Source organism: Spirosoma pulveris (assembly GCF_054781875.1).
Genome location: NZ_BAAGTO010000004.1, coordinates 1 through 57,671, shown reverse-complemented (window position 1 = coordinate 57,671; position 57,671 = coordinate 1). Strand labels below are relative to the sequence as shown.

At 48.0% G+C, this 57,671-nt stretch carries 48 protein-coding genes (1 of these 48 running past the window's edge); 43 read left to right on the top strand and 5 right to left on the bottom strand.

Translation table 11 applies throughout. The features are described 5' to 3' along the window. The 6 genes from ACYVJM_RS16160 to ACYVJM_RS16135 all read left to right on the top strand — a co-directional run. On the top strand, nt 1-697 hold the final stretch of the coding sequence (locus tag ACYVJM_RS16160; protein WP_461149270.1) for a GH3 auxin-responsive promoter family protein. The gene continues 806 nt to the left of window position 1, outside the view; the window shows 697 of its 1,503 coding nt (coding positions 807-1,503); its start codon lies beyond the left edge, outside the window; its stop codon occupies nt 695-697. A gap of 110 nt (nt 698-807) precedes the next feature. Next, a complete protein-coding gene (locus ACYVJM_RS16155; protein ID WP_461149269.1) occupies nt 808-1,980 on the top strand; it encodes a 1-deoxy-D-xylulose-5-phosphate reductoisomerase in 1,173 nt (390 codons plus the stop codon). A 186-nt stretch (nt 1,981-2,166) separates the two neighbouring features. Beyond that, nucleotides 2,167-3,483 (top strand): RIP metalloprotease RseP, encoded by a 1,317-nt coding sequence (gene rseP / locus ACYVJM_RS16150; RefSeq protein ID WP_461149268.1) that lies wholly within the window; start codon nt 2,167-2,169, stop codon nt 3,481-3,483. A 19-nt stretch (nt 3,484-3,502) separates the two neighbouring features. Continuing rightward, nucleotides 3,503-4,084 (top strand): DUF6702 family protein, encoded by a 582-nt coding sequence (locus ACYVJM_RS16145; protein WP_461149267.1) that lies wholly within the window; start codon nt 3,503-3,505, stop codon nt 4,082-4,084. Nucleotides 4,085-4,255: 171 nt separating this feature from the next. Continuing rightward, nucleotides 4,256-6,745 carry an endopeptidase La gene (lon, locus tag ACYVJM_RS16140; protein WP_461149266.1) on the top strand — a complete coding sequence of 830 codons (2,490 nt, stop codon included), beginning with the start codon at nt 4,256-4,258 and terminating at the stop codon, nt 6,743-6,745. Between the two features lie 94 nt (nt 6,746-6,839). Beyond that, a complete protein-coding gene (locus ACYVJM_RS16135) occupies nt 6,840-8,081 on the top strand; it encodes an AGE family epimerase/isomerase (RefSeq protein WP_461149265.1) in 1,242 nt (413 codons plus the stop codon). Nucleotides 8,082-8,229: 148 nt separating this feature from the next. Here ACYVJM_RS16135 and murQ read toward each other — a convergent pair whose 3' ends face one another. Continuing rightward, nucleotides 8,230-9,036: an N-acetylmuramic acid 6-phosphate etherase gene (murQ, locus tag ACYVJM_RS16130; RefSeq protein WP_461149264.1), complete on the bottom strand. Its 807-nt coding sequence runs from the start codon at nt 9,034-9,036 to the stop codon at nt 8,230-8,232. Between the two features lie 125 nt (nt 9,037-9,161). On the opposite strand from murQ, the gene ilvD reads away from it, so the two are divergent. The 30 genes from ilvD (at nt 9,162) to ACYVJM_RS15980 (ending at nt 44,272) form a co-directional block, all read left to right on the top strand. Continuing rightward, nucleotides 9,162-10,862 carry a dihydroxy-acid dehydratase gene (ilvD, locus tag ACYVJM_RS16125; protein WP_461149263.1) on the top strand — a complete coding sequence of 567 codons (1,701 nt, stop codon included), beginning with the start codon at nt 9,162-9,164 and terminating at the stop codon, nt 10,860-10,862. Between the two features lie 59 nt (nt 10,863-10,921). After that, nucleotides 10,922-12,688, top strand: coding sequence for a biosynthetic-type acetolactate synthase large subunit (ilvB, locus tag ACYVJM_RS16120; RefSeq protein WP_461149262.1), 1,767 nt, complete (start codon nt 10,922-10,924; stop codon nt 12,686-12,688). A 1-nt stretch (nt 12,689) separates the two neighbouring features. Further along, the gene (gene ilvN / locus ACYVJM_RS16115) at nt 12,690-13,223 is read left to right on the top strand and encodes an acetolactate synthase small subunit (protein WP_461127477.1); all 534 of its coding nucleotides are present in this window, start codon (nt 12,690-12,692) and stop codon (nt 13,221-13,223) included. A 41-nt stretch (nt 13,224-13,264) separates the two neighbouring features. Beyond that, a complete protein-coding gene (gene ilvC / locus ACYVJM_RS16110) occupies nt 13,265-14,308 on the top strand; it encodes a ketol-acid reductoisomerase (RefSeq protein WP_461149261.1) in 1,044 nt (347 codons plus the stop codon). Between the two features lie 126 nt (nt 14,309-14,434). After that, nucleotides 14,435-15,709 carry a threonine ammonia-lyase gene (gene ilvA, locus ACYVJM_RS16105; protein WP_461149260.1) on the top strand — a complete coding sequence of 425 codons (1,275 nt, stop codon included), beginning with the start codon at nt 14,435-14,437 and terminating at the stop codon, nt 15,707-15,709. A gap of 50 nt (nt 15,710-15,759) precedes the next feature. Further along, nucleotides 15,760-16,620: a helix-turn-helix transcriptional regulator gene (locus ACYVJM_RS16100; protein ID WP_461149259.1), complete on the top strand. Its 861-nt coding sequence runs from the start codon at nt 15,760-15,762 to the stop codon at nt 16,618-16,620. 299 nt (nt 16,621-16,919) lie between these two features. Continuing rightward, nucleotides 16,920-17,141: a hypothetical protein gene (locus ACYVJM_RS16095; RefSeq protein ID WP_461149258.1), complete on the top strand. Its 222-nt coding sequence runs from the start codon at nt 16,920-16,922 to the stop codon at nt 17,139-17,141. Nucleotides 17,142-17,482: 341 nt separating this feature from the next. After that, nucleotides 17,483-19,732, top strand: a complete 2,250-nt coding sequence (gene katG / locus ACYVJM_RS16090) for a catalase/peroxidase HPI (RefSeq protein WP_461149257.1) — start codon at nt 17,483-17,485, stop codon at nt 19,730-19,732. A gap of 227 nt (nt 19,733-19,959) precedes the next feature. Further along, entirely contained in the window at nt 19,960-20,412 is a 453-nt protein-coding gene (locus tag ACYVJM_RS16085) for a response regulator (protein ID WP_461149256.1), read from the top strand. Nucleotides 20,413-20,983: 571 nt separating this feature from the next. Then, complete coding sequence (locus ACYVJM_RS16080) at nt 20,984-21,817, top strand: MotA/TolQ/ExbB proton channel family protein (protein WP_405516135.1); 834 nt, start codon at nt 20,984-20,986, stop codon at nt 21,815-21,817. Nucleotides 21,818-21,831: 14 nt separating this feature from the next. Continuing rightward, nucleotides 21,832-22,458, top strand: a complete 627-nt coding sequence (locus ACYVJM_RS16075) for an ExbD/TolR family protein (protein ID WP_461130111.1) — start codon at nt 21,832-21,834, stop codon at nt 22,456-22,458. A 56-nt stretch (nt 22,459-22,514) separates the two neighbouring features. Further along, nucleotides 22,515-23,051, top strand: coding sequence for an ExbD/TolR family protein (locus ACYVJM_RS16070; protein ID WP_461149255.1), 537 nt, complete (start codon nt 22,515-22,517; stop codon nt 23,049-23,051). A gap of 4 nt (nt 23,052-23,055) precedes the next feature. After that, nucleotides 23,056-23,880, top strand: coding sequence for an energy transducer TonB (locus ACYVJM_RS16065; RefSeq protein ID WP_297371705.1), 825 nt, complete (start codon nt 23,056-23,058; stop codon nt 23,878-23,880). A 219-nt stretch (nt 23,881-24,099) separates the two neighbouring features. Next, on the top strand, nt 24,100-25,041 hold the full coding sequence (locus ACYVJM_RS16060; RefSeq protein ID WP_461149581.1) for a PstS family phosphate ABC transporter substrate-binding protein: 942 nt from the start codon (nt 24,100-24,102) through the stop codon (nt 25,039-25,041). Between the two features lie 89 nt (nt 25,042-25,130). Next, entirely contained in the window at nt 25,131-26,900 is a 1,770-nt protein-coding gene (locus ACYVJM_RS16055) for a tetratricopeptide repeat protein (RefSeq protein ID WP_461149254.1), read from the top strand. Nucleotides 26,901-27,074: 174 nt separating this feature from the next. Then, entirely contained in the window at nt 27,075-27,656 is a 582-nt protein-coding gene (locus ACYVJM_RS16050) for an adenylate kinase (protein ID WP_461149253.1), read from the top strand. A 9-nt stretch (nt 27,657-27,665) separates the two neighbouring features. Then, nucleotides 27,666-28,670: a GTPase ObgE gene (obgE, locus tag ACYVJM_RS16045; RefSeq protein WP_461149252.1), complete on the top strand. Its 1,005-nt coding sequence runs from the start codon at nt 27,666-27,668 to the stop codon at nt 28,668-28,670. A 60-nt stretch (nt 28,671-28,730) separates the two neighbouring features. Next, on the top strand, nt 28,731-31,700 hold the full coding sequence (locus ACYVJM_RS16040) for a T9SS type A sorting domain-containing protein (protein ID WP_461149251.1): 2,970 nt from the start codon (nt 28,731-28,733) through the stop codon (nt 31,698-31,700). Between the two features lie 180 nt (nt 31,701-31,880). After that, nucleotides 31,881-34,064 carry a T9SS type A sorting domain-containing protein gene (locus tag ACYVJM_RS16035; protein ID WP_461149250.1) on the top strand — a complete coding sequence of 728 codons (2,184 nt, stop codon included), beginning with the start codon at nt 31,881-31,883 and terminating at the stop codon, nt 34,062-34,064. Nucleotides 34,065-34,268: 204 nt separating this feature from the next. Beyond that, on the top strand, nt 34,269-34,640 hold the full coding sequence (locus tag ACYVJM_RS16030; protein ID WP_012929574.1) for an NADH-quinone oxidoreductase subunit A: 372 nt from the start codon (nt 34,269-34,271) through the stop codon (nt 34,638-34,640). A 78-nt stretch (nt 34,641-34,718) separates the two neighbouring features. Next, nucleotides 34,719-35,264: an NADH-quinone oxidoreductase subunit B gene (locus ACYVJM_RS16025; RefSeq protein ID WP_461149249.1), complete on the top strand. Its 546-nt coding sequence runs from the start codon at nt 34,719-34,721 to the stop codon at nt 35,262-35,264. 84 nt (nt 35,265-35,348) lie between these two features. Further along, nucleotides 35,349-35,849, top strand: a complete 501-nt coding sequence (locus ACYVJM_RS16020; protein ID WP_461149248.1) for an NADH-quinone oxidoreductase subunit C — start codon at nt 35,349-35,351, stop codon at nt 35,847-35,849. An 87-nt stretch (nt 35,850-35,936) separates the two neighbouring features. Continuing rightward, a complete protein-coding gene (locus tag ACYVJM_RS16015; RefSeq protein ID WP_461149247.1) occupies nt 35,937-37,169 on the top strand; it encodes an NADH-quinone oxidoreductase subunit D in 1,233 nt (410 codons plus the stop codon). Between the two features lie 14 nt (nt 37,170-37,183). Further along, nucleotides 37,184-37,684, top strand: a complete 501-nt coding sequence (locus ACYVJM_RS16010; RefSeq protein ID WP_461149246.1) for an NADH-quinone oxidoreductase subunit NuoE family protein — start codon at nt 37,184-37,186, stop codon at nt 37,682-37,684. Between the two features lie 8 nt (nt 37,685-37,692). Next, a complete protein-coding gene (nuoF, locus tag ACYVJM_RS16005; protein ID WP_461149245.1) occupies nt 37,693-39,033 on the top strand; it encodes an NADH-quinone oxidoreductase subunit NuoF in 1,341 nt (446 codons plus the stop codon). 125 nt (nt 39,034-39,158) lie between these two features. After that, the gene (locus ACYVJM_RS16000; protein ID WP_461149244.1) at nt 39,159-40,682 is read left to right on the top strand and encodes a hypothetical protein; all 1,524 of its coding nucleotides are present in this window, start codon (nt 39,159-39,161) and stop codon (nt 40,680-40,682) included. Between the two features lie 42 nt (nt 40,683-40,724). Beyond that, complete coding sequence (locus tag ACYVJM_RS15995; protein WP_461149243.1) at nt 40,725-41,816, top strand: NADH-quinone oxidoreductase subunit G; 1,092 nt, start codon at nt 40,725-40,727, stop codon at nt 41,814-41,816. 49 nt (nt 41,817-41,865) lie between these two features. After that, on the top strand, nt 41,866-43,020 hold the full coding sequence (gene nuoH / locus ACYVJM_RS15990; RefSeq protein ID WP_461149242.1) for an NADH-quinone oxidoreductase subunit NuoH: 1,155 nt from the start codon (nt 41,866-41,868) through the stop codon (nt 43,018-43,020). An 89-nt stretch (nt 43,021-43,109) separates the two neighbouring features. Next, entirely contained in the window at nt 43,110-43,676 is a 567-nt protein-coding gene (locus tag ACYVJM_RS15985; protein ID WP_461149241.1) for a NuoI/complex I 23 kDa subunit family protein, read from the top strand. Nucleotides 43,677-43,717: 41 nt separating this feature from the next. Beyond that, nucleotides 43,718-44,272, top strand: coding sequence for an NADH-quinone oxidoreductase subunit J family protein (locus ACYVJM_RS15980; protein WP_461149240.1), 555 nt, complete (start codon nt 43,718-43,720; stop codon nt 44,270-44,272). A gap of 66 nt (nt 44,273-44,338) precedes the next feature. On the opposite strand, the gene ACYVJM_RS15975 is transcribed toward ACYVJM_RS15980, so the two are convergent. Continuing rightward, nucleotides 44,339-45,502: a YncE family protein gene (locus ACYVJM_RS15975; protein ID WP_461149239.1), complete on the bottom strand. Its 1,164-nt coding sequence runs from the start codon at nt 45,500-45,502 to the stop codon at nt 44,339-44,341. A 254-nt stretch (nt 45,503-45,756) separates the two neighbouring features. Here ACYVJM_RS15975 and ACYVJM_RS15970 point away from each other — a divergent pair, with 254 nt between their 5' ends. After that, nucleotides 45,757-46,935 (top strand): acetyl-CoA C-acyltransferase, encoded by a 1,179-nt coding sequence (locus tag ACYVJM_RS15970; protein ID WP_461149238.1) that lies wholly within the window; start codon nt 45,757-45,759, stop codon nt 46,933-46,935. A gap of 245 nt (nt 46,936-47,180) precedes the next feature. Beyond that, a complete protein-coding gene (locus ACYVJM_RS15965; RefSeq protein ID WP_461149237.1) occupies nt 47,181-48,125 on the top strand; it encodes a DUF6089 family protein in 945 nt (314 codons plus the stop codon). Nucleotides 48,126-48,131: 6 nt separating this feature from the next. Here ACYVJM_RS15965 and ACYVJM_RS15960 read toward each other — a convergent pair whose 3' ends face one another. Further along, nucleotides 48,132-49,427: an allantoate amidohydrolase gene (locus tag ACYVJM_RS15960; protein ID WP_461149236.1), complete on the bottom strand. Its 1,296-nt coding sequence runs from the start codon at nt 49,425-49,427 to the stop codon at nt 48,132-48,134. Between the two features lie 265 nt (nt 49,428-49,692). Between ACYVJM_RS15960 and ACYVJM_RS15955 the strand changes: the two genes are divergently transcribed. The 3 genes from ACYVJM_RS15955 (at nt 49,693) to ACYVJM_RS15945 (ending at nt 53,770) form a co-directional block, all read left to right on the top strand. Next, complete coding sequence (locus ACYVJM_RS15955; RefSeq protein ID WP_461149235.1) at nt 49,693-51,492, top strand: acyl-CoA dehydrogenase family protein; 1,800 nt, start codon at nt 49,693-49,695, stop codon at nt 51,490-51,492. 175 nt (nt 51,493-51,667) lie between these two features. Next, nucleotides 51,668-52,432 carry an OBAP family protein gene (locus ACYVJM_RS15950; protein ID WP_461149234.1) on the top strand — a complete coding sequence of 255 codons (765 nt, stop codon included), beginning with the start codon at nt 51,668-51,670 and terminating at the stop codon, nt 52,430-52,432. Nucleotides 52,433-52,591: 159 nt separating this feature from the next. Continuing rightward, the gene (locus ACYVJM_RS15945) at nt 52,592-53,770 is read left to right on the top strand and encodes a Gfo/Idh/MocA family protein (RefSeq protein WP_461149233.1); all 1,179 of its coding nucleotides are present in this window, start codon (nt 52,592-52,594) and stop codon (nt 53,768-53,770) included. 232 nt (nt 53,771-54,002) lie between these two features. Here the strand turns inward: ACYVJM_RS15945 and ACYVJM_RS15940 are convergent, their stop codons facing one another. Further along, nucleotides 54,003-54,383, bottom strand: a complete 381-nt coding sequence (locus tag ACYVJM_RS15940; RefSeq protein WP_461149232.1) for a hypothetical protein — start codon at nt 54,381-54,383, stop codon at nt 54,003-54,005. Between the two features lie 667 nt (nt 54,384-55,050). Further along, entirely contained in the window at nt 55,051-55,647 is a 597-nt protein-coding gene (locus ACYVJM_RS15935; protein ID WP_461149231.1) for a hypothetical protein, read from the bottom strand. Between the two features lie 769 nt (nt 55,648-56,416). Here ACYVJM_RS15935 and ACYVJM_RS15930 point away from each other — a divergent pair. Next, complete coding sequence (locus ACYVJM_RS15930) at nt 56,417-57,046, top strand: hypothetical protein (protein WP_461149230.1); 630 nt, start codon at nt 56,417-56,419, stop codon at nt 57,044-57,046. A gap of 11 nt (nt 57,047-57,057) precedes the next feature. Continuing rightward, nucleotides 57,058-57,567: a hypothetical protein gene (locus ACYVJM_RS15925; protein WP_461149229.1), complete on the top strand. Its 510-nt coding sequence runs from the start codon at nt 57,058-57,060 to the stop codon at nt 57,565-57,567. Nucleotides 57,568-57,671 lie beyond the last annotated feature (104 nt).

Here is a 57,671-nt window from a genome sequence, read left to right as displayed (position 1 = left end):
GACTTATCCGGCTTCCGAAGGGTTCATCGCTTTTCAGGATAGCCAGACAGAAGAAGGCCTGTTGCTGCTAGCCGACAGCGGCATCTTTTTCGAGTTTATTGCGACCGACGAATACTTCACGGAAAACCCGCGCCGGTTAACCATCGAGGAAGTCGAGTTAGGAAAAAATTATGCCGTGATCATCAATAACAACGCGGGACTGTGGGGCTACTCCCTCGGCGATACAGTCAAATTTGTGTCGCGGGAGCCATATCGACTGTTGGTAACGGGGCGGATCAAACACTTCATATCGGCTTTTGGCGAGCACGTTATTGGCGAGGAAGTCGAAAAGGCATTACAATTTGCCATGCAGAAGCACCCCGAAACCGAAGTGGTGGAGTTCACCGTCGCCCCAATGGTTAGCCCGAACGAGGGTTTGCCTTATCATGAGTGGCTTGTCGAGTTCGCCACCCCGCCCCACGACCCGACCGCCTTCGCCCGCGATGTAGACAACCGCCTGACCGAATTGAACGTATATTACGACGACCTCATTACGGGTTCTATCCTGCAACCGCTCAAACTGACCAGCCTCCCACGCGGGGCGTTTCAGCAGTATATGAAATCGCAGGGTAAGCTGGGTGGTCAAAACAAAGTGCCGCGTCTGGCTAATGACCGGAAACTCGCTGAGGGATTAGTAGTTATCGGACAAACGGTGTAAAGATGTATTAATAAACGTTAGTGAATAAGGTAAGCTACGAAAGTGGCACCGTTTGTAAAGCGATAATCTCTTTCAAATACCGGCCTATTCAGTAGCTGCCCAATAACTAAATGACTGAAATCAAGAAACGACACATCGCCATCCTCGGCTCAACGGGTTCTATTGGAACGCAGGCCGTCGACGTGATAAAATCCCACTCCGACCGGTTTCAGGTTGAGGTGTTGACAACCAACAACAATGCCGAACTGCTCATTCAGCAGGCGGTTGAGCTGAAGCCTAATGTGGTGGTCATCTGCAACGAGGACCGCTACGAGCAGGTGTTCGCGGCACTCGATCCGCTGGGCATTAAAGTCTACGCGGGAGCCAAAGCCATCGCGTCTGTCGTACAAATGGATACCATCGACATGGTACTGACGGCGATGGTCGGTTATGCGGGTCTACTGCCGACCATCAAAGCCATCGAAGCGGGTAAGTCCATTGCGCTGGCCAATAAAGAAACGCTGGTTGTGGCGGGCGAACTCATTACCCAGTTGGCCGCCCAAAAGGGAGTCAATATCTACCCCGTAGATTCGGAACACTCGGCTATCTTCCAGTGCCTGGTGGGAGAGTTTCATAACCCCATAGAGAAAATTATTCTGACGGCTTCGGGCGGGCCTTTCCGGGGAAAATCGTCGGAGTTTCTGGCGACAGTTACCAAAGCCCAGGCGCTGAAACACCCAAACTGGACGATGGGCGCCAAAATAACCATCGACTCGGCCACGTTGATGAACAAAGGGCTGGAGGTTATCGAAGCCAAATGGTTATTCGGGCTGACCGCCGACCAGATCGACGTGATCGTTCACCCGCAAAGCATCATCCATTCGATGGTGCAGTTTGCGGACGGCAGCATTAAGGCGCAGATGGGCCTGCCCGACATGCGCTTACCCATTCAGTTCGCGCTGGGGTATCCGGACCGGCTCAAGTCCGACTTTCCGCGATTCAACTTCATGGACTACCCATCCCTGACCTTTGAGCAGCCCGATCTGAAAACATTCCGAAATCTGCAACTCGCTTTCGATGCACTTAAACTGGGCGGCAATGCACCCTGCATTATCAATGCAGCCAACGAAATAGCCGTCGACGCGTTCCTGCACGACCACATCAGTTTTCTGGAGATTTCGGAAATCATCGAGTCGTGTCTGAACAAAACCACTTTCGTCAAAAGCCCTACTTACGACGACTACGTTCAAACCGATGAAGAAACCCGTCGACTGGCGCTGGAGAGAATTAAAAGTTTAGTTTAACTGTTTGTATAGTATCTGTCAACCTCAACGTTTTCGATTCACGTGACGTACTGGATTTGGTTTATTTTAGGTATCGTACTCGGTATTATCTTATTTCGTGCCTTTAAAGGGCGGTCGAAGTAAACGCAGTAGCATACACCCACAATTGATTTTAACATAACGGGCCGACGGAGCGGTTCTGAATACATGGAAATTTTAGTAATGGCAGGTCAGCTCATTCTGGGCTTATCTATTTTAGTTGGTTTACACGAGTTAGGTCACCTGCTGGCGGCAAAAGCATTTGGTATGCGGGTGGAGCAGTACTTTATTGGATTTCCTCCCAAAGTCTGGAGTATTAAACGTGGCGAGACCGAATACGGCGTCGGAGCCATTCCGTTGGGTGGATTTGTAAAAATTACGGGTATGATCGATGAGTCGCTGGATACGGCTCACTTAAATGCCGAACCTGCACCCTACGAATTCCGGGCGAAACCAGCCTGGCAGCGCCTGATCGTTATGCTTGGCGGGATTATCGTCAACGTCATTGTGGGTATCCTGATTTTTGTGATTCTGTCCTATAAGAATGGCAATACCTATCTGGCCGCGAAAGACGCCAAGTATGGTATCGTTGCCTATGATCTGGCGAAGAGCATCGGGCTGCAAACCGGCGATAAAATCATCAAAGTGAATGGAAAGCCAATTACGGATTTCAGCGAAATTCGTAGTTCCGACGTATTTCTGGGCGACAACAGTTCGTATACCATTGACCGGAACGGTAAAATAGAGGACATTTTCATTCCCAATGATTTTGTCGACAAACTGGCCGATAAGAAAGCGGCCGGTCAGTTCATTGACCCGATTGAGCCGTTTAAAGTTGGCGAGTTGGTACCGGGTCAACCGGCTGGTAAAGCGGGGCTGAAGGCTGGCGATGTCATTACAAGCATCAACGGCAAGCCGATTCAGTTTTACCATGAGTTCACAGAAGCGGTAAAGCCCCTCAAAAATAAGCCGCTTACACTGGGAATCAACCGTAATGGACAAGCAACAACCCTCACAATGACTACCACGCCAGAAGGCACCATTGGTTTTTATCCTGAATTTCTGCTCCCGCTTACCAAACAGGATTACACCTTTGGCGAAGCGCTGAGTGTAGGTACAGCAAAAGCGTTTCAGGTCGTTTACGATAACATTAAAGGGTTTGGCAAGATTTTCCGGGGCGAAGTATCGGCCTCAAAAGCCCTGAGCGGCCCAATCGGCATTGCACAGAATCTTTTTGGCGGCATTTGGGTTTGGGATCGTTTCTGGACAGTTACCGGATTACTCTCCATGGCGCTTGCCTTCTTCAACATACTGCCAATTCCGGCTCTCGATGGCGGCCACGCTACTATTCTCGGTTATGAGATTATTTCGGGCCGTAAACCTTCTGATCGTTTTCTGGAAGGAGCCCAGAAGGTTGGTATGGTCATCTTACTTGGACTAATGGCGTTTGCTATTTTCAACGACGTTTTGAAAGCCGTTTTTTAAGCTTTTACCAACTACTTTGTTGGAAGAGGATTCGCAGCGGAAACGAGGATACTCTTCCAGCTTTGCGAATCCTTTTTCTTGCTCTGCTTCTATGATTAATTTTTTGATTCGATCGGGCTTTTTACTTGTGCTTACCAGTCTGCTATCCGGCAGCACGACTGTGCATGAGTTTCATGCCAGCGTGACGCAAATGCAGTATAACCCCAAAGAGCGTGTTTTTGAAATCAGCGTTCGACTGTTTACGGATGATTTTGAGAAAGCATTGGCAGAAGCAACCAAGACAAAAGTCAATTTGAGTAGTAACACAAAACAGGATCTAATTATTGAAAAATATATTGAATCACACTTTGTGTATACAAGCCCGCAGAAACAAGTAAAGCCAATCAAATACGTAGGCTACGAAGTTGAAGCAGATGCCCACTGGATTTATCTGGAAATGCCTTATAGCGATCCTTTCCGGGGTGGTGTATTAAAACAGAATGCATTGATGGAACTGTTTGACGACCAAGTTAATATGGTAAATGTTCAGTACCAGAGCCAGAAAAAAACATTTGTCTTTCGAAAAAATCAGGCCACTCAAGACATTTCGTTCGATAGATAAATTTTTCAGTTACAAAGCATGCTATTTAGTTAATTTTGTAGTTGTTACAATTAGTCCGCCACTTCGTCATACATTAGTAGTTGGCACGGGCCTTGCAACTACTTCATTTTTTTGCCTTTCCTATAGTATCAGGCACCATATATTCATTGCTGCCAGGCTGGCAGTATACTTATGCATTTAGACCAAGATTTAGCTACCCGTTTGTTAATGACCGATTTCGATTCGGACAATTTAGAAATTGTGCCGCTTGGGTCGCCAGAGGGGTTAGATGATGATTACGAACTACCGGCAAACCTCCCTATTTTGCCGGTTCGCAATACCGTTTTGTTCCCAGGGATGGTTATTCCCGTCACCGTTGGACGGTCCAAGTCAATTCGATTAGTAAAGAAAGCGTATAAGGGAAACCGAATCATCGGTGTCGTTGCCCAGCTAAATCAGCAAAAAGACGAACCTACAGTTGATGATCTTTATCGGTTTGGAACCGTTGCGTATATCATTAAGATGATTACGCTGCCCGACGGCAACATAACCATAATCATACAGGGTAAAAAGCGCTTTGAGATTCAGCAAATCACACAGGAAGAACCCTTCATGACGGCCCAGGTACGCCAGATTGACGACTCATTCCCCAACGTAACCAAGAAGGAAGGTAAAGCCCTGTTACAATCCCTGAAAGACGCAGCCTATAAGATGCTGCGACTTAATCCGGAAATTCCACAGGAAGCCCGCATCGCCCTCGATAACATCGAAAGTCCAAACTTTTTGCTTCACTTTCTGTCTTCGAACGTCAATGCCGATGTAGCCGATAAGCAGCGACTTCTGGAAACTCTGGAAGGCAATCTGCAAGCTAATCTGCTGCTCGAATTTATGCTTCGGGAAGTCCAGTTGCTTGAACTCAAGCGCGAAATTCAGTCGAAGGCCTCCTCTGATCTCGACCAGCAGCAACGCGATTATTACCTTCGCCAGCAGATGAAGGTCCTGCAGGACGAACTGGGTATGGAAAACCCGGATCGTGACATCGACGAACTGCGTATCCGGGCCGACCGGAAGAAATGGTCGAGCGAGGTACGAGCGCATTTCGATAAGGAACTAACCAAACTGCAGCGTATAAATCCTATGGCACCGGAATACCCGGTAACCATGAATTACGTTGAACTGATGGTCGACCTGCCCTGGAATGAATACACCAAGGATAATTTCGACCTGAAACGGGCGCAAAAGATTCTGGATACGGACCATTTCGGACTGGAAAAAGTAAAAGAGCGGATCATCGAATACCTCGCCGTTCTGAAGCTTAAAAACGACATGAAAGCCCCAATCCTTTGCTTATACGGTCCCCCGGGTGTGGGTAAAACCTCGCTGGGTAAATCGGTGGCGAAGGCTTTGGGCCGCAAATACAGTCGGATGGCCCTGGGTGGCGTGCACGACGAAGCCGAGATTCGTGGTCACCGTAAAACGTACATCGGTGCCATGCCGGGCAAGGTCATTCAGAACATCCGCAAATGCGGTACGGCCAATCCCGTATTTATTCTGGACGAAATCGACAAAGTAAGTTCCGATTTCCGGGGTGACCCATCGTCCGCTTTGCTTGAAGTACTGGACCCTGAGCAAAACTCGACGTTCATGGATAACTACCTCGAAACGGAGTTTGACCTCTCGCGGGTATTGTTCATCGCTACAGCCAACTCGCTCGACACCATCCACCCCGCCCTGCGCGACCGGATGGAGATCATCGACATTGCGGGGTACACCGTTGAGGAGAAAGTACAGATCGCCAAGAAATACTTGATTCCAAAACAGCGTAGAGATCATGGTCTGAAGCCTAAAGATCTGGCATTTGAGGACAAAGCCGTTCTACGTATTATTGAAGGCTACACCCGCGAATCGGGCGTTCGGAATCTGGAACAGAAAATTGGTGCGCTGATCCGGAAAGTGGCCAAGTCGATTGCCATGGAGGAGGAATACAACCACACTATTAAGGTGGCCGATATTCCCAAAATGCTCGGCGCCGAGATTTTTGATAAAGAACTTTATGCCGACGATGATATCGCTGGTGTGGTAACAGGCTTGGCCTGGACACAGGTTGGTGGCGAAATTCTCCTGATCGAGTCGAGCCTGAGCCGGGGTAAGGGAGTGCTTACACTCTCAGGGCAACTTGGCGATGTGATGAAGGAATCGGCTGTTACGGCGCTCTCCTACCTGAAAGCCCATGCGGATGATCTGGGGATCGATTACCGTATTTTCAGTCATTACGACCTGCACATTCACATTCCTGCCGGCGCCGTTCCTAAAGACGGACCATCGGCCGGTATTACGATGCTCACGTCTATGACCTCTATTTATACCCAGCGTAAAGTGAAACCGTACCTGGCCATGACCGGCGAGGTGACCTTACGCGGTAAAGTACTGCCTGTAGGTGGCATCAAAGAGAAGATTCTGGCAGCTAACCGGGCGGGTATAAAAGAGTTAATTCTCTGCTCGAAAAACCGAAAAGACATCGAAGAAATCAACCAGTCTTATATTAAAGACCTGGTATTTCACTACGCGGATACGGTTGATCAGGTGCTCGACATTGCCCTGCTTCCCGGTAAGGTTGGTAAACCTATGAAGTTCATCCTTCCTGAAGAAAAAGAACCGCGCGAAGTAGAGAAAGTGTACTAATATGGTGTAGGAGGTATGGTATATGATGTATCTGGTTAGGCAGCAGGCTATATCATACATCCTATATCATACATCTTATATCATACATCTTCTTGTGCTCGATTTTCAGAAATTTTCCGCTACCTATCAGCAGGCCTTGTTAAGGCAGGTTGTTCCCTTCTGGCTCAAAAATGGCCGGGATGAACTATGTGGCGGCTATTTCGATCTGTTATCAGGATCGGGAGAGGTTATCGAAGGAGATAAATTTGTTACGTTGCAGGCCCAGCAGGTGTGGGCTTTTTCCTGGTTGTATAATAACCTCGACGGGCAATCTGCCTGGCTCGAACATGCCCGACATGGTGCCTCCTTCCTGAGCCAGTTTGCGCACCAGGATAGTCTGGACTGCTACGCCCAACTTGACCGGCGAGGTCGACCGGTTAGTCAATCAGCCGATTTACTTCCGGATTGTTTTACAACGATGGCCTATGCGCAACTCCATCGTGCTACCAGAGAGGATGAGTGGGCGATGCTGGCCAAGCAGACATTTACTAACCTGATCGAACGCCGGGCTGATCGTAAGGCTGAGCAGGCGCAAAACGTTGGCGGCTTTCAGCATGTACAGCAGTTAAGCGAAGCCGCTTCCCTGCTCAGGCTGGCGCTGGACATGCAACCGCTGCTAAGTGAAGAAACTGGCAAAGAAGCAACCGACCGTATTGTACATGAGATACAGCACGAGTTTTTAGATCGACGTTCCGAAACACTCCTCAACAATGTCTTGGCCGAGGGGGCGTTTGTCAATACCCCCGAAGGTCGACGATCAAACGTAGGGCTGACGTTCCAAACAGCCAGTTATCTTCTTGACTTTTATGCAGCGAGTGCATCGTCTAAAAACACGCCGGGTATCAACAGCAATCGCAAGCTGGCGATGCAGGTCGCTGGCTGGTGTCTGCGCCTGTGCGATCAGGCCTGGGATGAAACCAATGCTGGCTTGAATCAGTACGTCGATTTTAAACAGCAAGCCTCCATTTTCCCGGATTGGCAGCAGAAATGGGCCTGGGTACAGGTTGAAGCGTTAACGGCCTTGTTAAAAAGTTACGTACACACCCGTCAGCCCGACTGCCTGAAATGGTTCAAGCGCATCCATGATTATACCTTTCAGCATTTTCCAGATAGCAAACAGACGGGCTGGCATCTGGTTCTTGACGCTTATGCCCACCCCCTGCTCGCAGCCAAAGCTATTCCATCAGTGGGTTGTTTCTCACTTATCCGCTGCCTGACCGAAGCAGGAACGCTTCTCACCAAACTAGACCAGATGAAAGAGCGGCCTAGCCGAGCCGGTATTTCGCTTAATACTTAACTAAAAGCCGGCGCGAGTATTTACCGCACCCGCGGCCCTGTCGTGCCTTTCATTTTCACGCCGGTCCGGTACCCTGGTTCGGTTGCGTCAGCGAATACTGACTTTATAAAAAGGCACGAGTTAATGCTCGCGCCAGCGTCAGCCAGCGTCATTTGGCTTGAGCAAACCCTTCAATAGCGCCCCGAACATTGCCAAATTGAGCTAATAGTGCTTCTGCCTGCGCCCGGTCGACACCAATTTCGCTCATGACCATCTTGGCGGCCCGATCCTGTAGCTTAATATTAGTCAGTTGCATATCAACCATCTTGTTTCCTTTTACGCGCCCCAACTGAATCATAACGGCAGTCGAAATCATATTAAGAACCAGTTTTTGCGCGGTGCCGGCTTTCATGCGGGTGCTTCCGGTTACAAACTCCGGCCCGGTAACCACTTCTACGGGAAACTCAGCCGCCTGCGCCACTGCCGATCCGGCATTACAGACAATGCAACCCGTTAGAAGACCCGCTTTCCGGGCTTCGTTTAGTCCGCCAATAACATAAGGTGTTCGGCCCGATGCCGCAATGCCAATGACGGTATCAAGTTCGTCGGGTTGATAGGGTGCAATATCTTTCCAGGCCTGTTCGGCATCATCTTCCGCAAATTCGACCGCTTTCCGGATCGCACCATCGCCACCCGCCATCAGCCCAATAACCAGATCGTGCGGAACGCCATAGGTTGGCGGGCATTCTGATGCATCAACGACACCCAGTCGACCGCTCGTACCGGCACCAATATAAATCAGCCGCCCACCCTGCTTCATGCGGGCAACAATCTGTGTAACCAGCGCTTCTATTTGAGGAATAGCTCGCTCAACAGCCAGCGGCACAGTTTTGTCTTCTTTATTGATATTCGTGAGCAGATCGTGGACCGGCATTTGCTCCAAATGATCGTAATGGGAAGTAGTTTCGGTTGTCATGGTTCAAAATTAATACAGGCGAATTTTAAGGAACAAATAATCTGTTTTTTCTTGCCTTTCCCAAAAACATCGGCTTAATTTACGGCGTTATTACACTATCAGCGAAATTTCGCTAAATGTTAAATATGATTACTGAGCCACATACTACCGAATTGAATCGTTTCAGTCGAACACTCACCCAGGAAATCAGTAATCCCGCTGCAAAAGCCATGCTTTACGGGGTTGGCCTGAGTGAAGAAGACATGCAGAAGCCCCAGATTGGTATTGCCAGTACGGGTTATGAGGGGAACACATGCAACATGCATTTGAACGGACTATCTGTCTACGTCAAGCAGGGTATTCAGGCAAACGGTTTAGTAGGATTGATCTTTAACACAATCGGTGTATCAGATGGTATGACCAACGGAAATGACGGCATGCGCTACTCACTTCCCAGCCGGGATCTGATTGCCGATTCAATAGAATCCGTAGTGGCAGCTCAGTGGTATGATGCAGTTGTGACCGTGGTTGGTTGTGACAAAAACATGCCGGGTGCCGTCATGGCCATGGCTCGTCTCGATCGGCCCGGCATTATGGTCTATGGCGGCACTATCCGGTCAGGTCATTATAAAGGACAGAAATTAGACATCGTTTCAGCATTTGAAGCGCTGGGCAAAAAATACGCGGGCAATATTTCCGATGAAGATTACGAAGGTGTAATCAAGAATTCGATTCCGGGTGCCGGTGCTTGTGGCGGTATGTATACAGCCAATACCATGGCCAGCAGCATTGAAGCGATGGGCCTGAGCCTGCCCTTCAGCAGCAGCTACCCCGCTACGCACGAGGGCAAACAGGAAGAATGCAAGAAAATTGGCGCAGCCATGCGCATCCTGCTCGAACGCAACATCACCCCGGCTGATATAATCACCCGTAAATCGCTCGAAAACGCGCTAACGATTGTGATGGCGCTGGGTGGTTCTACGAATGCCGTACTGCATTACCTGGCCATTGCCCGGGCCGCCGGTATCGAATTAACCCTCGACGAAATTCAGGCTATCAGCGATCGGGTGCCGTTCCTGGCCGATCTGAAGCCAAGCGGCAAATATTACATGGAAGATATGCTCGCAATCGGGGGCGTACCAGCCGTGATGAAATACCTGTATCAGAACGGTATGCTGCACGGCGACTGCCTGACGGTAACGGGTAAAACAGTAGCCGAGAATCTGGCCGATGCACCTGATCTGAATTTTGAAACGCAGCAGATTGTTCGTCCATTGAGCAATCCGATTAAAGCAACCGGGCATATTCAGATCATGCGCGGCAACCTTTCGCCAACGGGCTCGGTCGCCAAGATCACGGGTAAAGAAGGGCTCCGTTTCGACGGTACAGCGAAAGTATGTGAACACGAAGGTGAGGTGATCGACGCGCTCCAGAAAGGCGAGATCTTACCCGGTCAGGTGATCGTTATCCGTAACGCCGGTCCCAAAGGCGGGCCGGGCATGAGTGAGATGCTGAAACCAACTTCGGCTATTATGGGCGCGGGCCTTGGCGACAAAGTTGCCTTGATTACCGACGGTCGTTTTTCAGGTGGTACCCATGGCTTTGTCGTAGGTCACGTAACGCCGGAAGCTTTCGACGGTGGTCCTATTGCGCTCGTACACGACGGCGACCGCATCACCATCGACGCCACCACCCGCGAATTGATCCTGCATATTTCGGACGAAGAGATGGCGCAGCGTAAAAGTGAGTGGAAACAATCGGCGCCCCGCTTCACCAAGGGCGTGTTGGGTAAGTACATCCGCAACGTGAAATCGGCGAGTGAAGGCTGTGTAACGGATGAAGCATAATAGGTATAAGCAACAGTAAATCAACAAACTGAAAACGACCTTTAAATTAACCATACATCATGGAAGCAATCGCCAGTATTAAACCGGAAACCGCTCATGCAGTAGATACAGCCCCAGCGGCTGCTCCGGATGCTACATACATCAACGGCTCGCACGCCCTGATGAAATGCCTGTTAGCTGAAGGTGTAGAAACTATTTTTGGTTACCCAGGTGGCGCCATCATGCCCGTGTATGATGCCCTCTACGATTACCAGGATCAAATAAACCACATTCTCGTCCGCCATGAACAAGGCGCCGGACATGCCGCACAGGGCTACGCCCGCGTAGCTGGCCGTGCAGGGGTTTGCCTTGTTACATCGGGACCGGGTGCAACGAATCTGGTAACGGCCATTGCCGATGCCCTGATTGATTCTACTCCCCTGGTTTGCATTGTTGGTCAGGTTGGTAAAAAACTACTGGGCACCGATGCGTTTCAGGAAGCCGATGTCATGGGCGTCACTATGCCCATTACGAAATGGAATTACCAGATTACGGATGCTAACGAAGTACCTGAAATTCTGTCGAAAGCTTTTTATATCGCGCAGTCGGGCCGGCCGGGCCCTGTCCTGATCGACATGACCAAAAGCTCGCAGCTGGAGTTAATGACGAAGCCCTTCGTCTACGAACGCTGCCAGAGCCTGGTGAGTTATCGGCCACGGCGAATTCCGAAACAAGAGCAGGTCGAAACCGCAGCTAACCTGATCAATTCGGCCAAGCGCCCCTATATATTCGCTGGCCACGGTATTCAGATTGCCAAAGCCGAAGCTGAACTGATCGAGTTTGCCGAAAAAACGGGCATTCCGGTTGCCACAACGCTGCTTGGCCAATCAACTATTTCGACTAATCACCCCTTGTACGTGGGCTGGCTGGGTATGCACGGCAACTACGGCCCGAACGTGATGACCGATCAGGCCGATGTGATCATTGCCATTGGCATGCGCTTCGACGACCGGGTTACCGGCGATGCCAGCAAGTTCATTAAACAGGCAAAAGTTGTTCACATTGAGATCGACCCCTCGGAGATTGACAAAATTATCCGGGCCGACGCTCCTGTAGTTGGCGATGCCAAAGAAGTACTGAAAGCCTTGTTACCCCTCGTAAAGCCAAACGATCACACGGTATGGCGTAACGAGTTTCGGAAGTTCGACGTGATCGAAAACGAGACCATCACGGTTCCGGAACTGACCAGCTTGGACGGTAAGATCAGAATGGCCGAAGTGATCGACATGCTGTCGACGAAGACAAAAGGAGAAGCCGTGCTGGTAACCGACGTCGGTCAGCACCAAATGATGGCCTCCCGCTACTATCAGTTCCGTCGGCCGAACAGCCTGGTTACGTCGGGGGGTATGGGTACCATGGGCTTTGCCTTACCAGCCGCTTTCGGCGCACAGGTGGGCGCTCCCGACCGGCAGGTGGTAGCCATCATTGGCGACGGTTGTTTTCAGATGACCTTACAGGAGCTGGGTACTATCGTGCAGAATAAACAACCGGTTAAAGCCATTATCCTGAATAACAATTTCCTGGGTATGGTACGGCAATGGCAGCAGTTATTCCACGAACGGCGCTATTCGTTCGTAGAACTGCAAAACCCGGACTTCATTACCATTGCCAAAGGCTTTGGTATGGCTGGCCAAACCTGCGACCAACGGGATAATCTTTCTGATGCACTCGATACGCTGCTGGCGCACGAAGGGCCCTTCCTGCTCGAAGTGATCGTTGAAAAAGAAGAAAACGTATTTCCGATGGTTCCCGCCGGAGCCAGCGTTTCGCAGATTAGACTTAAATAAGATGACTACCTACACGATCTGCATATTCACCGAAAATACCATCGGGCTGCTGAACCGCATCACGATCATTTTCACCCGCCGACGCATTAACATTGAGAGTCTGACTGTTTCGGAAACGGAGCGTAAAGGCGTATCCCGCTTCACGATTGTGATCAAACACGAATCGCGGGAAGAGGTAGAAAAACTTGTTCGTCAGATTCGCAAGATTGTGGAAGTGATGGCCGTTTTTGGTTATCTCAATGACGAGATTGTCTACAACGAAATTGCGCTCTTCAAGATTTCGACCCAGTTGGGCAGTAAATCCCTGGATGTCGAGACGATTAATAAAGAGTATAAAGCCTGGGTCGTTTACTGGGGCCTGGATTACGTCGTGATCGAGAAAACGGGTAACGACACTGAGATATTTGATTTTTTCGGATACCTCAAGCAGTACGAAATTCTTGAGTTTGTTCGCTCAGGTCGCGTAGCGGTCGGCAAGACCGAAAAAGGCCTGGTCGAATACCTGCCCGAAGCCGAGTGGGCTTATTATTTATAACCAATCACAATCCTACAATACGCGTACAAAACCAATTAAACATGGCAACGATTAACTTCGGAGGAGTAGAGGAACAAGTAGTCACACGGGAAGAATTTCCGTTAGAAAAAGCCCGTGAGGTGCTGGCCAATGAAACCATTGCGGTTATTGGCTATGGCGTACAGGGCCCCGGCCAATCGCTGAACATGCGCGACAATGGCTTCAACGTTATCGTTGGACAACGTAAAGGCAAAACGTATGACAAAGCGATTGCTGATGGCTGGGTGCCCGGCGAAACGCTGTTCGAAATCGAAGAAGCGTTGGAAAAAGGTACCATCATTTGCTTCCTGCTCTCCGATGCTGCTCAAATTGAACTGTGGCCAACGGTGAAAGCTGCGCTTAAACCCGGCAAATCGCTGTATTTCTCGCACGGCTTTGGTGTAACATATAAAGAAAAAACGGGTATCGTTCCCCCTGCCGATGTTGATGTGTTCCTCGTAGCTCCAAAAGGTTCGGGTACCTCGCTTCGTCGCCTGTTTGTAGAAGGCAAAGGACTGAACTCCAGCTTCGCTATCTACCAGGATGCTTCGGGTAACGCACGCACCAAGGCTATTGCCATGGGTATTGGCGTAGGTTCGGGCTACCTGTTCGAAACCGATTTCTATAAAGAAGTAACCTCCGACCTGACCGGTGAGCGTGGTACACTGATGGGTGCTATTCAGGGTATTTTCGCAGCTCAATACGAAGTACTGCGCGCCAACGGCCACAGCCCTTCCGAAGCTTTCAACGAAACCGTTGAAGAGTTGACCCAGTCGCTGATGCCCCTCGTAGCCGAAAACGGTATGGACTGGATGTACGCCAACTGTTCGACAACGGCCCAGCGCGGTGCGCTCGATTGGTGGAAGCCTTTCCGCGATGCGACCAAGCCCGTATTTGAGCAACTGTACAACTCGGTAAAAACGCAGGAGCAGGCCGAAATCAGTATCACCCGCAACTCGCAGCCCGACTACCGCGAGAAACTCGAAGTCGAGCTGGCCGAACTGCGCGAATCCGAAATGTGGCAGGCTGGTAAAGCGGTTCGGTCACTACGTCCGGAGCGGAGCTAATTTTTCCGGTTATTAGTTATTGGGTTATTAGATATTGGGTTGTTAACCGTCGGTTGATAAATCAATAACTAATAACCCAATCACGTTTATACGCACCTCTATGCGTTGTTTAGTTAACTTTACGTTATGAGCACTGTAGCAAAAGGAGAAACGAAATTCATATTCCCTGACCTCGACAACATCTATCTGGCCGCCGAACGGCTTCGGGGCGTGGCCGCGCATACCCCTCTTCAGGAGAATATCAATCTGTCAGACCGTTACGGAGCCAAGATTTTTCTAAAACGCGAAGACCTACAGGTCGTCCGCTCTTACAAAATTCGCGGAGCTTATAATAAAATGGCGAGTCTATCGCCGGATATGCTCGCTAAAGGGGTCGTTTGCGCCAGTGCGGGTAACCACGCCCAGGGACTGGCCTATGCCTGCCGGAAAATGGCCGTTCATGGCACTATCTTCATGCCAACGACCACGCCCAACCAAAAGGTGAAACAGGTAAAACTTTTCGGCAAAGAGTTCGTGGAGGTCGTTCTTGTAGGCGATACGTATGATGATGCTTACCATGCTGCCAGGGAATTTGTCGATACCCACGAAAGCATATTTGTTCACCCCTTCGATGATGTGCAGGTGATGGAAGGGCAGGGCACAGTTGGGCTGGAAATCTTCAAAGATTCTAACTTTAAGATCGACTACCTGCTGATGGCCATTGGCGGAGGTGGCTTAGCCTCGGGCGTTTCGACCGTTTTCAGGCAACTGAGCCCTAAAACAAAACTTATTGGCGTTGAACCCCTCGGCTCGCCAAGTATGAAGGTAGCCCTAGAAGAGGGCCATGTCGTTACGCTCGACAAGATCGATAAGTTCGTAGATGGAGCCGCCGTAAAGCGAGTGGGTGAGACAACCTTCGAAATATGCCGTCAAAATCTGGATCGGGTAGTTCTCATTCCGGAAGGCAAAGTGTGTACGACCATCCTTCAGCTTTACAATGAAGAAGCCATTGTAGCCGAGCCCGCCGGTGCGCTCACGATTGCCGCACTCGACTTTTTGAAAGACGAGATCAAAGGCAAAAACGTCGTGTGTCTGGTGGGTGGCGGTAACAACGACATTACCCGCACGGAAGAGATAAAAGAACGGTCGCTTCTGTACGAGGGGCTGAAACATTATTTCATTATCCGGTTTCCGCAGCGTGCTGGTGCCTTTCGCGACTTTCTGAACGTGCTGGGGCCTAATGATGACATTAGCCGCTTCGAATACGCTAAGAAAACAAACCGGGAAACGGGCCCGGCGGTTGTTGGTATTGAGCTGAAGAGCCGGGAGGATTTTGAGCCGCTCATTCGGCGAATGCACGACCAGAACATCGTGTTCGAGTACCTGAACGACCAACCCGACTTGTTTCAGTTTTTAGTGTAGCTGCGTAAATCGCTACAAATGCCAGCAGTTTATGTAGAATTGTCAGTGCCATGCTTCGTGTCCCCTCCTCCATCCAGGCCAACCAGTTTCAATCCCTGAACATCCAGCGGCCCGACGGTTCGGAGATGACGTTTGTAGCCTACCGCAGCGACGTGTATCCCGAACGGAACGAGGTTTTTTTTGAAGAACATGCCGTTATTGTTGTGCTGGAAGGCGAGAAAAAATTTACCTCACCCACGCAGGAATTGCACGTACACAAAGGGCAGATTCTGTTCTTTCAGCGAGGCTGCTATTCGATGAACGAATCCATTGATACAAACTACAAAAGCCTGGTATTTTTCGTCAACGAGAAATCACTGAAAGAGTTTGTCAGTCAACACGTTAGCTTGTTCGAAGGATTGCAAACACCCCTCCCCGACGATCCGATTCTGTCCTTTACGTCATCGACTACATTCGCCACATTCATTAACTCATTGCTGCCTTATTTTGGTGCCAGAACGCCTTTTCTGAATGAGCTACTACGGCTCAAGTCGCAGGAATTGCTCCTCCACCTGCTCGAACTCGACACTACCGAACACCTTCGGGCCATCCTCTGGCACATTTACCAGGGCCAGAAAACCGACCTCGACTACCTGATGAGCACGTACTTCCTCAAACCACTATCCATGAATGAATTGTCGAGACTATCAGGCCGGAGCCTGTCGGCGTTCAAACGTGATTTCGAGGAGCATTTCCATACTTCACCCGGCCACTGGATACGCCGGAAACGGCTCGAACACGCCCACTTCCTGCTTCGTAACACCGACAAGAACGTGTCTGAAGTAAGCATGGAGATTGGCTACGAGAGTGTCTCGCATTTTATCAAGGCCTACAAAAGCCAATATGGCGCAACCCCAAAGCGAGCGGCTTAGAACTCCGTCAACTACACATTACTTCTTCATTTTACTAGCTAATTGTGGTTGATTTACAGTGTGCTCACTCACTCGTATCCGCTCGTTTAACCGTGACTTTATACCCTTGGTCTGGTTAGCTGTCTCTGCAAAAAGAAGTAGGTTTTGTAGTTGAATTGCCGATAACAAGGCTACGCTGATTACAAGCAATGGCGTTTGCCGGTACGATGGAAAAGCGTTTATAAACTTTCCACTTGAGACAGCTAAAATCGGAGACATTTTTACGCTCACTCAGCTCGTAAAAAAAGCTTCCCCAAAAATTGCTGAAAGCATCACGCTGGACCAAATCGGGAACATGTGGTTTGGTAGCTGGGGAGCGCCGGGTCATGCAGGGGCTTATCGGTATGATGGCAGAACGCTCACAAATTTTCCCTGAAACACCTATTCAAGGTATCGCGGAAGACAGAGAAGGCGGCCTTTGGCTGAACAGCAAACGATATGATCGCAAATCCTTCCCCGATTTATCGGACTGGCTGAAGTAAGCAAGACATAAATGTTAGTGTCCCTAGTAAATAACTGTCCTAACGGTAAACTAAATGGGCCGATCATCTATCGGCCCATAATCGCCTTTTAATGGGCTAGTCAGGCTCGTCTGTTAGTTTTCAAACGCCTTACCATATAGTAAATCAAATACAGAATTGCCTGAAGACGGTAAACGAGTTTGATTGATGAGAAATGGCTGGTTCTAATCAAGGTTATTACTAATCATACAATCCACTAATTTAGCTTTATAGATTTTAGCTATATAGATATAAAAACAATTAATAAAAACTATCAATCAATTCGTGTAAATTTGACTCCACAAAACCTAAATATATTAAAAATGTCGGATCATATATACGCGAGCACACCCTCAGACTCCATTAGTTACAACACGAATGGTGAAAGTAAATGTCCCTTTACGGGTGCATCGGCGAAGCAAAGCGCTGGTGCCGGCACGAGAAATCGGGATTGGTGGCCAAACCAACTTAAGCTCAATATTCTCCGTCAGCATTCCTCTCTGTCCAATCCAATGGATAAGGGATTCAACTACGCTGAAGCGTTCAAATCGCTTGATCTGAATGCCGTAAAGAAAGATATCTTCGACGTAATGACGACGTCTCAGGACTGGTGGCCAGCCGATTACGGTCATTACGGACCGCTCTTTATCCGGATGGCCTGGCACAGTGCCGGTACGTACCGTATTGCCGATGGTCGTGGTGGTGCGGGTGCCGGAACGCTACGTTTTGCACCCCTTAACAGCTGGCCTGACAATGCAAACCTCGACAAAGCACGGCTGCTGCTGTGGCCGGTCAAGAAAAAATACGGCCGAAAAATCTCATGGGCCGATCTAATGGTTCTTACGGGTAACTGCGCCCTTGAATCAATGGGCTTTAAAACTTTTGGTTTCGCTGGTGGGCGTGAAGATGTTTGGGAGCCGGAGGAAGACATCTATTGGGGTGCTGAAACCGAGTGGTTAGGCGATAAGCGCTACTCTGGCGATCGAGAGCTTGAAAATCCATTAGCTGCGGTTCAGATGGGGCTGATCTATGTAAATCCGGAAGGGCCAAACAGCCGACCTGATCCCCTTGCTTCTGCCCGCGACATTCGGGAAACCTTTGCTCGTATGGCCATGAATGACGAAGAAACGGTTGCACTTATTGCCGGTGGTCATACATTTGGTAAAACCCATGGTGCTGCCGATCCCGGTCAATATGTAGGAGCAGAGCCTGCCGGTGCGAGCCTGGAAGAACAAAGCCTCGGCTGGAGAAACACTTTCGGTACCGGAAGGGGCAGTGACACGATCACGAGCGGTCTGGAAGGAGCCTGGACAACAACGCCAACGCAGTGGGACAACAACTACTTCGACAACCTGTTCGGATTCGAATGGGAGCTGACGAAAAGTCCGGCCGGCGCACATCAGTGGAGACCGAAGGATGGCGCAGGCGTTGGTACCGTGCCCGATGCGCACGACCCGGCCAAGCGTCACGCGCCCATGATGTTTACGACCGATATCGCGTTGCGAATGGACCCTGTTTACGAACCCATTTCAAGACGTTTCCACGAGAATCCGGATCAATTTGCAGACGCATTTGCCCGTGCCTGGTTCAAGCTGACCCATCGCGACATGGGTCCAGTTGCCCGGTACCTCGGCCCGGAGGTGCCTATCGAAGAGTTGATCTGGCAAGACCCAATTCCGGCCGTAACCCACAAGCTGATTGATGAACAGGATACTGCCGCACTGAAAAAAATGATACTGGCTTCGGGCCTGTCTATTTCTCAACTGGTATCAACCGCATGGGCATCGGCATCGACATTCCGTGGATCCGATAAACGCGGTGGGGCAAACGGCGGGCGTCTTCGCCTGGCACCGCAAAAAGACTGGGACGTTAACCATCCGGGTCTGCTGGCAACTGTACTGGAGAAATTTGAGCGTATCCAGAACGACTTCAATAGCATGCAGCAGGATGGCAAGCAGGTTTCCATAGCCGACCTGATCGTGCTGGGTGGCAGTGTAGGCATTGAGCAAGCAGCTAAGAAAGCGGGGCATGAGGTAGTCGTACCTTTCACACCCGGCCGCACCGATGCCTCGCAGGAGCAGACAGATGTTGAGTCATTCGCCGTTTTAGAGCCGGAAGCCGATGGTTTCCGCAACTACTCGAAAACAAAGTATACTGTATCGTCGGAAGAAATGTTAATTGACAAAGCACAACTGCTGACGCTGACCGCACCTGAAATGACGGTTCTAGTAGGTGGAATGCGTGTTCTGAATACAAACTATGGTTTCTCGAAGCACGGGGTATTCACTAAGCGTACCGAAGCCCTTACCAACGACTTCTTCGTTAACCTACTCGATTTAGGTACAACCTGGAAAGCAGCTTCGCATCACCAGGATGTGTTTGAAGGGCGTGATCGCCTAACCGGCGAGCTGAAATGGACCGGCACACGTGTCGATCTTATTTTCGGTTCCAATTCGGAACTGCGGGCACTTGCCGAAGTCTATGCATGCGAAGACGCACAGGAACAGTTCGTGCATGATTTTGTAGCAACCTGGACCAAAGTGATGAACCTCGACCGTTTTGACCTGGCCTAAATTGCCTTATTGATAGAGGGTCATAATAAAAGGTAGTTTGGAAACAGACTACCTTTTATTATGACCCTCTATATCTTTTCAGGAATCTATAGTTTAGTCAGGTCAATTCATAAACTCTATTTGTTCCATTGAATGCAACGACCAGAGCAAACCTTTGTCTAAAGAATTTGTTAATTTAGTACGTTAAAACCGTTACTCAGTCTATTTATTAACCACGTTGCTCACTTGTGACTACCTCATCTCCATTTTCGATCCTATTGGTTGATGATGATCCGTTTGTTGCTGAAGTACTTACGCGTTCGGCTCGGCAAAACTTCCCGGAAGCTTCCTTTCAGGTTAGTACCAGTTACGCAGAAGCCCAGAACTATGTCGAAAGTCTCGAGGGAAAGGGACCAAAACTCATCTTGCTGGACATTGATTTGCAAACAGGGCCGGATGGCTTTGACTTCCTGTATTATCTCCGCAACCATCCACAAGGAAGACTTTTGCCTGTGGTCATGCTTTCGTACTATGACGGAACAGATAATGTAGAAAAGGCTTTTTCGATGGGAGCCTCATTGTTTACCCGAAAGCCGTCTGTATATTCAGCCTGGCAGGATTATGTACTGCAATTACGGCGTTACTGGTTTGAGACCATTACGGTGCCTACAGTGTGGTTTGGTAAAGGTTTCACCAACTAAACCTAGTGCATACTGAGTTCGTTAGCATACAGTTTTGGTCAATGACGCGCTATTCTTTCCGCCGGGCTCGCTATTAACGCCGGGCTTTCTCCTTTGCACAGGAAGACCCTGTTCAACAATTTTTCAAAATTTTTTCGCGGAGTTTATGGAATTGAGGCTTTGCCGGCATCTCTCTTAAAAACAATTTAGGCTAGTCTTTGAAAGCCATATTAATAATCTTAACAATTATTTTATGAACTACACTCCGCCCTAGACTTAACCTGCTACTCCCCGAAAGCGAAGGAGATTTTGTATGTGAGAGTTGAATGACAAGGTTTTATGTCTATCCTGACCCAGGATAAAAAAAAGCCGGTAAGTGGTTTTTATCCAAGTAATTGCTGCTGGATTGCAATAAAGATGATAGATTAGACTTATTGAATTGTGCGGTTATTGCTGGAAAACTCATATTTTTGTGGAGGTTTGAAGGCATTTCCTTTAAAAATTTAGATGCACAAACCGAAAGAGTCTAAATTTTTCACTTTTTTTACCGGGTAAACCAACTTTTAATTTTTAACCCTACAGTCCAGTTCCAATGAAAACACAAACTCCTTCTCCAGCACCCGCCAAAGCACCGGCACCAAAAAAGAAGTCAGGTGGTCTAAACCCCGCATTCGTAATTCCGGTACTGTTGCTGATCGGTATCCTGACGTACATGTTCGTCTTCGGTGATGGTAGCCACTTCCAGGAAGGCGACAATACGAAAGAACCACTTCCAGGCGACTACTTCGGTACTGTCTACAAGGGAGGCTTCATCGTACCAATTCTGTTCACCTGTTTTCTAACGGTACTGGTATTCTCAATTGAGCGTTTCATCACGATCGGCCGTGCCAACGGTTCAGGTTCTATTGATGATTTCGTACGGAAAATCAAAGGCCAGCTTGACCGCAATGAAGTTGCTGCTGCTATCCAGGAGTGCGACCGTCAGAAAGGCTCAATTGGCAACGTTGTGAAAACAGCCCTGTTGAAGTACCAGCAGTTAGCTACCGACACTCAATTAGACAAAGAGCAGAAACTGGTAGCCCTGCAGAAAGAAGTGGAAGAAGCTACGACGCTTGAACTGCCAATGCTGGAAAAAAACCTGACCATCATTGCTACCCTGGCTTCGGTTTCGACACTGATCGCCCTGCTCGGTACGGTACTTGGTATGATTCGCGCTTTCGCAGCCATGGGTGCTACGGGCCAGCCTGATACAGGTGCTCTTTCGACGGGTATCTCTGAGGCCCTTGTAAACACGGCTCTTGGTATCGGTACGGCCGCTATTGCTACGATCATGTACAGCTACTTCACGAGCCGTATTGACGTATTGACTTACAACATTGACGAAATCGGCCTGAGCATTCAGCAGAACTTCGCAGCCCATTATTAATAGTTTAATTACTTATGCCAGCAGTTAAAATAAAACGCGCCAGTTCCACAGTGGACATGACCGCGATGTGCGACGTGGCGTTCCTCTTGTTGACGTTCTTTATCCTGACGGCCCAGTTCCGGTCGCAGGATGCTGCCGCCATCGAAACGCCTTCGTCCATTTCCGGAATTAAAGTCCCTGACAGCGATATCATGACCATTGGTCTTGGTAGAGACGGCAAAGTCTATTTCGGTATCGACAATGCGCAGAACCGCATTGCCATGCTGGATAACATTGCTGCTGCTAAAGGTCTTTCCTTCTCGAACAACGAAAAGAAGGAGTTTTCTCTGATGTCGAACTTTGGTCTGCCCATCAACCAACTGAAGGCCTACCTGAATCTTCCTAAAGAGCAGCAGGCTAAGGTGAAGCAGGCCGGGATTCCAACGGATTCGACCGGAGCAGGTCCAACCAATGAGTTGAAGGAATGGGTTTACAATGCCCGGAAGGCCAATAACAACCTTCGAATTGCGTTGAAAGGCGACAACCTCGCTAAATTTCCGGAATTCAAGAATGTACTGGCTACGTTACAAGCGCAAAACATCAACAAATTCAACCTGATTACGGGAACGGAAGCTCCCCCAGCCGGTTGGAAAGCTGATTAAGCGCGTAGCGATTGCATCAATAGTTGATTTTCACCACGCGAATCTGTTAAGAAAACATGGCAGAAATTAATACCGGCGGTGGTGGTGGTAAACATGATGGTGGTAAGGTACGGTCAAAGAAAGCGTCGACCCGGGTGGATATGACCCCCATGGTAGACCTCGGATTTCTCCTGATTACCTTCTTCATTTTGGCCACCACACTGAGCAAACCATCTTCGATGACGCTCAACGTGCCGGATAAAACAAAAACAGAAGAAACGGAGCCTATTAAGGCCTCCAACGTAATGACCGTCTTTCTGGGTAAAGACAACAAAGCCTACTACATTTTCGGTAAGGCTGCGGGCGAAGACCCAGAATTAAAGACCGTCGGTTACGGCTACGAATTTCGTCAGGCCCTCCAGGAGAACGTGAAGAAAGTAGGTGGCGAAAAGTTTGTTGTGGTTATCAAACCAACAAAACTATCGACCTACAAAAACATGGTTGACGTACTGGATGAAATGGCGATTACGAAACTGAAGCGGTATGCCCTTGTGGACGCACTGACTCCGGATGAAGTAAAGCTCCTTAAAGACAAAGCAAAATTAGACGTATAACACCATGGCAGAAGTAAACCCCCAGGCAACACTCGATGATATCGTGTTTGCCAACCGGAACCAAGCGTATGGTGCCTATGACCTGCGGAAGTCATACCCTAAAACTGTAACCAGAGCCCTCATTATTGGTGCTGTCCTGTTTACATTGGGTGTACTGACGCCAACGATCATAACTGCGTTGACGCCGGAAGCCAAAGAAGTGTCTATGACGGAGGTGGACTTGATGAAACTCCCACCACCACCCATCGACCCGAATGAACCGCCACCACCGCCACCACCACCGGTCGAATTGCCGAAGGTGAACACGGTGAAATTCCTTCCACCGGAAGTAAAGCCGGATGAGGAAGTACCGGAAGAAACGCCACCACCAGCCGTGGAGGAACTGAAAGAAGCCGTTGCTGCTGAAAAAACGCAGGAAGGTGATCCGAACGCTGAAGAAGTAATTGCTGCTCCTGAAGCATCAGCTGCCCCAACGAAAGTGGAAGTTGCCGTTGAAGCTGCCCCAAAAGAAGAAGAAATCTTTACGGTGGTAGAACAACAGCCAGAGTTTAGTGGTGGTATGGCCGCTCTTGGTCAATACCTAAGCAAAAATCTGCGCTACCCAGCCGCAGCTCAACGCGCAAACGTTTCAGGACGTGTATTCGTAAGCTTCGTCGTTAACACCGATGGAAGTATTCAGGACGTTCAGGTGCTAAAGGGTCTGGGCTTCGGAACAGACGAAGAAGCACAACGCGTAGTGAAAGGTATGCCGAAGTGGCGCCCTGGTAAGCAATCAGGTCGGCCGGTTCGGGTTAAATACAACCTACCGATCAACTTCACGCTGGAGTAATACCTATGCGCGGACAGAATCGAGGTCCAGCCAGGCTAACACTGTACATATCAGTACTAGCTTCGCTGGCATACTTGGGAGGAGGCATCGGACTGATAGCCTCCTCTCAGTCTTTTGGGATGCTTCCTGAGCCCGGATTACTACGCTATTCGATGGGAGCATTGTTGATAGTATATGGAGCGTTTCGAGCGTATAGGGCCTACCAGCGTTTTCAGCAAGATGAGTAAGCAATTCTTAGTTCTTATAGCAGCCGCCGGAATACTGGCCGGACTCCTGGGTTGTGACAACGGGAAACCACCGTTGGATAATCCATCACGCGGGGATATTGTTATTGCTGCCGATGAATCCTTTCAGCCGTTGGTCACACAATTGACCTCTGCTTACTCCGGCATCTACCCAGACGCTCACTTTAAGGTTGTCTTCACGCCAGAGCAGGAAGCAATAAACATGATGCTTCAGGATAGTGCACGACTAGTCTTCACAACCCGTGTACTAACTCCTAACGAACGGGCTATACTCAATCAACGAAAAATAAAAGGGGCTACAGAAAAGATTGCAACGGATGGCGTAGCGCTAATTGTCAATAAAGCGAACACAGATAGCCTGATCACAATGGCTGAATTACAACGTATTTTCAGTGGGCAGGTAAATCAGTGGGGACAACTTAAAGGAGGTAATCAGAGTAGCCCGATCACCCTTGTTTTTGATAATAACAATTCAAGCAATCTAGCGTTTGTATTAAAAACTTTTAATGTTAAAGACGTAAAAGGATTGCGAATATTCACAACACGCTCGAATCGGGAAGTTATTGATTTCGTCCGGAAGAACCCATCGGCCCTTGGCTTCATTGGTGTCAACTGGATCAGTGATAGTGATGAGCCTTTATCTGTTGAGTTAGCCAAGGATTTGCGCGTCATGGGTGTTTCAAATAAAACAAACCCCGTTAACCGCGATGACTATTTTCAACCGTTTCAGGAAGACTTGGGCATGCAGCGTTACCCTTTACGGAGACCAGTTTATATTTTAAGCCGCGAAACGCATCCGGGTTTAGGTGGCGGTTTGATTAATTATATAGCTAGAGATGCTGGTTCGCTAATCATTCGTAAATTGGGACTTTGGCCCAGAATTCCATATGATCGAATCATAAATCTGACCAAATAAGTAAGTTTTTTGGTTCGACCGCAATTTTTTAGTTTTGTCAATTGTTTTATAAGCATTAACCAATTTCCCTAATTTCCAACTTGAATTACATGATGAACAACCAGAAGCAATCGCTGATGACCATCCTGTTTGTGGGGGCTACACTATCGACTCCTTTGTTTGCACAGGACGTCCAATCGGCCCTGAAGGATATAGAAGCTGAGCGATACAATAAGGCGGGCCAAACGCTAACGCAGTTGGCCACCAGCTCGCCGACGGCTGATAATCAGTTTTATCTGGGCTACTATTATCTACGAAGCGGGCAGTTGGATAAAGCCAAAGCAACGTTTGAAAAAGGTGCCGCTGCCGATGCTAAAAACCAATTAAACAACATTGGTCTGGCAGGAGTAGCCTTGGCAAAAAGTGATGGAGCTACAGCTAAAGGCTTGATTGACAATGCCGTTGCGCAAACAAAAAGCAAGAACCAGGACGTTCTGATTCGTGGTGCAGAAATGTACACTCTGTTCGATCAGCCAAAGCAAAATGATCCAGCCGCTGCGCTAAGCCTGCTTACGGTTGCTGACGAGAAAGACAAGAAGAACGAAAACGCCGAGATCGAAATGCTGATGGGCGATGCGTACTTCCTGAAAAATGATGGCGGTAATGCTATCACGAAGTACGAAAACGCACTGGCAATCAATCCTAACCTGGCCGAAGCCAACTATAAGATTGGCCGTTTGTATCTGCGGGGTAAAAACTATCAGAAAGCGCAGGACTTCTTTAAACTAGCTATTCAGGGCGATGCTGAGTTCGCTCCTACGTATCGTGCTTATGCCGATGCCCTGGCTAACTCGCGTGCTTATAAAGCAGCCGCTTCGAACTACGAACTGTATGTACAGAAAAGTGGTACTACAGATCCGGAGATGTTACTTGACGTAGCCCGTTATAAGTTCCTGGCTCAGGATTATCAGGGTGCTATCGCTTATCTTGATCAGCTGAAAGGCAAAATAAATAACCCAATTATTGACCGAATGTACGGTTGGGCTTATTCTGCTTTAGGTAAGAATAATGAGTCTGTTGAATCGCTTAATCGCTTCATTTCAACAGCCCCTCAGAAAGTAATGGCTGACGATTACAAATACCTGGGTCGTGCTTATGCACAGATAGGTACGCCGGAAAGCGATTCGTTGAGCATTGTTAACCTGGAGAAAGCGGCACCAATGGATACGACAGAGAACCTGTATCGTGAGATTGGTGAGCGTTACTACAAGACAAAGCGCTACGATAAAGCAGCTTCGTACTACAGAAAGACAATTTCGACCGATAAAAAGCCCCAGAACAATGACTTCTTGTGGTTAGGTCTTTCCAACTATCAGTTTGCACCACGTGTAGGCCGGGATAGCTCCGCAGCACCGATGGATACAGCGCAGATTCGTCAGGTAAAACAACAGTATTATCTGGCAGCAGATTCGGCCTTCGCGCAGATGGCATCTCGTATTGAAGCCGATGGTAAAAAGTACCCACTGGCTTATTACTATCGTGCAGGTGCTAATTACTACGCTTATCCAAAAGAACAGGAGAAAGCGGCCGATCTAGCTGGCCCCCTTTATGAGAAGTTCATCGAGCAAGCTACCACTCCGGATGAAACGGATAAGACCGATTATAAGCGCTATTTGATAACGGCTTATAAAGCACTGGCGGGTTTTGCTCTTCTGAAAAAAGACGATGCCAAAGCCAAGGAATACTTTGATAAGGTACTGGCGCTTGACCCGAATGACGAGAGCGTGAAGAAAGCGCTTGAAGGTCCGAAGGCCGCTCCGGCACCTGCCAAAGGAGCACCAAAGGCTGCCCCGGCAAAAAAGAAAGTAGCCGATAAGTAATAGAATTTCTTGACTGTTATTTGAAAAAGCGTAGGTTCGAACCTACGCTTTTTTTATTTTATCAATAATAAAGCTTGTGAGCAGTATTATTAAAGCTAATATTCTGAATGGGAAGTGTAACTTTGCGGGCGCAAATTTTTGACTGATCTATACTGACACTACTTTAAACGCCGTATGCTTAACCTTGTACTGTTTGGCCCGCCGGGTGCCGGAAAAGGCACCCAAAGCGAATACTTGATTAACAAGTATAATCTGGTTCACTTATCCACGGGTGATTTGCTTCGGTCGCAGATTGCTGCTGGTACTGAACTGGGGCTACGAGCAAAGCAACTTATGGATCAGGGCTTACTGGTGCCGGATGAGGTTGTAATTGGTATGATTGAAAGTAAACTTGAAGAAAATCAATCCGTTGCTGGCTTTATTTTTGACGGTTTCCCTCGAACTGTACCACAGGCTGTTGCTTTGGACCAACTTTTGAGTCAACACAATACGAAAATAACAACCATGATTGCTCTGGTTGTTGATAGTGAAGAGTTAACACGACGGCTGTTGTTGCGTGGACAAACTTCCGGACGCCCCGATGACCAAAACGAAGAACTGATTCGGCGACGGGTAAAAGAATATAATGACAAGACAACTCCTGTTGCTGACTATTATAGTCAACAGGGGAAATTCGCTGCGATTGACGGCATTGGTGAGATAGACACAATCTTCAAAGAGATCTGTCATCAAATTGATGAAGCAGTCAAGCGGTAACTATTTGCTATGGCTTCATCAAACTTTATTGATTACGTAAAAATAAATTGCCGTTCGGGAGCGGGCGGTGCAGGCTCCGTTCACTTTCGCCGGGAAAAGCACACGCCCAAAGGTGGCCCGGATGGGGGCGATGGAGGGCGCGGTGGACATATTATTCTCCGTGGTAACTCACAGTTGTGGACCCTTTTGCATTTAAAATATCGAAAGCACGTTAAAGCGGGCAATGGTGTCGCTGGAGAAGGTGGTCGGCGGAGCGGTGCTCAGGGCGAAGATGTTATACTGGATGTACCACTGGGAACAATTGCACGAGACCCTGAGACGAGTCAGCAACTAGCCGAAATTACTGAAGACGGACAGGAGATTATTCTTTTTGCTGGCGGACGTGGTGGAATGGGCAACGACCATTTCAAGTCTGCCACCCAGCAAGCGCCCGAGTATGCTCAGCCTGGCGAACCAGGCCGGGAGGAATGGGTGGTACTGGAGTTGAAATTACTGGCTGACGTTGGACTCGTTGGCTTTCCCAATGCGGGCAAATCGACATTGTTATCCGTTTTGTCGGCAGCCCGCCCTGAAATTGCGGATTATCCCTTTACAACCCTTGTCCCTAATTTGGGGGTCGTAGCCTACAGAGATTACAAATCGTTTGTCATGGCCGATATTCCTGGAATTATTGAAGGAGCTTCGCAGGGCAAAGGACTTGGACTTCGTTTTTTACGCCATATTGAACGTAACTCCATCTTACTCTTTCTAATTCCGGCCACCAGCGAGAGCATTCGTCAGGAGTACAATACTCTGCTAAACGAGCTACGCGAATTTAATCCGGAATTGATGGATAAGACCCGAATGCTGGCAATCACCAAAATGGATCTGGCCGATGACGAGACCCGGCGAAAATTGCAGGATGACCTACCCAAAAAGATACCGGTAGCCTATATTTCGGCAGTTAGTCAGCAGGGTTTGGATGAGCTAAAAGATATGATCTGGCAAAACCTGACGAATAGCGAGCCAGTCTGATTAGTGCTTACATAACTTTATCTGCAAGTGACCTGCCAGGGTTGTTGCGCTTTTTGATGTATGAGATACTTTTCCGTAGCCATTGGTGCGGCATTTATTTTATTGCTACCCGTTCTTGCCTTAGCTCAGGTACAGGTGTCTTTTCCAACAACCCGGGCGGTTCTGCAACGAAACAACTCTAATCAGGCAACTATTCGCGTTACAGGGTATTATACATCGCAGATTGAGCGTATAGAGGCCCGCTTGCAGGCACGGGATGGCATAGGTTCATCAACGGATTGGACTACGCTCCAGAATAACTTGTCGGGAGGTGTGTTTGCCGGCGACATAACGAGTTCCGGAGGGTGGTATAACCTCGAAGTGCGGGGAATGAACGGTGATCAGCAGGTAGGTAATTCGACCGTGGTGGAGCGCGTTGGCATTGGCGAAGTATTTGTTATTACCGGGCAATCCAATGCGCAGGGCGTCCATCAGGATGCACCTAACCCACTTAACGACCTGGTCAACTGTGTTAATTACCGGTATCCTGACCAGGGCTTTCCAAATGAACCGCCTGTACCCGAATTTACACAACTTGATAATTCATCCGGCTTTACAATCGCTCCCAGAGGTGTAGGTAGCTGGTCTTGGGGACAGTTGGGCGATCTTCTTGTAAAAAGGTTACGTGTCCCGGTTATGTTTTTTAACGCTGCCTTTACCGGAACACTGGTACGTAACTGGCGAGAAAGCGTACCTGAAGGTGGCATTGCGTATGGGATAGGAGGTGCGTATCCTGCCCGCCAGCCATACATTAATTTAAAACTTGCCTTGCAGTTCTATGCCAATTCGCTGGGTTTACGTGCCATACTCTGGCAACAGGGAGAATCCGACAACCAGTTTAAGACATCGAAAGATCAATACGTTAACGATCTTCAGTTCGTCATTAATCAATCTCGGCAGGCCTATAATAACAACATATCGTGGGTTGTAGCCCGCGTAAGTTACAGCGATTTGGATGGTGGCGTCAATCCAGTCATTATTGATGCCCAAAACCAGGTGATTAATTCAACTGCTAACGTATTTGCGGGTCCCAATACAGATTTAATCCAGATACCCCGCCGACGGCCACCACGTAATGATGCGGAAGGCGTTCACTTCGATTATAATGGCATTGTCGATTTAGCGAACGCATGGAGCGCAAGCCTGAACGATTCCTTTTTCCAACGTTCTACCCCTATATCTCCTGTTGGCTCCCCTACAATTTCTGTCGCCTGTGCCACCAACAATACCCTTTTGCTTACCGTCAATGGTAATTTCTCCAGCATCCAATGGGAGTCGGGAGAGTCAGGTAACAGCATCACAAAGGGAGCAGGTATATACCGGGCAAAGGTTAAAGATTCTCGTGGGAACACGTTATTTACGAATCAGGTGCGGGTGTCAGACGCCCCGGTAGCGGCAACAAGCGATAACAGGCCCCCTTCTGTTTGCATTGGCAGTAGTCTGGCACTGACAACGAACTACGATAATGTGACATGGCTGGACCAGCAGACTAATTCAACGGTTGCCACGTCACGTAACTTCTCCACTGTTTCGGCAGGTGCCTACTTTGTGCGTTACCGTGACGTGAGTGGTTGCGATTTCACATCGAATGTTCTGAACGTAACTGTCAATCCGCTGCCCTCCACACCCAGTATTACGAACGAAAAGCCCACGGTCTTTTGTCAGGGTGATAACACGACGCTCCGTACCGATGTCGACAATATCCAGTATAACTGGAGCGATGGTCAAAAGAATAAGGTGGTAACTATTGGCAGTTCCGGTTCTTATTTTTTGACGGTAACAGATCAAAATGGGTGTACATCGGCTCAGTCAAATGTAATAGCGGTTACGGCCAATCCTGTCCCGGCTAAACCAATTATTACCACAAATGGACCGACCACATTCTGCGCCGACAGGACTATAACCTTGACCGCTCCCCAGGATGTTGCTTACCAGTGGACAAGTGGCCAGACCACCCGGAGTATTACCTTGAATCAATCGGGCAATTTTGCGGTTCGAACGAGTAATCAGTTTGGGTGCACCTCTGAACAGTCAGACGTTTTAACGCTTCAGGTAAACCCCTTACCGCAAACGCCGTCTGTTACAGCTGGCGGTGCAACAACGTTTTGCGACGGCAATCGTGTTACGCTAAGTGCAAGCAGCAGCAATCCCGTTGTATGGTCAAGCGGCCAGAATAGCAACAGCATTAGTGTTGGCACTTCGGGAAATTTCGCCGTTCAGGCACTTGATCAGAACGGTTGCTTATCACCATTTTCGCCGGTTATAGCGGTAAAAGTCAACCCACTGCCCGCAACGCCAACCATCCTTGCAGCCCCTTCTCCAATCATTTGTGCAGGAGACAGAGCTACATTGCGGGTTGATGGCCCTTACACAGTTTTTTGGAGCACCGGCGATTCTACACAACGTATTGTAACGGGCTCGGCGGGTAACTATACGGCTAAAGTCCGGGATGTTAATGGATGCGTTTCACCTCAGGCAGGCTCTATAACAGTTGAGTTAAGACCCCTTCCCCCTTCTCCTACCATTAATGTAATTGGTACCTATACGCTCCAGGCCGTAAGCTCAACGAATGGAACTGTGTTCCGCTGGCGGCTGGGAAGTGATTCGCTGGCAGCGCAAACGGCTATTATTAAAGCAAACCAGTCCGGGTCTTATACAGCACGGGCATCAATCGTTTATTCACAGCTGCTAACCTGTTTTTCGGTGCCATCGCCGGCATTTAATTTTACGGTAGATGTGAGTAACAAAGGACTAAGCATCTACCCAAACCCCAATCCGGCTAAAATTATCACCATTGAAACGCTGGCAAATCTAACAAATGCAGTCATCAGTATTTACACGATTAACGGGCAGGAAGTCTTCTCCACTTCAGTTCCTTCTCTTGATGAGCGAAAGCAGTTAGTATTAACAAGCCTGACATCCGGTTCCTATATTTTACGGGTCCAATCACCTGATTTCGACGTTTCAAAACGAATTATGCTGGGATTGTAATATTATTCTGGATAGACCGTTTAATCATAAGTATTAGCGTTAATTTTGCATTTTACCGGGAAAATGCACTGGCTCTCAGTTCTATGATATTGGGACATCAAACCAATTGAATTGCTCAACCCGTTTCAAGCTTGTCTCCAGAGCAAGTATCCCCAATATGAAGTTATTGAAAGACAACCAATGAAGAATCGTTACCTATTAAAACATCTATTTGTCATCAGCTTATTAGCTACTGGTACACGTATATCAGCTCAGACATCTAATCAGGTCTTAAAAATTACATATCCGGAAAGCCGGGCGATTTTTCAACGTGAGAATGACAACACCAGTACCATCTATGTGTCGGGAAGTTTATACCAACCCGTCGATAGCATTCAGGCCCGTCTGCAGGTAGAAGCCACTGGACAGGGCCTCAATACTAACTGGGTGACTATCCAACGGAATCCGCAGGGAGGTATTTTCCAGGGAGCGATTCGGGCCAGAGGTGGCTGGTATCGGCTGGAAGTGCAAGCTTTTATTGGCGGTGTCGCGACAGCAAGCGATGTTGTTCGGAAAGTTGGCATTGGCGAAGTATTCATTATAACAGGGCAGTCAAACGCACAGGGCTTTCAGAATTACGGTGCCGTTGGTGCTGTTGATGACCGGGTCAACTGCGTTACTTACGATAATACCATAGCGAACTCGCTGAGTGATCCTCCGGCGCCATCTTTTCAGCAATTAACCGCCACGTCGTTGATCGGCCCACGGGGAAAGAGTGCCTGGTGCTGGGGCTATCTGGGGGATTTACTGGTTAAGCAATTTAATGTGCCCGTCTTGTTCATTAATACAGCCTGGGAGGGAACCAGTCTTCAGAACTGGCGCGAAAGCTCCCTTGGTCTGATCACAAAGAACTTATTTGCGCTCGGAACACCCGAAGAGAACTTTCCCAAAGGAATGCCTTACTCAAATCTGGTCATTGCGCTACGCTATTATTGCTCACTTCAGGGATTAAGGGCCGTGCTGTGGCAACAGGGTGAGTATGATAACTTTCCGTTAAAATCGTCAAGAAAAGAGTATGCCGATAACATGCAGTTTCTGGTCAACAAAACCCGTGCGGATACAGACAGATATCCAGCTTGGGTGTTAGCCAGATCTTCATACAGCAACGGTACAGTGAGCGAAAACGTCATTCAGGCTCAGAATGACGTAATCAACACGTATAACAACAACGTTTTTGCCGGTCCCTTCACCGACAACATTCAAATTCCACGCTTCGACGCTGTTCACTTTGGTAACAGAGCCACAAACAACCCGGGCGATAAAGGGCTGAATGACCTGGGTCAGGCCTGGTTTGAAAGTCTCAACGCGGTTTTCTTTTCAAGCTCACGCCCACTTCCTCCGCTGCCTCAGCCAACTATCACGGTAGCGTGTTCACCATCGGCCAATAGTGTGACCCTAAGTCTGCCTAATTTGTATAAATCCTTTGCGTGGAGTACAGGGCAGACCACACAAAATATCACCGTTACGCAGCCAGGTGTTTACCAGGCCGTATTAAAGGATAATTTTGGGAACACGTACCTGTCTCCAGCCCTCGATCTGCAAGGACCAATCCAGCCCGTAACGCCAACCATTTCATTAGCCAGCCAGCCAGGTAAGGTTATTGACAGCCAACAGCAGGTTTGCGCAGACTCTACCTTGTCTTTACTGGCCAACACAAGCGCAAACAGCACGGGAGTATGGGGTGTGAGTACAACGACAACCGTTGGTAAATCAATAAAACTGAATCAATCGGGTACGTATAGTTTACAGGCCGTGAATATCTACGGGTGTAAATCAGCACAGCCCGCAACGCTGAACCTAACGGTTCGTCCCAAAGTACCAACACCAAGTATTGAACAAATTGGTGCTTATAGCCTGCAGGCTGTATTACCCAGACCTACAGGAGGTCAGCCCGATTTGTTCGACTGGCGCCGGGCTGCGGGCGAAGTAATTCCCCAGACCGGTGCGGTGGCAAAAGTGGTTATCTCATCCAATTACTCGGCACGTGCCCGAACCACGTTTACCCTTAATAATGGGTCTGCGTTAACATGTTATTCTGAATTTAGCACCCCAAAAGCCTTTACCTTCGATCGGTCTAATGGTGGGTTGAGTATTTATCCTAACCCATCCACAACCGGTTCCATTACCATCGAGACCATCGAAGATTTGGCTAATGCAAGCGTCGATGTATTCTCCCTGAGTGGGCAAAAACTCTTTTCATCACAGGTACCTTCGTTTAACGAACGAAAAGCCATTGATTTGACGGGCCTGTCCCAGGGCGTTTATCTGGTTCGTGTGCGGTCGGCCGGATTTGATGTATCCCGACGGATCATTATCAACCAATAAGTACTGGTTTTTCGCCTTGTTAACGACAGCCCCTTCCGAAGAAGGGGCTGTCGTTGTTTACTACCTTTCTATACTACGGAATGAATTGATAAAACAACGCTTGTGGGTTATATTTGACGCCTGTTAGCCATTACGTATACCCCTTAAATAAATGGGTCTATTGGTTTTATCGCTACCTTTGCGTAGGTACTGTCAACTAACTATATGAACGCAACTTACCTACCGGCCGATTACATACCGGTACTTATTCAATTAGGTCTGGCACTTGGTTTCATTGTAACGACAATGATCGTTACCCACTCAATTGGGCCGAAACGTAATAGCCAGAAAAAGGATGATCCATTTGAGTGTGGTATACCTGTACAGGGCGATGCCCGCACCCCGATTTCTATCAAATATTTCCTGATTGCGATCCTCTTTGTCCTGTTTGATGTGGAGGTTATCTTTTTATACCCCTGGGCCGTAAATTTTAAAGGACTTGGCATGACCGGATTCATTGAAATGGTTCTGTTTATGGGGTTACTTCTGGCTGGTTTCTACTACGTTATCCGTAAGGGTGTTCTGAAGTGGGAATAAGCTTTTAAATGAATTTTCGAACATATTTATTCGTTGTTAGGGTAAGCAACTACAACCGCAACGGCGGACCTTGTTTTTATGGCAACTGATATCAAGCTGGCTGAAGCCCCCGCGAGTTATGATGGACCCGGTTTTTCGGCTACATCATTCGATAAAATAATTGGACTTGCCCGGGCTAATTCGCTCTGGCCATTACCCTTTGCAACCTCCTGCTGTGGTATTGAATTTATGTCGACCATGGCCTCACATTACGATTTGGCCCGTTTTGGTTCGGAACGACCCAGCTTTTCGCCCCGTCAGGCGGATATGTTGCTCGTAGCCGGTACCATTGCCAAAAAAATGGGACCAATTGTGAAGCAGGTATACTTGCAAATGGCAGAACCCCGCTGGGTTATTGCCATTGGTGCCTGTGCATCGAGCGGTGGTATTTTTGATACTTACAGCGTTCTTCAGGGAATTGACCGAATTATTCCGGTCGATGTATACGTTCCTGGTTGCCCACCCCGCCCCGAGCAGATTCTGGAAGGCGTTATGCAAGTACAGGAACTGGCTAAAAACGAGTCTTTGCGCCGTCGGAATACGGAAGAGTATACAAAGCTGCTGAATTCATACAACATTCAATAGAGAACGAGTTCGTGAATAGGTAATCGGCACCAGGCCATGTAGTCTATTCACGAACTTGCCCATTCACTCCTTTATACATTGACAATGCTGACCAACGAAGAAGTTGCGCAGATTATATTAAATCAGTTTGGCGAGAACGTTACGGACTTTGATGATCCGTATAACCTGCTGACCTGCTCAACCAGCCGGGATCAGATCGTTTCCTTAGTCAGGTTTTTGAAAGAACACCCAACGTTACAAATCGGATTCCTGACCGATATAACGGCCATCCATTATCCTGATTCGACGGGCAAAGAGTTCTGCGTTGTCTATCACCTGCATAGCCTGACCAAAAACTTCCGGATACGAATCAAAGTCTATTTAACCACAGACGATCTCCACATCCCGACCCTTATTCCGGTCTTTGCCGGTGCCAACTGGATGGAGCGTGAAACGTTCGACCTGTTCGGTATTCTTTTCGATGGTCACCCCGACCTGCGCCGGATTCTGAACATGGAAGAAATGGATTATCACCCGATGCGCAAAGAATATCCGTTGGAAGATGCCTCTCGGGAAGACAAAATTGATGCACTGTTTGGACGATAAATAACAGGGAAGGAGCGAAAGAGTGAACATGCGGTACGACCAACTGTTTGTCGCTCTTTCACTCTTTCGCTCTTTCGCTCTTTAAATATGGTTTCCGAAGAACTCGATATTGCGAATAAAAACTTACCTGCCGAGCAGGGTCCGGTTCAATACGTTAATGAACTGACAACACTAAACCTCGGCCCTACTCACCCCGCTACTCACGGAATTTTTCAAAACGTCCTGCAAATGGACGGCGAAAAAATCGTGTCGGGCGAGCAGACCATCGGCTACATTCACCGGGCATTTGAGAAAATTGCCGAACGCCGGCCATTTTATCAGATTACTACCCTCACCGACCGCATGAACTACTGCTCGTCGCCCATCAACAACATGGGCTGGCATATGACGGTAGAGAAACTGCTGGGCGTTGAAGTCCCCAAACGGGCTCAGTATATCCGGGTTATCATGATGGAACTGGCCAGACTGGCCGACCACCTGATCTGTAATGGTATTTTGGGTGTTGACACCGGTGCCTTTACGGGCTTCCTCTACATTTACCAGGAACGGGAGCACATCTACGAAATCTACGAAGAAGTTTGCGGTGCCCGGCTTACCACCAACATGGGTCGTATTGGCGGCATGGAGCGTGACCTCTCCCCTACCGCTATTCGTAAGATTAAAGAACTGCTCGTACGGTTTCCGAAAGTGTTGAACGAGTTTGAGAATCTCTTTAACCGTAACCGTATCTTCATGGACCGCGTGGTGAACGTGGGCGGCATTTCGGCCGAACGGGCATTGAGTTATGGCTTTACTGGTCCAAACCTGCGTGCTGCCGGTGTCGACTACGACGTTCGGGTTATGAATCCTTACTCATCGTACGAGGACTTTGAATTCGATATTCCAGTTGGTCAGAGTGGCGATACGTACGACCGTTTTATGGTTCGGAACGAGGAGATGAAACAGAGCCTGCGCATTATTCAGCAAGCCATAAATAACCTCCCCGAAGGATCTTACTTCGCCGATGCGCCCCAGTATTACCTGCCGCCCAAGCAGGAGGTATATAAAAACATGGAAGCCCTCATTTATCACTTTAAGATTGTGATGGGAGAAATCGACGCACCCGTCGGCGAGGTCTATCACGCAGTTGAAGGTGGTAATGGCGAACTGGGCTTCTACCTGATCAGTGATGGTGGACGTACCCCATACCGGCTGCACTTCCGACGTCCCTGCTTTATTTATTATCAGGCCTATCCTGAAATGTGTAAGGGTCTGACGCTGTCTGATGCCATCGTGATCATGAGTAGCATGAACGTCATTGCTGGTGAGCTGGATGCTTAAATTTGCCATTTACTATGACAACTGAAACCAACAGTACTATAACATTTACCCCGGAACGGCTCACTAAGGCACAGGAAATTATTGCCCGATATCCGGAAGGCAAGCAAAAATCAGCTTTGTTACCCTTATTGCATTTATTGCAGGAACAGGAGGGCTGGACCAGCCCTGAGGGTATGGATTATGTTGCCCGGATGCTCGACATTCAACCTATTGAGGTCTATGAAGTAGCGTCATTTTATACCATGTACCACCTTAATCCGGTTGGTAAGCACGTTATCGAATACTGTCGTACAGGCCCCTGCTGCCTGATGGGTGGCGAAGAGGTGTATGCTCATCTCAAGCAGCGACTCGGCATTGATACGGGTCAAACAACCGTAGATGGTCAGTTTACGCTCAAGGAAGTAGAGTGTCTTGCAGCCTGCGGTATGGGACCGGTGTTTCAGATTCGGGAAAAATATTACATGCACCTCACCAACGAACGTGTGGATGAGATCATTGATGAACTGTCGAAATAACCGCACACATGGCTACCAAAATATTAACTGAGCATATCAACGTTCCCGGCATTGAAACGTTCGATGTATACCGGAAGCAGGGCGGCTATACGGCCGTAGAGAAGGCAATAAAGACAATGACACCCGAAGCCATTGTTGAAGAAGTAAAAAAAGCGGGCGTTCGGGGCCGGGGCGGAGCCGGATTCCCCATGGGCATGAAGTGGAGCTTCCTGGCAAAACCGGAGGGCGTTCCCCGTTATCTGGTCTGCAACGCCGATGAGTCGGAGCCGGGTACGTTCAAAGACCATTACCTGATGAAGAACATTCCTCACTTACTAATTGAGGGAATGATTATTTCATCGTTTGCGCTGGGAGCGAACAAGTCGTTCATCTACGTACGGGGCGAGTTAATGTATGTTATTCATATCCTTGAGAAAGCCATTGCCGAAGCGACAGCAAAAGGCTTCTTAGGGAAAAATATTCTCGGCAGCGGCTACGATCTGGAGTTAGTTGTACAGCCTGGTGGCGGTGCATATATCTGCGGTGAAGAAACGGCACTGCTCGAATCGCTGGAAGGTAAACGTGGTAACCCACGAAACAAACCGCCATTTCCAGCCGTAAAAGGACTTTACCAAAGCCCAACGGTCGTTAATAACGTTGAATCCATTGCCACAACGGCCTGGATTGTCAACAACGGGGGCGATGCATATGCGGGCGTAGGTATCGGCCGCAGTACGGGAACCAAATTAATTTCGGCATCGGGTCATATCAATAAACCCGGTGTTTATGAAATAGAACTCGGCGTTCCCGTCGAAGATTTTATTTATGCTGATGAATGGTGTGGCGGCATTCGGCCGGGTCACAAGTTCAAAGCACTCGTTGCCGGCGGCTCATCCGTTCCGATTCTGCCAGCTAATCTGGCTTTGACGTTAGCCAACGGCGAAAAACGCCTGATGAGCTATGAGTCATTGTCCGACGGCGGTTTTGCAACGGGTACGATGTTAGGATCGGGTGGCTTTATCGTGTTCGACGAAACCTCGTGTATTGTACGGAACACATGGAATTTCTCCCGTTTCTACCACCATGAGTCCTGCGGTCAGTGCAGTCCTTGCCGGGAAGGAACTGGCTGGATGGAAAAAGTCCTCCATCGGATCGAGCACGGACACGGACACCAGCAGGATATCGACCTGCTCGTTGATGTGGCCAAGAAGATTGAAGGTAACACCATTTGTCCGCTTGGTGATGCAGCTGCCTGGCCCGTTGCCAGTGCTATTCGTCATTTCCGCGATGAGTTTCAGTGGCATATCGACAATCCTGCCGAAGCTACCCAGCCCGGAGCGGTTTATCGGGGTGATATGGCCTTGGTGTAAGGGGCTGACCACAGTATTGCAAGTGGACGAATTCAACACAGCAAGGTGATTAAATACACCTCTTATTCAACTAATTATGATAAACTCTAAAACTCAAAAGCCTGTAATCACGTAAAACCACCTACATGCAGCGCCTGGTATTAAATTGGTACAATGCCTTCAAAACGAAGGCTTTGTTTTTGACTTTAATTTTTTGCCTGGCCTGCACGATAGTTATTTTTTTTGTGAGGGTAAAATTATCCACAAGCTATTTCCCTGATATTTCCGGTTCAGAGCGTCACACAACATTTGGCATCCAGTTGGTTGCAGATGGACGGCCTTTATACTACAATCCAGAAGCAATTCCTTTCTGGGTTACCCTGTATGGGCCAATCTACGGTCAGATAGTCGGGAATATATACCAGCTAACCGGTTGGGATCCGACAGATACGCACAAGATTCAATTACTGAGCCGACTGGTATCTTTTGCGTTTGTGCTATTAGCGATGGTCGTGGTGTTTATAACGGCTTATAAATACCTTCGATTAGCACTTACACAAACGATATTGTTTTGTTGCCTTGTTTTTGGTGTCCTGCAACACTGGCACCTAACCAATTCTCGGGCAGACAGTCTGCTCTTTTTGTGTACCGTAGCGTACCTATATAGTGCGCTGCGGGGAATAGGCCAGAGTAATCTATGGAATCGCTATTTTCTAACAGCAGTCATTCTGTCAGTAATAAGCTTTTTTGTAAAGCAGAGCGGCATGATTCACATGGCCATCCTGCTGATTTACTTAGGTTTGTTTGGACATTGGCGTATCTTGATTCGCACAGTCGGGTCAATGGCAGTTACGTTTGTAGCGTTAACATTGTTACTGGATGAGGGCGATTATCGGGTGTTTTTTCAAAATCTTTTCATCAATCTGGCGTTGCCACTTTCGCCAGACTGGTTTTACGATTACACGTTTCGACACCTGATTCCAACCGCCAGTTTGCTGATAGCGGTATCCTTTTTAATCAGCATTAAATGGTTGTTCACGGGTACAGATAATCCCAAACGGTTTCTCGCCCTGGCAACATTTATTTTTTTCGGGTTTGCCACGGCAACGGCGTTTAAACATGGTGCAGCCGTAGGCTATTATCACGAATTCGCTTATACCGGCTTGCTGGTAATATTTTGGTATTTTTGTCATGAAGAATCAAATGCGCAAACGAGTGAGTTAGGTCGGTACTTATTGCCGGCGATGATCTGCTTGACCATGCTCTTTTTTGTAAGCAGGCAGATAGAGAAATACATGAGTATGAATAATGATCATTATGCACTCATGTACCGGGATGAATTAATGGTTAAAAAATTTGTGGAGCCTCAACTGTTAGAAAAAGATAAAGTCGTTGTCAGCTTTGGTAACGATTTCGAGGGGTGGATGCTTCATCAAATGCTATTTCGCCATGTGTTAGCCTACTCCGACGATGTTACGCGCTTTTTGTATGATAGCAAAAAGTATGATTTTAGTCAGTTCGATTCATTAGTTAAACAGGGAGGGGTAAGGTTCATTATCACTCCCAAAAAGAATTCGTTGTACTTCTCTGCATTAGATTATACGTTTGACGCAGATGACTATGTATTGACGAAAGAAATAAGCGTGTATCAGATTTATAAGCATAAATAAGGTCACGCGGGAACTTGTTGTTTGTCAACCTAGTAAAAAATTATGGCTGAACAGGAAATAAAGCCGCAACTCTTAAAAGTTACCATCGACGGAATTGAGGTCGAGGTGGAGCCGGGAACAACTATATTGCAGGCTGCCCGAAAAATAGGGCCAGCGGTGGCTCCCCCAGCCATGTGCTATTACCAGCCACTTAAAGGCAGTGGCGGCAAATGCCGGGCTTGTTTAGTACGCGTGGCCGCCGGATCGGCGAAAGACCCACGACCAATGCCAAAGCTGGTCGCTTCGTGTTTGACCGCAGTTCAGGATGGCATGGTCGTTGAAAATGAGACTAGCCCACAGGTTATCGACGCTCGCAATGGTGTCGTTGAATTCCTGCTGCTTAATCACCCGCTCGACTGCCCTGTTTGCGATCAGGCGGGCGAGTGCGACCTTCAAAATTTTGCCTTCGATCATGGCAAAGCAACCACCCGTTACGAAGAAGATCGCCGGACGTTTGAGAAACGGGATATCGGTCCATTCATCCAGTTGCACATGACGCGCTGTATTCTCTGTTACCGGTGTGTTTACACAGCCGATCAGATTACAAACAAGCGTGTTCATGGTGTTATGAATCGGGGCGACGCATCGGAAATCAGTACCTACATCGAGAAAGCCATCGATAATGACTTTTCCGGAAACGTCATTGATGTGTGTCCGGTGGGAGCCTTAACAGATAAAACGTACCGTTTCAAGAATCGGGTCTGGTTTACGAAGCCAGTCGATGCTCACCGCAATTGCCCCACCTGCTCAGGCAATGTAACCCTTTGGTATCGGGGTGATGAAGTGATTCGGGTAACTGCCCGTAAAAACGAGTGGAGTGAAGTAACTGAGTTTATCTGCAACACATGCCGTTTCGAGACGAAAAAGACGAGCGACTGGACCATTGAAGGGCCCACAAAAATATCCCGCAGTTCCGTCATTTCGGCCAACAAATACCGGGCTGATTCAATCAAACCCAGCTTCGGCGAACGCCTGGCCGCTGCGGATTACAAGCCTATCGACGATAAGCGCGACACATCGCAACTGGCTATTCAACAATTACCGGCCGAGCGATTTGCCAAAGTGTTACCCGCTGCCTTAGATCCAGAACCTTAATTATATCAAGGTTTCCGGTTAGCTAACCAGAAACAAAATTTTTATCAAAATGGACTTAACCGTATTACTCGTTAAAGGGATCATTATCCTCGTCATTTTCGGGATAACACTCCTGATTGCGACTTACTCCACTTACGCCGAGCGGAAAGTGGCGGCCTTCCTGCAAGATCGTTTAGGGCCAAACCGGGCAGGCCCGTGGGGGCTTTTGCAACCCATTGCCGATGCGGGCAAGATGTTCTTTAAAGAGGACTTCATTCCGTCGCAGGCCAGCAAGTGGCTGTTTATCCTCGGTCCCTGTCTGGCTATGCTCACGGCTCTGATGTCAAGTGCCGTCATCCCATTTGGAGACAGCATCCGGTTCGATAACTATTCAATTCCTGTTCAGGGTATAGAGATCAACATTGGCGTGCTGTACATTTTCGGCGTTGTATCGCTGGGTGTGTATGGCATCATGGTGGGTGGCTGGGCCTCGAACAATAAGTTTTCGCTCCTGGGCGCTATCCGGGCGGCATCGCAGAACATCAGTTACGAAATTGCGCTTGGCCTTTCGATGATTGCCATTTTGATGATGACCGGATCGCTGTCTGTTCGGGCAATTGTTGATCAGCAGGCTGGTTTCTTCGAGTGGAACATCTTTACTCAGCCCTTGGGCTTTGTTATTTTTCTGACCTGCGCCTTTGCGGAGTGTAACCGTACCCCGTTCGACTTACCCGAGTGCGAAACGGAACTCGTTGGTGGCTACCACACGGAGTATAGCTCCATGAAACTGGGTTTCTATCTGTTTGCCGAGTATATCAATATGTTTGTTTCGTCGGCTTTCGTTTCGGCTTTGTATTTTGGTGGATTCCACTATCCATTCATGAACGAAGTAGGCAGTGCCCTCGAGAAATCGATGGGGGCCATTACCGGTCATAATATTGCAACGGCCATTGGCTTTGTGGTTTTCTTCGGCAAGATTTTCTTCTTCATCTTCTTTTTCATGTGGGTTCGGTGGACGCTTCCCCGTTTCCGCTACGATCAACTGATGAATCTGGGCTGGAAAACGCTCATTCCGCTGTCGATTCTCAACGTTGTGATAACGGGTGCCGGTCTGTTGTACAATTTCAAATATGCAACCTGGGCTATTGTTATTGTGATGGTTCTGATGGTGGTGCTATCCTCAGCGCGGGCACCAAAGCGGGAAGCTGTTCCACAACAAGTTTAAGTTAACTGGTGTCCGGTTGCTGGTTTTACGTTGACTCATGCCGACGCCTGGACTGAAACCTGACTACCATAAACCGAATACTGAAAAGAATGCAACTAACGAATCGATCCAAACAAGTCAGCAATAAAGAAATGACGCTGGCCGAAAAGATGTACCTGCCCGCCATTGTGGGTGGGCTTGCCATCACGATCAGCCACTTTTTTCGTAAAAAGCCGACGATTCAATACCCTGAGGTAAAAAAATACCTCGGTCCCATTTATCGGGGACACCACATCCTGAAACGGGATGAACAGGGCCGCGAGCGTTGTACCGCCTGTGGTCTGTGCGCCGTAGCCTGTCCGGCAGAAGCCATCTCAATGGTAGCGGCAGAGCGCAAAAAAGGGGAGGAAAACTTATACCGGGAAGAGAAATACGCGGCTGTGTACGAGATCAACATGCTGCGTTGCATCTTCTGCGGTTTATGCGAAGAAGCTTGTCCGAAACAGGCCGTTTATCTTCGTCATGACCAGATGGTTCCTGTTTTCCAGGAGCGCGACGAAGTTATTTACGGAAAAGATCGACTGGTCGAGAACATGAACGACCGATATATTCGGGTAGCTAATTCAGAAGTGCAGGCTACGCCAACGGAGCCCAGCCTGACACGGGCTGCTACCTAGCCGACATTTTTCTATTGTTGCTCATTCGACTAAGTTATACAATGACTGAATTTCTAAGTTTTTTCAAGACCCTGACGCCAACCGGCTATCTGTTCCTTTTCCTGACGGTACTTACCCTGTTTAGTGCTATTGGCGTTGTTACCGCGCGTAACCCTATCTACAGCGTACTGGCCTTAATTGCTACGTTCTTCTGCTTATCGGGCCATTATGTGCTGTTGAACGCTCAGTTTCTGGCGGCTGTCAACATTATTGTTTACGCAGGTGCCATCATGGTCTTGTTCCTGTTCACCATCATGTTCCTGAACCTACGGAAAGAAGATGAAGAGTCGAAAACGAACCTGACTAAGATGGCATCGGTGGTCGTTGGCGGCTTGCTGATGATTATGCTGATCACGATTTTCCGGGCCAAAAGCGCACAGGTACCCACGGTCAATGCCAGCTCGTTCAGCGCGAAAACAGGATTGGTTGAAAACTTAGGCCAGTTGCTTTACAGCGATTACATCCTGCCTTTCGAACTTGCCTCTGTACTCTTCCTGGTTGCTATGGTTGGTGCCGTGATGCTGGGCAAACGCGAAGCCGGTGATCGTCACTTCTGATCAGGATTTAATTGATCTTTTGATTGCACAAGCCGCTCGTGTTTCACACGAGCGGCTTTTTTACGCTTAGTTCTTGGCTGATTTCTTTACTTGTCCCAACCCAAACTGATCGCCTGCTGCTACGGCTTTATTACCAGCGAAATGAATCTCAACCATCTTTTCGCTCTGCACATCATTATAATGCTCGTCTTCCAGACCGGCAATGATCTTCCTCGTCTTCACATCAATTACATCGCCGGTTGACGGGTACGCGTATTTGCCATCCAGACTAAACGTAATCCAGCCCGGCATGTCTTTGACCAGAATAGACGTTTTCTGCATCGGCGGCATAACGGTATTGTCGAACACATGAAGGCGATTATTGGCCCCGTCGCATAGCCAGATTTCTTTTTCGTCGGGTGTCATGCCAATCCCATGGCTCGGGCAGCCATGCCGTTTCACTTCACCGATATTAAACCCTTCTACAACCACTCGGTGCAGAAACTTGCCGCTGACCAGATCACCTACCTCAAACCCAAGCAGCCCATTGACATTCACATACACCAGTGTCTGGGCTCCGTTAATCGTAAACGGACGAATGTCGGCGCCAAACGGGCCAACTTTTTTGACAACCGTATGTGTTTTCGCATCGGCCACATTTAGCAGGGTCGACTTAAGGCCAGCCAGATAAACATAGTTGCCGTCGGGTCCGTAAATGGTGTTATGGGCACCAGAATTGGTAATGATCTTTTTAATGATATTCCCGGTTTTAGCGTCAACAACCGTCCAGAACTCTTTCTCCAGCGAGGGCATGTAAATCGTCTGCCCGTCCGGCGAGATCGAAATACGGTCAACGCCCCCTTCATATTGCTTTTCCCAAAGTAGCTTCTCCGTAGTCAGATCAATACATTGAAGCGCTTCCAGCGTACTGATGTACAGACAGTTCGTAGCCAAACTAACATCAACGCCTTTCACGTTGGAAGGCTTGCCATCTTTACTGAATCCACCGGTTTTAATGAACTTTACGAACCGGTGGTTATTATCAATATCGAACACCTGAACCCCGTGCCCGCCATAGCCCAGGTAATTGCGAACACCGGGCGTGACAACGTATAAATACCGCTGCACTTTGGGCGCTGTTTCGGTACTGCTCCACGACAAAGGAGCGGTTGATAAAGGTATCCAACCGGTTGCCGTAACAAGAAGCAGACTGGTAAGCAATAGAAAGAAGGCGTTAATTTTCGGTTTCATAACTTGGAGCTTAACGGAATGGGACCAACGACGGCCCACGGATATAAAGGTCCATTGCCTTTAATTATCCTCACGGCAGCCGAAACCCGAGTACCCGCGAGACTGTACCTAAAACAAGCTATGCAGAATTGCACTTATCAAAAGAAAATAGTATGCTTGCATAATAATTTGACGAAGCACTGTAATTTTTCGTTTGAAAATTCAGTTATTGTCTTGAATTTCCTGCTTAACCAGTAAATCAACATCGCATCTTTATGGACGCATACATTGTAGCCGGATATCGCACAGCCGTGGGTAAAGCACCGCGTGGCGGTCTCCGCTTTACCCGCCCCGATGATATGGCGGCCGAAGTTATCAAGCATTTACTAAGCCAGGTTCCTACACTGGACCCGGCCCGCGTTGAAGATTTGATTGTAGGCAATGCCGTACCCGAAGCCGAACAGGGTATGCAGATTGCCCGCTACATAGCCTTACTTTCATTACCCAACAGTGTTCCTGGCATGACCATCAATCGGTACTGCGGTTCAGGTCTGGAAGCTATTGCTATTGCTTCGGCAAAGATCCACGCCGGACTAGCCGATTGTATCATTGCCGGTGGCACCGAGTCAATGTCGATGGTACCCGTAATGGGCTGGAAAACAGCGTTGAATTACGAAATAGCCAAAACGCATCCCGACTATTATATCGGTATGGGCCTTACGGCCGAACAGGTTGCCCAGCAGTTCAACATTAGCCGCGACGCACAGGATGAATTTGCCTACGCTTCTCACGTGAAGGCGCTGGCCGCTCAGAAAGAGGGCAAATTTGCCGACGAAATTGTTCCTATTAAGGTAAGCGAAACGTATTTCGACGCGGAGAGTAACAAGAAAAAAACACGTGAGTGGACCGTTGCTCAGGACGAAGGTCCTCGGAAAGATACCAGTGCCGAAGGTCTGGCCAAGTTGAGGCCTGTTTTTGCGGCAGGTGGGTCCGTTACGGCCGGAAACTCGTCGCAAACATCAGACGGAGCCGCTTTTGTGGTGGTGATGTCCGAACGGTTGGTCAATGAGTTGAATTTACAGCCCGTTGCCCGTATGGTATCGTACGCTACCGCCGGCGTAGAACCTAAAATTATGGGGATCGGACCGGTGGCGGCTATCCCCATCGCCCTGAAAAAAGCAGGTCTGCAACAGAACGATATTGACCTGATTGAACTGAATGAAGCCTTTGCTGCACAGTCGCTGGCGGTTATTCAGGAACTGGGTTTAGATCCGGAAAAGATCAATCCGAACGGTGGTGCGATTGCATTGGGTCACGCGTTGGGCTCAACCGGGGCACGACTGTCGGTGCAACTATTGAACGAAATGCGCCGTCGCGATCAGAAATACGGTATGGTTTCAGCCTGCGTTGGTGGCGGGCAGGGTGTTGCCGGAATTTTTGAGCGCCTGAACTAACGGATAAATAATAAAATAGAGCATAAATGGCTGGGTGCTGAACTGATCAATCAGGTTCAGCACCCAGCCATTTTTTTCATACAATTACGGTCTGCTCTGTGTCAACAATGCCTTGTAATTATTACCAAACTCAGAGAGGAATTCAATGATAATGAGGTGAATTATCGGTAGACGGTGAAGTTTTCGGCAAACGTTGCCGCAAGGAATTTTTTTTCATAGTTTGGCTACTTATTCACCGAATTTGTATGAAATTTAGCCTTATTGCAATCTTTATTGTCCACATAAGTTTACTTGAAGTTCAGGCACAGCGTCGTATCAGGCAGTATGCTATCCCTTATTCCGAAATTGGTCTCGGGGCGGGTTCATCGATTTATCGGGGAGATCTGGCACCTATAAGCCAACTGGTACAGCGCATTGCCCCACTGCCCCGCTGGAACGTTGGGCTGAACTACATTCGTCATCTCACACCTTATTTTTCCGCTCGAGCCTCGTTTACCTGGGTACGTTTAGTTGGCGACGATTATACCTATACGAAAGACAACCCGAACCTGTATCCGATCCAGTTTCAGCGAAACCTGCATTTCAGAAATGACCTGAAAGAAGTCGCCGTAAGCGGTATCTACCAACTTTATCCGGAAACAACACGTCCCTCGCAGCGTCCGTCCTTAACCCCCTATGCTACGCTGGGTTTGGCGGTGGTGGCTCACAATCCGCAGGCACGGCTGCCCACCCGCCTGTCCGGCGATGGGTTAGGCGACTGGACAGATTTACAACCAATGGGAACCGAAGGACAGGGGCAACCCGGCTACGCAAAGCCCTATCCGCTTATTACACTGGCTATACCCGTGGGGGTGGGTCTTCGCTGGAAGCTCAACAAAAGCCTGAACCTATCGGCCGAGCTAAGCTTTCGGTACACCTTTACCGACTACCTCGACGATGTGAGTGGCCTTTACCCCAATAAAAGTGATCTCTCCAGTGAACAGGCAGCTATGCTTTCTGATCGACGTAACGAAGCCACCGATGCCCGCACAGGCCAAAGCCGAACGTATGAACTGTCCACCCTGACGAACGTAGCAACCAATGTGAGACGCGGATTACCGGGTAACGACCTGTATATACTCACTCATCTGGCTGTTCATTACCTGATTCCAACGCCGGTGAAGTGTTTTACTAACAATCATAAGCGCTGACGTTTTTCATTTTGCCCGGTCGATGGCCAGAAGCGTTTGCAGTAATACAGTAGCCCCGTTACCAATATCGACGCCCTTCGAAAACTCTTTAGGCGAATGGCTGATGCCGCCGACACTGGGGATGAAGATCATGCCTACCGGAGCAATTTGCGCTATTTCCTGCGAATCATGACCAGCCCCGCTCTGCATATACCGGTAAGAAAGCCCCAGCGATTTGGCAGCACCACTAATCTTGTCCTGGATGGTTTTAGCCGTTAGCGCGGGGATAACGGGCACGCCCGACTGCGCGAAGGTAATGGTCGTTTCAGACGCTTTGGCAATTTGGCTGGCCCTGCGCTCGAGCTCACGAAACAGCATCCAGATCTTATCGTACGACAGATCCCGGATTTCTACACCCAATACTACTTTACCCGGAATAACATTGTACGCACCCGGCTCGACCGAGATTTTGCCAACTGTTCCCACTTGCCGACCTTCATGACTCGTAACTACCTCATTCAGCGCGATGATGAGTTTGGAAGCTGCCAGCAGCGCATCGCGACGGATATTCATAGGCGTCGTACCAGCATGGTTGGGCGTGCCCTCAATCGTTGCGTCCCAGTGTTCAATCCCGACGATACCCTCGACGATACCGATCTGCTGATTTTCAGTCATTAGAATACCACCCTGCTCGATGTGCAGTTCGATGAAAGCAGTCAGGTCCCCTTTCTTTCTAACCACTTTGCTCAGGCTATCCGGATTGCCGCCGATGGCCCGGATGCCCTCGGCGATGGTTAGCCCGCTTTGGCTCACCGACTTCAGCGCAGCCGGGGTAATTTTACCGATCATGGCACCGCTGCCTACGGTGCCCCCTTCTTCATTCGCAAAAATGATCAGTTCCAGCGGGTGTTCGGTAACGATCTTGTTTTCATTGAGCGTCTCGATCAACTCCAGCCCACTAATTGACCCCACGGGGCCGTCGTAATTACCGCCATTGGGAACGCTATCAATGTGCGAGCCAAAAGCGATGGGCTTCAAGGCCGGGTTTTTCCCTTTCCGGCGACCAATTATATTGCCTGCGTAGTCAATCGTTACGTCGAGCCCGGCTTTCTTCATCAGGGCGATAAAGTAAGCCCGACCTTCCAGATCGGCTTTGCTATAGGCCACCCGTCCTATCCCACCATTAGGCAGCTCGCCAAATTTTGACAACTCCAGCAGGCGATTTTGAATCCGCTGCGGATTGATTTTCAGGCTCTGAAAGGGCACCTGAGCCGTTGCCAAAAACGAAATCAGAACCAAACAGCTAAGTAGTGATTTTCTCATAAATTATCAGACAGGGATTGGTTTACCAATGACCATGATGTGCCCCAGTTTATAGGCAGATGATAAGAAGGCAAGTAACTAAATTTTAGACCGTTCGGCGCATTTTTTTGGGTAATAAGACCCATTCTGACACCCACGTTCCAAGTTGAACACAGGCAGAGACACAGTAAACAAAAAATATTATTAGTATGCTTGCATACTAATTTTGAATTGACTTTATTTGTTAACGAATTAGTATGCAAGCATAATAAACTCTTTTTTCAACATGATTGCGACAGAACCAAAAGCTTCCTTAAAAGGTGGCGAATTTCTGATCAAAGAAACGCAGGCAGCACAGGTCTTTATTCCTGAAGAATTTACCGAAGAGCAGCAGATGATTGCGGCTACCTGCCGCGAGTTCCTGGAACGTGAAATCTGGCCGCGTCTGAATGAAATTGATAATGCCAAATCGCCGGAGCTGATCTCATCGCTGATGGACAAAGCCGGTGAATTGGGTATTTTGGGCACTTCGGTTCCTGAAGAATACGGCGGTTTTGGTACTAATTTCAATACATCCATGCTGGTTGCCGAAGTAACCGGCGCCGGGCATTCGTTCTCGGTGGCCCTTTCGGCTCACACAGGGATCGGTACATTGCCTATCGTATACTATGGTAACGAAGAGCAAAAAGCCAAATACCTGCCTAAACTGGCCTCTGGCGAGTGGAAAGCCGCTTACTGCCTCACCGAGCCGGATTCGGGTTCAGATGCCAACTCCGGCAAGACGAAAGCAACGCTGACCGAAGATGGTAAATACTACGTTCTGAATGGTCAGAAAATGTGGATCACCAACGGTGGTTTCGCGGATGTGTATATCGTATTTGGTAAAATTGATGCAGACAAAAACCTGTCGGCGTTCATTGTTGAGCGGGGTTATGAAGGCATCACCATGAATGAGCCGGAGCACAAAATGGGTATCAAAGGCTCCGACACCCGCCAGATTTTTTTCAACGATTGTAAAGTGCCCGTCGAAAACTTATTGTCTTCGCGCGAAAACGGCTTTAAAATCGCGGTAAATATCCTAAACATTGGTCGGATTAAACTGGGCATTGCCGCCATTGGGGGCTCGAAAGAGGTGATCAACAACGCCATTCGGTATTCCAACGAACGCAAACAGTTTAAAACGGCGATTTCGCAATTCGGCGCTATCAAGCATAAACTGGCCGAAATGGCGCTGAAGGTATATGCATCTGAAACGGCTTCGTACCGCGCCGGTCAGAACATCGACGATCTTATTGAAGACCTGAAAGGGCAGGGAATGGACGATGCCTCCGCTAAACTGAAAGCACTGGAACAGTTCTCCATTGAGTGTGCCATCATGAAAGTGCATGGTTCCGAAGTGCTGGATTATGTGGTCGACGAAGGCGTTCAGGTGTACGGCGGCATGGGCTACTCGGCCGATGCCCCTATGGACCGTTCGTATCGCGATGCCCGGATTAACCGGATTTTTGAAGGTACTAACGAAATCAACCGGATGCTCGTCGTGGATATGCTGCTGAAGCGGGCCATGAAGGGTGAACTCGATCTGATGGGCCCGGCTATGGCCGTTGCTAAAGAGATCATGTCGATCCCCGATTTCAATTCGGACGAGGAAGAAGGCGTGTTCGTTGCGGAGAAGAAAGTTATTCGTAACCTCAAGAAAGCCGCCCTGATGGTGTCGGGTGCTGCCGTTCAGAAGTTCATGATGAACCTCTCGAACGAGCAGGAAATCCTGATGAACGTAGCCGACATGGCCATTGAAATCTACGTAGCGGAATCGGTACTGCTGCGCGTTGAGAAGCTGATCGGCATCCAGGGCGAAGAAGCGGTTGCGCTCCAGAAACAAATGGCGCTGGTGTATCTGCACGAAGCCGTCGAGAAAGTGAACAACGCGGGTCGGGCGGCCATCACATCGTTTGCCGAAGGCGATGAGCTACGCGGTATGCTGATGGGGTTGAAACGGTTCACGAAAATTGAGCCGATGAACCTGAAAGACGCCCGTCGCCAGATTGCCGACGCCATGATTGCCGAGAACAAATATATTTTCTAATCATCAACAGCTAAAGTTAAACGGGCCGACTCTGTTTCAGGGTTGGCCCGTTTGTTTTGTCATACGGCTGAATAAGGCCGTTTAATTAAACAGCACGAACCGAATCCTTACATCCGTTCGTGACCCCTAAACAATGACGCATTACAGTCGTTGAGTAAGCCTATCAATGTAGCTTATGATGGCTTCCTTCAACGCCCGATCCATTCTGTCGATCATTGTACTTCTCTCTCTGCTGAACTGTGGTGGAAAAAATACTTCCTCAAACGTTCAGTCGCCGGGCAGCGAAAAGACGGCTAAAACAAAAACGCTGGAAACGGGTGCGGATCTACTTCAGAACAAAGCACCGCTTAATAAGCTGAACATGTATCTGGATGGCTTTCATTTTTACAACGGCCAGATGGATAGCCAGATGGAAGCGCACCATTATTGCTCAAGCATCAACGAAGACCTTACCCAGTGCGTTATTTACGATGGCAATGGGGAAAACGCCAAGATCATGGGCGTCGAATATATCGTCTCCGAAAAGCTGTTCAAAACCCTGCCCGCCGAAGAAAGGAAGCTCTGGCATAGTCATGTACACGAAGTAAAATCAGGTCAGTTGATTGCTCCCGGCATTCCGCAGGTAGCCGAACATGAACTGATGGAAAAACTGGTGTCTACCTACGGTAAAACATTCCACACCTGGCACACCGACCGTGAGTTGACCCTCCCCGTTGGCCACCCGATGATTATGATGGGTTTCACCAAAGACGGCCAAACAGACCCCAGGATGGTTGCCGACCGGGATAAACGGTTCAACGTGTCCACGGCCAAGAACAGGGAAAACCGGGCTGATATTCCGGCACCGGCTATTTTGCCGGGGGCCAACGCCTGGCAGCAGGGGGAAGTTCGTCAGTTGGAGGTGGTGAACGAGGCTGGCCCCGCTCACACCCACAAGTAATCCGGTGAATGCACACCGCCCGGCCTCGTTCAGACCAATTTTTATCGAAAGAACATGTGCATTGATGCTGGTAGAAAATCCAGCTTCGGTGCTTTTTTCATGGACTTAGAAGCACCATACGTTTCTGTAGCTTCATTAAGTCTCTCAAAACGGCTACTCATGAAAAACCAAGATTACAATTCCCGACGCACCTTTTTACGTAACCTCGGCGCAGGTGCTTCGGCACTATCCCTGCCCCTTGCCGGTTTCGGCGAAACGCTGACGTATCAGCATGAGCACAGCGGCATTCATTCGCTCGTGACTAACCTCGATTCGATACGTTCATCACAACCGGGTCGTAAGCTGGGGATCGCGCTCGTTGGGCTGGGAGGCTACAGCAAAAACCAGCTGGCTCCCGCCCTGCAACAAACCCAATACTGCCGACTGGCGGGTATCGTAACGGGCACCCCGGCCAAAGCCACCGAGTGGATGCAGAAATACAACATCCCGAAGGAGAACGTTTACGACTACAAGAACTTCGACCGCATTGCCGACAACAAGGATATCGACGTGATTTACGTCGTGCTGCCCAACTCGATGCACGCCGAATACGTGATTAAAGCTGCCCAGGCTGGTAAGCACGTCATCTGCGAGAAGCCCATGGCCATTTACCCGAAGGAGTGCCAGGCCATGATCGATGCCTGTAAAAAGGCGAACAAACAACTGGCCATTGGTTACCGGCTGCACTACGAGCCATTCACCAAAGAAGTGATGCGACTGGGGCAGGAAAAGGTATTTGGCGCCGTTAAATTCATTGAAAGCAGCGACGGGTTCCGGAGTGGCGACCCTACGCAATGGCGATTGAAAAAAAGTATGGCCGGGGGCGGCCCCCTGATGGACGTAGGTATTTATGCCATTCAGGGCACCCGGTACATAACGGGTGAAGAACCCATTACGGTATCGGCACAGTTTGCGCCAAAAACAGATCCTGTGAAATTTAAAGATGTTGAAGAAACGATGTTCTGGCAGTTTGAATTTCCAGGGGGTGCCGTTTCCAACTCGACAACAAGCTATGCAGCGGGTGTTGAACGACTTTACGCTTCCTGCGAAAAAGGCTGGTTTGAACTTTCTCCGGCATTCGGGTACGGTCCGCTGAAAGGCCGCACTAGTAAAGGCCCGATCGAGATGCCCGTTGTGAACCACCAGGCCGCTCACATGGACGGTGTCTGCAAAGACCTCCTCGACGGCAAACAACTCCCCGATCACGTAACCGGTGCCGAAGGACTGCGCGATGTGACGCTGTTGCAAGCCATCTACCGGGCCGCCGAAACCGGTCGAAAGATCAATTTAAAAGCCTGATCTCGCTACGTAAAAGAAGCTCACCCGGAACCGTAAAATCGTCGGCTGGGTGAGCTTCTTTTGTTGCTATCCTGTTAAGCGTGAATTTCATGTAGCTAAACTTTATGTTTTTATGCTGTTGCTGTTAGCAAAAACAGTACTATTCGGTGTTAGAAATAATATGATACTCCCCGGCAGTTAATTGTATTTTTTTAGGTTGATTAACACAATGCCACTTATACAACAAGACTTTTTAAGAACCTGCATTAATTACAGCGCCGATTTTAACTTGACCTTCTTTTGCACCTTTGGGCAAATAAAAAATTTCTGCACCATTGCCCTCATAAAAGTCAATCTTGCATTTGTAATCAACTGCCTTCTGAGTGAATGTAGAATCAAATAAAATAGCCTGAGATGGCAAACCAACAATCCGAATATTAAATGCTGAATCTATAGTACCGTTAACTAGTAGATCGATATTTGACGGTTTATCATTAGTCTTCATATACACTTTGAACGCTTCTTGTATCGACACATCTTTGATGTTGAAGGTCTTGGTGTCATTTACATAAAGAATGTATCCTGAAACTATGGCAACTAAGACCTGAACCATTAGATAAAAGGGCTTTTTCATTGTAGTAGGCTGAAGGTTATATCTAAGATAAATTCATTAACATAAAAATAGTGGCTGTTGCAAAAGTCAACAGGAATGTTAATTCAACTGCCAAGTAAGCCATTTCTGCCTAGTAAACAGAGTGGAATTGGCAACTAATTCAAGGCCATTTACCCTCATACCAGACTTTTGCAACAGCCACAATAGTTATAGAACGAGCCTGGAATAAGTACCACTAATGACCGTATTTCGATCTGTGGCAACTTTAGTATTTTTCGTAGTGAAGTGTCTATACATTGCCACGGCTATGATAAGGTTGATTAGAAATAGAATACCTGCCTTAATTAATCCTTTCTTACCTTTCTCTCTATAGATATAAGCGAAACCGGCTACCCATGAATAAATGGCTAGTAAAGCGAAAAATAAATAGAAATACCAGGGTAATTGATTCAGGTGTTCCATTGAAAAATTCAAAATAAAGTCCTCCTTTATACCCTTCGCATACTGTACAAATCCTAGACCTGTTCTATAACTAACGTGGCTGTTGCAAAAGTCTGGTTGGGGGCCGGAGAACTAGGTTTACCCGTCAGCTACCAGCCACAAGATGGTTGTCCGGATCAACTAAGTTTATAGAGTGGCCTAGTTACTTTTGCAACAGCCACGCCATTTATATAACAGTAAAATATAGCTAGTACTGCTCATATTCATACGTTGCTGTGTATGTACCCATTGATTTTATTAAGTTACCGTAGGAATCATACTCATAGGTATAGCCTGGCTGGATTATATTATTCTGGTTTAAGATATTATTTTCATAAAACGTATTCTGTTTTGCCGAATTGAATAGATCTGGCTCCGGAACTCCAGAGTAGAGGCCATAAAAGGGATTAGGCTTGTTGTCAAACTGGTAAGTCCGGATATAATTAAAATCACTTAGGGTCGTCTGAACAGACGATTTTTTTATTGCTACTACGTTACCACCGGCGTAGGTGTATTCATAGGTGTAGTCTTCCCCAAAAACATCATTAAAAAATGTTAGTCTGCTGGGGAATCGAGAATTACTCGCGTAGACTACACGGATCGTTTGCGAAGCATACGTATCTATGACATTAGGCGACAAATACAACGTGTATTTTATAGTAATAACGTTCCCTTTATCGTCGTATTCGTACGTGTAACGGGACGAGTTTACGGTGCCCGGTGCCGAATAATCAGGCTGTTGCTCGAAGCTAACTAATTGTCCCTGATCGTTATATATCAGGAGACTATTGTAGTAGATATCCAAGTTGTTCCCTTTGGCTCGCTGTGTATATGCTTTATAAATACGTGCCAGTTGTCCTTTAGTGTTGTAACTATAAACAGTCGTTGAATTTTCTTGGTTGCCCCCCTGTACAGTCATTTTACTGATACGAAATCTGGGTGAAGAGGGTATGCGAGGGCTTTGACAGGCAGTGAACAATAGAAATAGCGCACATACGCTAATCCAGTTAATGATCTTGAGTTTCGTTGGAGACATATTTTTAAAAGGGATGTAACAGATATTTTGACACGAAAGGGATATAATAAGCGCAATTATACTTTTCACACTACTTATATTCCTTTTGCTGGTGAATAGAAACAAAGAATAAAAGGTAAGTGGTCACCCTGGTAACTTTTGGCAGAACTACCCCATCTTGGTTCTTAATAAACGGCAGTGAGTGAGGAGATGCACGGCTCCGCAACTACTATTTTTGTAGGAAAACTACAAATAGAGGAAACTCTCCTCAATGGAGACTTTCCTCTATTTGTAGTTTTTATCCCTTTGCATAAATAGAGTAGCTGTTGCAAAAGTCCAAAACGGGTATAAGGGCCTTCGAGGAACGGCTAATTTCATTCCGTTTACAAGTCAAAACCTGCTTACTTGGTAGGGGTTTTCGTAGTCCATTGACTTTTGCAACAGCCACGCTACTTATACAACAGTTTTTTGCTATCAGATTCCAACTGTTGTGTATACTATAAACTCTATTAAGTTTTAAAATAATCATATGTTTATTAAGCTAATAACTTTACTACTGATGACAGTTGGGCTCTTTGGGAAAATCTATGCCCAAACAGAGGCTGAATTTTATCAGCAGTCAAGTCGAGTTAATAGTGGTATAGGTTTTCGTGTAGGTATCAATTATTCTGTACCAGCTGTAACTGCCGCTGTTGTACCCACAAGTAATTCCCTGTCAACTAGTTATTTAGAAGGTGTAGAATCTAAATTTGGCTATTATATAGGCGGTTATTTATATAAAAATATTGCTCGTGATCAGTTAATACTTAGGCTAGATGCTACTATGCAAATGAAAGCACTTAGGGCTGCTTACAATAACAAGACTGTTGCCAATCCCACTTATTATTATCTTGGAGTAACACCACTCATTGGATTGCATTTGACGAATAGATTGATCGTTTACACAGGTCCAGAAATTAACCTACAAGTAGCTAGACAAACTGTATGGGGAAAGGGAGCACCTCTTGAAGTAGGAACAGCTTTGCGACTCACCTACAAGATCAGCAGATTTGCGTTGGAGGTAGGTTATTTTAGAGGGTTTACAAAGATTGATAGATTTGAAATTTACAACTTACCAGGGGGACCGGGTATCAACGATATCTACAATCAAAATGTACAGATCGGTTTAACTTATCAGAAAAGCCGATAAATCAACTTACAATGAAAAGACTCCTCTTACTCTTCGTTATCTTAATAACATGCTCATTCGTACAAGCTCAGGGTAGAATTTACGATATAGCTTTCGACTCAGTTCAGTATCAATATGGACGATCTTTTAAAGCTAAACAACTTATTAAGGCAGGAGTAGGATTGCCCCTTTTTCAACAGAGTTCAGTATCGCCTACTTGGAAAACCTTCGCGCTTGATATAACAGCAGAACATAAAATCAACAAAGCTGTATCTATAATTGGTGGATTAGAAACCCAATATAATTTTAGTCAGTATGCTCAGCTTTATAATCTGAATATGCCGCTTGGATTACGCTATTACTTTTCATTAGGTAAGCGAATGAAAAAACGAGATGATTCTCATAGCTTTTTTAGCTATTACATAGCCGTCCAAACAAACAATTCGCTTTTTTCTAGTCTCTATTATGATACACCGAACCCAGCTGTAGAAAGATATTATAGGGGTCAATTTTTAGACCACGTATGCTACTGGAAAATCTAGTCAGAATCCAGTATGAATACGTATCTTAATGATTTGTTAGGCTATAAGAAAAAGAAAACTCGACACCTATTCCGCTGGAAGGTCGTCGAAGCCTATCGCGCCGA

Excerpts from the sequence above, each read along its gene's own strand:
- ACYVJM_RS16155 (WP_461149269.1), top strand. The coding sequence starts at position 808 with ATGACTGAAATCAAGAAACGACACATCGCCATCCTCGGCTCAACGGGT.
- rseP (WP_461149268.1), top strand. The coding sequence starts at position 2,167 with ATGGAAATTTTAGTAATGGCAGGTCAGCTCATTCTGGGCTTATCTATT.
- lon (WP_461149266.1), top strand. The coding sequence starts at position 4,256 with ATGCATTTAGACCAAGATTTAGCTACCCGTTTGTTAATGACCGATTTC.
- murQ (WP_461149264.1), bottom strand. The coding sequence starts at position 9,036 with ATGACAACCGAAACTACTTCCCATTACGATCATTTGGAGCAAATGCCG.
- ilvD (WP_461149263.1), top strand. The coding sequence starts at position 9,162 with ATGATTACTGAGCCACATACTACCGAATTGAATCGTTTCAGTCGAACA.
- ilvB (WP_461149262.1), top strand. The coding sequence starts at position 10,922 with ATGGAAGCAATCGCCAGTATTAAACCGGAAACCGCTCATGCAGTAGAT.
- ilvN (WP_461127477.1), top strand. The coding sequence starts at position 12,690 with ATGACTACCTACACGATCTGCATATTCACCGAAAATACCATCGGGCTG.
- ilvC (WP_461149261.1), top strand. The coding sequence starts at position 13,265 with ATGGCAACGATTAACTTCGGAGGAGTAGAGGAACAAGTAGTCACACGG.
- ilvA (WP_461149260.1), top strand. The coding sequence starts at position 14,435 with ATGAGCACTGTAGCAAAAGGAGAAACGAAATTCATATTCCCTGACCTC.
- ACYVJM_RS16100 (WP_461149259.1), top strand. The coding sequence starts at position 15,760 with ATGCTTCGTGTCCCCTCCTCCATCCAGGCCAACCAGTTTCAATCCCTG.
- katG (WP_461149257.1), top strand. The coding sequence starts at position 17,483 with ATGTCGGATCATATATACGCGAGCACACCCTCAGACTCCATTAGTTAC.
- ACYVJM_RS16080 (WP_405516135.1), top strand. The coding sequence starts at position 20,984 with ATGAAAACACAAACTCCTTCTCCAGCACCCGCCAAAGCACCGGCACCA.
- ACYVJM_RS16075 (WP_461130111.1), top strand. The coding sequence starts at position 21,832 with ATGCCAGCAGTTAAAATAAAACGCGCCAGTTCCACAGTGGACATGACC.
- ACYVJM_RS16070 (WP_461149255.1), top strand. The coding sequence starts at position 22,515 with ATGGCAGAAATTAATACCGGCGGTGGTGGTGGTAAACATGATGGTGGT.
- ACYVJM_RS16065 (WP_297371705.1), top strand. The coding sequence starts at position 23,056 with ATGGCAGAAGTAAACCCCCAGGCAACACTCGATGATATCGTGTTTGCC.
- ACYVJM_RS16060 (WP_461149581.1), top strand. The coding sequence starts at position 24,100 with ATGAGTAAGCAATTCTTAGTTCTTATAGCAGCCGCCGGAATACTGGCC.
- ACYVJM_RS16055 (WP_461149254.1), top strand. The coding sequence starts at position 25,131 with ATGATGAACAACCAGAAGCAATCGCTGATGACCATCCTGTTTGTGGGG.
- ACYVJM_RS16050 (WP_461149253.1), top strand. The coding sequence starts at position 27,075 with ATGCTTAACCTTGTACTGTTTGGCCCGCCGGGTGCCGGAAAAGGCACC.
- obgE (WP_461149252.1), top strand. The coding sequence starts at position 27,666 with ATGGCTTCATCAAACTTTATTGATTACGTAAAAATAAATTGCCGTTCG.
- ACYVJM_RS16040 (WP_461149251.1), top strand. The coding sequence starts at position 28,731 with ATGAGATACTTTTCCGTAGCCATTGGTGCGGCATTTATTTTATTGCTA.
- ACYVJM_RS16035 (WP_461149250.1), top strand. The coding sequence starts at position 31,881 with ATGAAGAATCGTTACCTATTAAAACATCTATTTGTCATCAGCTTATTA.
- ACYVJM_RS16030 (WP_012929574.1), top strand. The coding sequence starts at position 34,269 with ATGAACGCAACTTACCTACCGGCCGATTACATACCGGTACTTATTCAA.
- ACYVJM_RS16025 (WP_461149249.1), top strand. The coding sequence starts at position 34,719 with ATGGCAACTGATATCAAGCTGGCTGAAGCCCCCGCGAGTTATGATGGA.
- ACYVJM_RS16020 (WP_461149248.1), top strand. The coding sequence starts at position 35,349 with ATGCTGACCAACGAAGAAGTTGCGCAGATTATATTAAATCAGTTTGGC.
- ACYVJM_RS16015 (WP_461149247.1), top strand. The coding sequence starts at position 35,937 with ATGGTTTCCGAAGAACTCGATATTGCGAATAAAAACTTACCTGCCGAG.
- ACYVJM_RS16010 (WP_461149246.1), top strand. The coding sequence starts at position 37,184 with ATGACAACTGAAACCAACAGTACTATAACATTTACCCCGGAACGGCTC.
- nuoF (WP_461149245.1), top strand. The coding sequence starts at position 37,693 with ATGGCTACCAAAATATTAACTGAGCATATCAACGTTCCCGGCATTGAA.
- ACYVJM_RS16000 (WP_461149244.1), top strand. The coding sequence starts at position 39,159 with ATGCAGCGCCTGGTATTAAATTGGTACAATGCCTTCAAAACGAAGGCT.
- ACYVJM_RS15995 (WP_461149243.1), top strand. The coding sequence starts at position 40,725 with ATGGCTGAACAGGAAATAAAGCCGCAACTCTTAAAAGTTACCATCGAC.
- nuoH (WP_461149242.1), top strand. The coding sequence starts at position 41,866 with ATGGACTTAACCGTATTACTCGTTAAAGGGATCATTATCCTCGTCATT.
- ACYVJM_RS15985 (WP_461149241.1), top strand. The coding sequence starts at position 43,110 with ATGCAACTAACGAATCGATCCAAACAAGTCAGCAATAAAGAAATGACG.
- ACYVJM_RS15980 (WP_461149240.1), top strand. The coding sequence starts at position 43,718 with ATGACTGAATTTCTAAGTTTTTTCAAGACCCTGACGCCAACCGGCTAT.
- ACYVJM_RS15975 (WP_461149239.1), bottom strand. The coding sequence starts at position 45,502 with ATGAAACCGAAAATTAACGCCTTCTTTCTATTGCTTACCAGTCTGCTT.
- ACYVJM_RS15970 (WP_461149238.1), top strand. The coding sequence starts at position 45,757 with ATGGACGCATACATTGTAGCCGGATATCGCACAGCCGTGGGTAAAGCA.
- ACYVJM_RS15965 (WP_461149237.1), top strand. The coding sequence starts at position 47,181 with ATGAAATTTAGCCTTATTGCAATCTTTATTGTCCACATAAGTTTACTT.
- ACYVJM_RS15960 (WP_461149236.1), bottom strand. The coding sequence starts at position 49,427 with ATGAGAAAATCACTACTTAGCTGTTTGGTTCTGATTTCGTTTTTGGCA.
- ACYVJM_RS15955 (WP_461149235.1), top strand. The coding sequence starts at position 49,693 with ATGATTGCGACAGAACCAAAAGCTTCCTTAAAAGGTGGCGAATTTCTG.
- ACYVJM_RS15950 (WP_461149234.1), top strand. The coding sequence starts at position 51,668 with ATGATGGCTTCCTTCAACGCCCGATCCATTCTGTCGATCATTGTACTT.
- ACYVJM_RS15945 (WP_461149233.1), top strand. The coding sequence starts at position 52,592 with ATGAAAAACCAAGATTACAATTCCCGACGCACCTTTTTACGTAACCTC.
- ACYVJM_RS15940 (WP_461149232.1), bottom strand. The coding sequence starts at position 54,383 with ATGAAAAAGCCCTTTTATCTAATGGTTCAGGTCTTAGTTGCCATAGTT.
- ACYVJM_RS15930 (WP_461149230.1), top strand. The coding sequence starts at position 56,417 with ATGACAGTTGGGCTCTTTGGGAAAATCTATGCCCAAACAGAGGCTGAA.
- ACYVJM_RS15925 (WP_461149229.1), top strand. The coding sequence starts at position 57,058 with ATGAAAAGACTCCTCTTACTCTTCGTTATCTTAATAACATGCTCATTC.